Below are 57,671 nucleotides of genomic sequence, written 5' to 3' on the forward strand. Positions count from 1 at the left end.
GTTACAATGAAAAAAATAAATAGTAAAAGATTGTCTAGTAAAATGTTAAAAGCGGTAGAGCGAATAGCAAAAGAAGGATTATTGCCTAATTTAATAAAAGCTGCTCCAACAGCGAATAAAAAGATTAGTAAATTACCTGTCTTAACATATCCTGAGAAGCTCAATCCATTTCGATCAGCTTTATGCAGGACAAGACTAAGTGAATATGAAAATATGAAACTAAATGAATTCCTGGAAAAAGCTATTGCAGCTAAAAATATAAACGAGTTAAGTAAAGTTATCGATGAAGCTTTGGACTTAGGAATAAGAATAAATGCTGCCAATGAAGATGGCTTTAGCTTCGCTAACGTTACAATGTTTAAGATTTATCGTGATGAATTCAAAGGAAATAAACAAGAAGATATAATCAGGAAGTTAGCCTTAAATGGAGCAGAATTTAATGTACAAGTTGATAAGAAAATAACTGAAAAAGTGCAAAAAGAAATTGAGCCACAAATATATAATCTACTCAAAAAGCTCAGGGAAGTTGGAGAGAACGCTACTATAGAAGGGACTGTTGAAAATGTAGAAATCGATAATAAGACCTTCTATATTGAATTTTCACATAGCTGCATAGTTGATGTTGCAAAAGTTATAGAAGGTGCAAAAAACTTGGGCCTGAGCAAGGGAGATTTAAATCTTGGTGGCAATATCCTAAAAATAGGTGATGGTGAAGTTGAAGTGAAAACTGGAAAAGATGGAAAAAGAGACTACGTGGATATATCGGATAACAGCGCTTTTACACTACCGACAATGTTGCAAAAAACATAAAAATAAAACTAGAGAAAACCATTTCTCGAAAACTTCTGTGTCCAGAACCAAGAGTCCGATTTACTTATAGCGCTAATAATCAATTAACCATCGGCTTTAAGGAATGATATGAACATATTATTTCAAGGAAAAGTCATGAGAAACAAGAGATTAGCTATCCAAATTAGCTGTAGCTATGAACCTAATCGGTTAGCAGAACAATGCTTATCAGATGCTTATGAAAAGGTAGTGTCAAAGGAAATAAGTCAAAAAAACTTAAAACATAAAAATGGGATTCAAGGAGGGTCAAATGGTAACAGTATGTTTATATGCGAGAGTTTCTTCGGGGAAACAAGTAGAAGGAAATACGATAGAAAGTCAAATTGCAGCTTTAGAGAAGCAAATTAATCTGGACGGATACAGATTGTTAAGTGAGTATAAATTTATTGATAACGGCTACAGTGGATCTCATTTAGTCCGCCCTGATTTAGAAAAATTACGTGATAAAGTAACAGAAGGTAAAATTGATAAGATTTACATTCATTCTCCTGATCGTTTATCTAGAAAATATGCATATCAAATGGTGCTGATTGAAGAATTTGAAAAAGCAGGAGCAAAAGTGGTTTTTTTAAATTATGAGATTAACGGTAACCCAGAATCTCAATTACTGTTACAAATGCAAGGTATGATAGCAGAATATGAACGTGCGAAAATTATGGAACGAAGTCGTCGTGGTAAAATCTATGCAGCTAACAAAGGCTATGTAAATGTAATGGGAGGAGCTCCTTATGGTTATCGTTATATAGATAAGCATATGGGAGGAGGACAAGCTTTATTTGAGATTAACGAAAAAGAAGCTGATGTCGTTCGTAAAGTATTTTTGTGGATAGGCAGAGAAAGAACAAGTATTGGGGAAGTATGTCGTCGGCTAAATACTATGTCCATTAAGACACAAAAAGGAAAAGAACGCTGGAATAAAGGTACAATTTGGAGTATGTTGAAAAACCCTGCTTACAAAGGACAAGCAGCTTTTGGTAGAAGAAGGTTAGGAGTAAGATTAAAGCAAGTAAGACCACAGAAAGGCTCTTGTGAGCAGCCAAAAAGTAACCACTCTGTCTATCCTGTTGAAAAAGCAAATTGGATTTATATTAAAGTGCCAAATATAGTAGATGAAGATATATTTGATATTGTTCAAGAACAATTAGCTGAAAATAGAAAAGTAGCAAGGACAAGAAAAAGAGGAGCAAAGTACTTACTACAAGGTTTAGTCATATGTAAGCGTTGTAATTACGGATGTTACGGAACTTGCATGAGAAGTAGACGAGAAGAAGAAGGTGGTCATTATGCATATTACCGTTGTAGTGGTAAAGATTCTTACCGTTTTGGTGGTAATAAGATTTGTGACAATAAACCCATTCGCTCAGATGCATTAGAAACAGCTGTGTGGGAAGAGGTTAAGCAGTTATTGAAAAATCCAAACAGGATTTTAGAAGAATACAAGCGTAGGCTTTCAGAACTAAAAAAATCATCATTGGATCAAAAAAGTGACCTGCTAGAGAAACAAGAAAATAAATTAAAACGTGGTATTGCTAGACTTATCGATAGTTATGCTCAAGAATATATCAATCAAGAGGAATTTGAACCACGAATTAAAGCAATGAAACAAAGCTTAAAAACAATTAAAGAAGAGAAGAAAAAGATATTTTATCAAAAGGAATTAGAACAGGAGGTAACTCTGGTTGTGGCCAATTTAGAAGACTTTTCTTCCAATATTACGTTAAACCTTGATAACGCAGACTGGTTAACTAAACGTGATATTATCAGAACATTGGTCAAGAGAATTGAAATTAACCTTGAGGACGTAAATGTGGTATTTCGCGTAAAAGAGCTACCGAACTCTTCTGGACATAATGGAAAGGAAAATAAAAATTTGCAACATTGTCGTAGGTGTATTTACAGTAACACTTTGTACTAGTCTAGGAGAGCTAAATTTAATGGTATATCACGATACAGAAGACTATCATCAAGTACAAGTTGAGGTGGAAGATGAAGAAATGTGGAATGAATTGCAAGAAATAGGAGAAATCATAGGACAGGGTTGTTTATTTGGTGGAATGTCTGTTAAAGAAGCAGTAGAAAGAGGCAGTTTTACTAGGTGTGGAAGGTGGGGTGACCAAAATTCTAAAAGTAGTGAGACCTTTTCTTGGGTGAATAAATTAAAAGACAACAAAACGACATCCGTAGGACGTTCTTGATTGGAGACAAGTGGCTATGTTTCACATAGCTACTTGTATATCAGAAATAAATGGTTAACTATTACAAAGTAAAGTGGTTTTTAAAACTTAATCTAATTTACCATAAATAATTTACTTTAATTAGTATTGCTTGTAGAAGTGTTTTATATTATAAAAAATACCTGAACTTTAAAATTTGTACTATTTGTTAGCAAGAGCCTTTGGGAACGTTCAAAAAAGTGTGTCAAGCCGCATTTTTAGTTCAACTCAATTTTCAATCTATCTGGAAAGAAAATATCAAGTTGAGACATAGTTAAAGCCCAATTAGGGAGAGCCATAATCCACCTTTGCTCTACCTTTTTTATAGCACAATATACCTGTTTGTACAAGGCATTTGTACTAGTAAATGAACCCTTAGTTTTAGTAAATTTCCTGATTTGTCTATGCAACCCCTCAATTGGATTAGTGGTGTAAATCAGCTTCCTAACTGGCCCAGAATACTTAAAATAACTGGATAAGTTTTCCCAATTGTTCTGCCAGGATTTTATAACTAAAGGATACTTTTCTCCCCATTTTTCTTCCAGCTCAAGCAGATAATTCTCAGCAATTTCTTTACTTGAAGCACGATATATTTTTTTCAGATCATTCATGAAAACTTTTACATCTTTACTGGATACATATTTCAGAGAATTTCTTATTTGGTGTACTATACATAGCTGCACTTCTGCACTGGGAAATACACTGTTGATGGCTGCAGGAAAGCTTTTTAGCCCATCTACACATGCAATCAGAATATCTTCTACTCCTCTTTCTTTGAGGTCATTTAAAACTCCCAACCAGAAGTTAGCTCCCTCACTTTCAGCCAGATAAAAACCTAATACTTCTTTTCTGCCATTTTGATTTATACCCAATATATTATACATGCATTTACTTACGCAATGTCCGTCCTCCTTGACCTTAAAAAACATGCCATCCATGAACACTATTGGATACACTGATTGCAATGGACGGCTGCGCCATTCATTGATTATTGGTAGCAGTTTATCAGTAATATTGGATATCTCTGCTGCTGATATTTTATGGTCATATATTTCCTCAACGTGTGAAGCTATGTCTCTGTATCCCATGCCACTGGCGTATGTACTTAAGACCTTTGCTTCAAGTTCTGGATGTAGGCTTGTTTGCCTTTTTTTGACTATTTGCGGTTCAAAGCTTCCTTCTCTGTCTCTTGGTGTTAATAGTTCAAATGAGCCTGAACTTGTACGTAAAGTTTTTGCATTCCTTCCATTTCTTCGGTTATTTTCTTCACTTTTAGCTGACATGTGGCTTTCTATTTCACCTTCCAGACTTGCCTCTAGCAGCCTTTTTATAAACGGTGTTAATGCTCCATCTCTTCCTGTCAATGGTCTTCCTTCTCGTATAGATGACAGGATATTTGTTTCTAATTCTTTATAATCTACCAAACCAGTAGTTCTATTTGCTTGACTCATATCAAACCTCCATTTTTTATATCAATTTATTACTTTTTTTTCGGTTTGACACACTTTTTTGAACATTCCCAGAGCCTTTATCACTGAATGCACAATATCACGCAATGTTTCATCTTTAATTTTTCTATATTCTCTTACTAATCTTGATATTTCTTCGCTGCCCACATCGCTACGGAAGGCCTTATCATGCAAGTATTCAGAGGCTTTGGTAAAAAAATATGACATATCAACAGACAAAGCTTCTGCCAAATTATACAATCTATCAACTACAAGCCTTACCTCTCCAGTTTCATATCCTTGTATATGCTGAAATGAAATTCCAAGCTTTTTTCCTAAGTCCCTTTGGCTAAAACCACATATTAGCCTTCTTTTCCTTATCCTTTCACCTATTTGCTTATCGATAGGATGTTGTACGGTCATTTTACGTATCAGATAATATACTTTGAGAAAAAGATTTTACCAATATATAAACTACACTACGTAACCTTTTGCTCTTAATTTTGTTATATCCTTTGACTAGTTTTAGTATTTCTTCATCATAAGCTTCATGTGAGTCAGTATGCATACCAGTAAAGAAATCAGCAACATCAATTGATAGGGCTTTTGCTAAGTCATATAGCCTACTGGCTAAAATGCAATTTGAACCATTTTCGTACCTTTGTATCTGTCTATATGAAACACCTATTCTTTTTCCTAATTCAGTTTGTGTCAAACCACAGTATAACCTAAGTTCCTTTATTTTTTTACCTAATTCCACCTTTTACTACTAATTCTAGCTGTTCAAGCTTATATTGAATTTTTTAATTTATGAAGTGAAAAAAAGAAGGAAAGCTAGAGAACTTTCCTTCCGGGTTACAGATTACAATAAGCCACTGTCATAAAAACTAAAGTGGCTCTTCTGTGTTACGATTATATGATCTATCAATTTCATTCCTACATTTTCGCAGGTTGCAGCTAATGTGAGTGTGTTATCCTCATCCTCCTTTGATGGTTCTATATCTCCGCTTGGATGATTATGTGAAATTGCAACAGATGATGCGTCAATCAGTAATCCCTGTTTTATTATTGCCCTCACATATAGAGGTACTCTATCTATAGTTCCACAATCTTGAATATACTCATATATTAAATGACCACTTCGATCTAAGTATACCACTCGTAAGCTTTCTTTTCGTGACTGCCCTATTGCTGCTTTAAAGTATTTTAATAGCTCTTCTCTATTATCAAGAATCGACAGCTTTTTTAACTTACCTTTCAATATCCTATCAAAAATCTCTTTCAGACAAAAGATATTTGCTATTGCTCCATCATTCATTCCTGTAACATTTTTTAGTTCATGAAAGTCAGCATTAATTACCCTTCCTAAACTACTAAAGAGCTCCATTAACTTTTTGGCAACTTCTCTTCCTTCTGTGTATGCAGATAGATTACGTTCCAGTAGCTCATGGTCAAGCAAAGACCTACCTCTGCTTGATAGAATACGAGTTTCTAATTTCTCTTTTCTCTCACTATTATTCATAAAAACCTCCAAGATCAACATTATATACAAATTCAACGCCAGCTTTCTGACGCAGTAGTTCTCGAGGAATAACCCTTTTGAACTCTAAATTTGCAATGTTGTCCTTGTTGCTTTAAAAGCTGGAATACCATTTGCCATGTGAATTTGTGCATTAACATTTACTGTGCTGGTTCCCTGAAGAGCAACGGTATTTATATTTGCAATCATACTATATTATATAAAGTTATTAATATAATATATTGACAAAGTAACGAAGTAAACAGTAGCTGTTAAAAGTGGTTTAATTTAGCAAAAAAGTGTAGTACTCTATCACTTTGCTGATTATATATGTTTATAAGAATAATCGCTTTTCTTTTGCTATATTCAAGCGCAGTTTTCTGTAGTGATTGTAACTTTAACTTACCATATCGTGGGCTCAGTTGTGATTTGGATCTATCATATAGAAATTTAAGTAATATAAAGAAATTATTGAATAACAACGATAAGTTCGTTGCACTTACGTTTGATGATGGTCCATCTTATAATAGATCAGGAGATATTATTAATATTCTGGAGAGCAATAAAACAAAAGCGACATTTTTTGTGCTTGGTGGACGTATAAATAAAAAAACATATGAGATAGTAAAGAAAATCCATGAAGCAGGTCATGAGTTAGGCAATCACTCTTGGTCGCATAGGAAGTTGACATCACTTTCAAGTGAGGAGCAATTGCAAGAACTGGAAAAGACAAATATAGCAATTAAAAATGTAACAGAACAGAGTGTAAAATGGTTTCGTCCACCATATGGATGTCATAACGATAATTTGATCAAAAATACTAATCGATTAAATATGTATTCCATATTATGGACAGTTGATTCTCTGGACTGGCAAGGCGATAAATCAGAAATTCTGGTTGAAAGAGTTTTAAGCAATGTACATAATGGAGCGATTATATTGTTCCATGATCACGATAACAAATCAAATACAGTTGAAGCTTTACCTCAGATTATTGAAATACTAAAAAAATCGGGTTACAAACTTGTTACCTTAAGTGAGTGGGAAGAAAGGGTTTGTGATGTAGTGAAAGCTAGAAATGTGCCAATAAAAGGAGGATGAGTGCGTTCTAAAGGAATTCTATGTGGACAAAAAACAAGGTCTTCAACCGTAGGTTATTCATATTAGGTGGTATTCAGCTTACTATTTCTGCTATTTTTAGTTGTAGGTTGTATACTTTACAAGTACGAGATAGACAAAAATATGAAGTGCTATCCAATAATAATAGGATAAAAGTTGTTACTATTGTGCCTAAACGAGGCAGGATTTTGGATAGGAATAGCGTTGAACTTGCAGTAAACAAAATTTCGTATATTGTTTTGTTTGATGGGCAAAAAACCTTTACTAGGGAAGTTGATTTCCAGATGTTATCAGAAATTAAACCTGATGCAACAAAATCATCAGATACAAAAGTAACTGCTCTTTATAAACGTTATTACCCGTTTGGTTCGATATGTTCTCATATAATCGGATATACAAAAAGACAGCAAGACATAAATGAAGCAGGGGTTAGTGGAATTGAATATACATATGATCATGTATTAAAAGGCAAGACCGGAAAATCTGAGCAGGAAATAAATTCTAAGAAGCGTATCATGAGAGAGTTATCTAGCATACCGCAGCAAGATGGACAAGATATACAGCTGACAATTGATGTTGATTTACAGAAGAAAATTGCAGAGATATTTAAAGATCACCAAGGTTCCACAGTGGTAATTGATGTAAATAACGGAGAAATTTTAGCATTATATAATTCACCTTCTTACGATAATAATCTTTTCACTAGCAGATTATCAAATGAAACTTGGAAAAATTTAAACAATCCTTCATTACCGCTTGTAAACCGTGCATTATCATATCAAATTCCACCTGGTTCAATATTTAAAATAATAGATGCGCTTGCGGGTTTAAAAGATGGAATAATAACACCAGAAGAAAAGTTCTCGTGTAGGGGCTATATGAAAATAGGTGAACGAAAATTTCGTTGCCTAAAAAGCAAAGTCCATGGATATGTATCTTTAAACGAGGCAATGGCCTTCTCATGCAACACTTACTTTTATAATATAGGAAAAAAAATAAATGTAGATTCTCTACTAGAAATGGCTAGCAAATTTGGTATAGGAAGTGGACCATTAATTGGAATGTTTAAGGAAGAAGCTCCGGGATTGTTGCCTGATGTGGATTGGCGTGCACGCAAGCTATATTCAGAGTGGTATTTAGGTGATACCATTAACTTAGTTATAGGACAAGGGTATTTACTTACAACGCCATTACAGCTTGCAGTTCTTGCAGCGAGGGTTGCAACAGGAAAGGAGGTAATTCCCCACATTGAGATGAGTAAATCAGGGCAAGACTTTCTTGATATTGATGTGAATCATGAGCATCTTAGTGTGGTTCGAAAAGCTATGTTTGACGTGGTGAATTCTAACTATAGAAAAGGACTAGGCAGTATACAAATTGCTGGCAAAACCGGAACACCAGAGATAAACTCTAAAGGTGAAAGTCATAAATTGTTTATCGCTTATGGCCCCTACCATGATCCGCGCTATGCAATCTCAGTGTTTATAGAACATGGTAAAACTCCACGCCAAGATGTTGCAATTGCTAGTGAGATATTGCAATATATGCTTGAAAAATGAACTTATGAAATTGCCATATATGTTACTTGTAATTTATATATTCAAATCAGAGCTTTGAGGTTAAAAAAAAGAAACGAAAATTGCATAAACCTTTTCAATTTAGTGCTTTAATGTTTCTGATGAAGGGAAGGTATTATCCTTATTTTCTATGGAGGTAGACACACTAATTTCGTTATTATCATCAATTGAAGTAATAGGGTGCATCAAAGCAACTTTTATAACTTCATCAATATTCTCAGCAAAAATTACATTGATTTCTTCTTTTATATTTGCAGGAATCTCTTGCATATCTTTCTCATTTTCACTTGGTATAATCACAGTTTTGATTGATCCTCTTAGCGCAGCAAGCAATTTTTCTCTCAAACCCCCAATAGCCAACACTCTACCACGCAATGTTACTTCACCTGTCATAGCAACACTTTTGTTAACTGGTATATTTGTCATAAGAGAAACAATAGATGTACATACTGCACTGCCAGCAGAGGGACCATCTTTTGGCACAGCACCCTCAGGTACATGCAAATGTATATCATTATTTTGAAATTTTTCGGGTTTTATACCGAAAAATAAACAATTTGATCGCACATAACTATACGCAGCTTTTATAGACTCTTGCATAACCTCTCCAAGCTTTCCTGTGTATTTTATTTCCCCCTTGCCCGGAATTAGGACTGACTCTATCATTAAAATATCACCACCTGTTTCAGTATAGGCAAGACCAGTTACTATCCCTACCAAACTCTCATTTTCTGCAATGCCAAAGGTATACTTACGTACCCCTAGATAATCTTGTAAATTACCAGTCTCTACGGATATTTTCTTATTTTTATCAGTTAATATTGCTTTAACTGCCTTTCTCATGAGTTTTGCAAGTTCCCTTTCCATGCTTCGCACGCCGCTTTCACGTGTATATAAACGTATCAACTCGTATAATGCTTCATTGGTTATTTCCCACTCCTTCTGATGCAAACCATGCTCTTTTTTTAATTTTGGAATAAGGTGATGTGTAGCAATACTGATCTTCTCGTCTTCGGTATACCCAGATAATTGTATAATTTCCATCCTATCACGCAAAGGATGCGGTAAATTTAAGCTATTTGCTGTGGCTACAAACATTACACTTGAAAGATCAAACTCAACTTCCAAGTAATGATCTGTAAAATGTTTATTGTGCTCAGTATCCAAAACCTCAAGTAATGCAGATGCAGGATCACCACGCGAATCAGAACCCATCTTATCTATTTCATCAAGCAGGAAAAGCGGGTTGCATGAATTAGCTTTTTTCATGTGTTGAATGATTTTACCAGGCATTGAGCCAATATAAGTTTTCCTGTGTCCTCGTATTTCAGACTCATCACGTATACCACCAAGAGATATGCGAACAAAATCTCTTCCTACTGCTTTTGCCATAGACTTAGCTAAAGAAGTTTTACCAACACCAGGTGGTCCAACTAAGCAAAGTATAGGACCCTTTATCTCTTTTACTCTCTTTAATACTGCTAAAAATTCTATTATTCTATCTTTTACTTTCTCTATGCCATAATGATTTTCATCTAAGATTTTTTTAGCCGCATTTAAGTTAATTTTTGCATCTTTGTACTTTCCCCATGGCAAATCAAGCAACCAATGCAAGTAACTAGATATAACTGTTGCTTCAGGAGAAATGGGATTCATTTTCTTATATCTCTTTAAGTCAGTTATGGCTTTCTCTTTTGCTTCCTCAGAAAGCTTTGTTTCATTTATCTTTTTTTCAAATTCATTGAGTATATTCCCTTCATCTCCATTTTCAAACTCACCTAATTCTTTCTGTATAGCTTTTAATTGCTCATTAAGGTAGTAAACTTTTTGAGTACTTTCAACCTGTGATTTAATTGTCTTATACAAGCGGTTTTGTGCACTCAAAATACTTATTTCTCTCTCAATAAGAGCAAAAACTTTTTTTAAACGCTCTTTTGGGTTATAAACTTCAAGTATGTTTTGCTTGTCTGATACCTTTATATTTAAGTACGAAGCTATCATATCTACAATTTGATTAACCTCTTTAACTTGATCAATGGGGTCAATAATAATCTCGGGCCGACTTTTCTTGCTTAGTTTACACCAATTGTCAAATGCATCTATAACAGAACGCCTTAAAGCTTCTAAATCAATATTATCTTCATTTTCTCCATACTCATAATGACCATCTAACGCTACTCTGGCCTCTAACAAAGTGTGAGAGCTAATATATTCTATAACTCTTCCCCTTCTTACCCCATGAATCATGACTTTTACTGCATTGTCAGGCAGTTTTATTAATGGTTGTATAATGTTTGCTAACACACCTACTTCATAAAGATTCTCTGGCTCTGGATTATCAATAGAACCATCTTTTTGTGCTATGAGAAAAATCTCGTTTTGGTGACTACTGCTACTTATTGCATACTCTAGTGCATGAACAGATTTTTCTCTACCTACGAATAAAGGCAACATTATATTTGGAAAAATTACTACATCTCTTAGAGGTAATACTGGTAATACAGTAGAATTAAAGTTTACAGCACGTCCAATACTCATAATATATGCCTCAAATTAATCATTAACCGTTATAACACTACCCTTATTATTATGATTAATCGTCACTTTGCCTAATTCTACCATTTTCTTAGTAACCGTTATAGTGCTACCTTCAAAACCTCCGTTGCCGGATATATACATAACATCAAGCAAAAGTGACTCTAAGATAGCACGTAACATCCTTGCACCTGTTTTATAGCTTATAGCTTTTTTAGCAATAGCTGATATTGCTTCATCTGAAAACTCAAGGTTTACTTTACTAAATGCAAGCAATGCTTTATATTGTTTTACTAGCGCATTTCTTGGCTCTGTCAACACATGTATTAAATCTTCGTGATCCAGCTCATCTAGAACAGCAGTTATTGGAACTCGTCCTACAAATTCGGGTATCAAACCGAATTTGATTAAGTCCTCAGGTTGAGCATCGCGTAAAGCATTTTTTTTCTTTTGTGCTTTAGACTGACTTATATCTGCTCCAAAGCCAACTGATGTTCCCTTTTTTCTTGCCTCAATAATTTTATTTAGGCCTTCAAAAGCTCCTCCACAAATAAATAGTATATTACTAGTATCTACTTGTATAAACTCTTGTTGCGGGTGTTTTCGCCCTCCTTGTGGCGGAACATAAGCAACTGTACCCTCCATAATCTTAAGCAGAGCTTGCTGGACCCCTTCACCTGAAACGTCACGGGTTATTGAAGTGCTTTCAGATTTTCTTGTAATCTTGTCTATTTCATCGATAAACACTATACCATGCTGTGCCTTTGCAACATCATAATTTGCAGCTTGTAATAGACGTGACAACACGCTTTCTACATCATCACCTACATAACCTGCCTCAGTCAAAGTTGTCGCATCGGCCATAGCAAATGGCACATCTGAAACTTTAGCAAGTGTTTTTGCTAGCAAAGTCTTACCAGAACCAGTAGGGCCAATAAGCATTATATTTGACTTCTCAATTTCAATATCACTTATAGAATGAAGTTGCACCATGGATTGACAATGGTTATACATAGCCACAGATAAAACGTGTTGCGCATGTTCCTGACCTACAACATGCTTACTAAGAAAAATTTTTATATCTTCAGGTTTCTTTAGTAATAGCTTCATATCAGATATATGATCTGAATTAAAAGCTCTCTCTTTCTTTTGACTTATTGCTTTATGGGATAACTCTATGCATTCATTACAAATGAACACCTTTAAACCATCTGAAGAGTTAGTAATCAATTTATCTACTTCGTTTTGTGCCTTGTTACAAAAAGAACAGTAGTGTAAATCATTATTGTTATCCATTAAACTACCTTTTGTTTAACTTTAATATTTTCAATCTTCATATCTTTACGCTCAGCTATTACTCTGTCAATTAAGCCAGTTTTCATTGCTTCTTCAGGATCCATGAATTTATCTCTTTCCATCATTTCTTCAATTTTTTTTAGTGAATTTCCAGTATGTTTTTCATAAATTTGATTTAATTTTTTCTTAACTCGCAAAATTTCATTAGCATGTATTTCTATATCAGTTGCTTGCCCCTGATAACCACCAGATGGCTGATGTATCATAATTCTTGAATGAGGTAGCGAGTAACGTTTACCCTCCGCACCAGCTGTAAGCAACAAAGAACCCATAGATGCAGCTTGACCTATACACAAAGTTGAAACGTCTGGATTTATATACTGCATTGTATCGTAGATCGACAAACCAGCAGTTACAACACCACCTGGTGAGTTAATATACATACAAATGTCTTTATCGGGATTTTCCGATTCTAAAAATAAAAGCTGTGCTACTATTACGCTGGCCATGTTGTCTTCAATAGGGCCAGTTACGAAAATTATTCTTTCTTTTACTAGCCTTGAATATATGTCATAAGCCCGCTCACCGCGACTAGTTTGTTCAACTACAATTGGTATAAGAGTCATACCTTTTCCTATCAAATATTATCAAATAATTCCTTTAATTCTTTCACAGAAACAATCTGTTCTTCTTTACTAGCTTTTTCTATCATATAATCCGTCACTTTATACTCAAGCGCTTGCCCTCTAACTAATTCCTGAAATTGTCCATCTGATTTAAAATGTTTAAATACCCTGTCAAATGATACATCTTTACTGACATATTGATTTACAATAACATTCATAATATCACTTTGAGTTAATGATATTTCATGTTCTTTACTGAACTCCATGAATAGCATTGCAAGCTTTACGCGTCTTTCAGCTTCTTTACACGAATCATCTTTAGCATTCAACTCTCTTTCCACTCTCTGCTGTTCCTGTTTTACTACTTCTATAGGCAAATCAAAACTATAACTAGCATCCAAACAATCAAATAGCTCTTTCTTAATTAAGAGATCTTCCATTTCTTTACACTGATTATCAATTACTTCTTTTACATGATCTATTAGCGAAGAATGATCTTCAAAACCAATTCTCCTAGCTATTTCATTATCACTTTGCAAATCTTTGGCAATCTGAATGTCATTAACTCGAACAGAAAAAGCAGCCTCCTGTCCCGCAAGGGAAATTACCTGGTAATCTTCAGGAAATCTCAACTTAAAGCTTTTTGTTTCCCCTTTTTTCATGCCAATTAATTGATCTTCAAAACCATTTATAAATGTTCCAGATCCTAAATTAACAGTAAAATTTTTGCCACTTCCACCTTGAAAGAGCTTATTTCTAATTCGCCCTTCAAAGTCAATTATCAGTTTATCCTCGTTTTTTGCTTGATAAGAAGCATCATCAACAGAGACAAAGTTAGGAAATTTTGTTTTTATAGAATCAATAAATTCTTTTATGTCTCCCTCTTTGATTTTTGCCTTAACTTTCTTCAAATTTATTTTATCAAGATCTATTACTGGCACTTTTGGCATCGATTCAAAAGATAATTTGTACAGAAAGTCACCTTTTTTATCCTTTTTATCAAGGTTTGGTAATGACATAATATCAACCTTAGGATGGATGTGAGACTTAACTTCGATTTTTTTCATTAAATCACTTGAGCAATAGTCAATCGTATCGTTTATCACATATTCCAAAGCTTCGTTTTTATAATTTGTAATAACAAGATCGTAAGGCATCTTTCCTGATCTAAATCCAGGAAATTTTGCATTCTTCGCTATTTCTTGTAATCTAGAGTTTATCTTTTGTTCTATATAATCACTACTAACTGTGATTTCATACTCATACTTTAGTTTATCTACACTAAGTTCCTTATAGGTATATATATTACTTAATGTATCTGCTTCGACTGCATTTTGAGGTATATTACTAGACATTACAACCTGTTATCAATATTTTATTTATGTTTTAATAAAGCCATTTTACCAGAATTTAAGTTAAATACAATCCTTAAGAACAGGTTCTTATACAAACAAAAGTGTACTTAGTGATTATAAATTTTCTCTTAAAACCTGAGTTACATGACTTTAAGTGCGGATAGAGGGACTTGAACCCCCACGAGCAAGCTCACCAGGACCTAAACCTGGCACGTCTACCAATTTCGCCATATCCGCAAGAACCCTTCATTAACTTATAGATAACCACTTCTGTCATCTTATGCAATTTAAAGATTAGATTTTAGTACCACAGACTGAACTTATAATACTAGTTAACTCCACTATGAATCTAAGCCTGAATTACTTTAACTAACATTATTGAGATAAGTACTGTCTTAGAAATATTCAAGGCTTATTCAATTTATAGTATTTACACAATAAAAAAAGCTTATTAATATTCTTTAATTAAAGCTCTAAACTCTGGAAATTAATAATGAGATTAATAGCAAGCTTCTTACTCGCAATTTTTCTGATTACACAGAGTGGCTGTACGACTCTTGTAAGTGGTATAGTGGTAACAGCAACTGCAGCGGCTACAGCAATAACAATGCAAGATAAATCCTTGGGAAACATTATTGATGATACAACTATAGTAATAAAAATCAATAAGGGACTCTTAAAACACGGACTGTTCTCATCTATAAAAGTTAAAGTGAGTGAAGGAAGAGTATTACTCATTGGAAATGTTGATAATCATGAAAAGCAACTCACAGCAGAGAAAATAGCTTGGCAGCAAAAAGAGATTAAAGAAGTGATAAATGAAATAAGAGTCACACCAATTAAAATGACTTCTATGCTAGATGTTACTGTAGATGGTATGATAACAGCAGAGATAAGCACGAGGCTTCTGGGAAAAAGAAATATTAAATCAATTAATTATAGCGTTAATACAGTTGATAGAGTCGTTTATTTGATGGGTATAGCTCAAAATAAGGCGGAATTAAAAGCTGTAATAGCAATTGCAAGAAAAGTAAAAGGAGTAAAGCAAGTTGTAAGCTATGTGAGATATAGACATAGCAAATTGCGTCATTGATGAAAATTTACTTGAGTGTTAGTACCATGTAGCTAAGCCATAAAACTCCTTTACAAATTTCGTCAGTTCACTCTTATGGTATGTATAACAATGTTACAAAAAATAATATCATAGAATTCAATAGAATAATTCCTAGAAAATCTCTACATACTAAAAAAAGTAAAATGCTATTTAACACTCCCAAGCTTAAGAATAAATAGCAAACATCTATATCTTGTGCGATATGGCGTTTTATTCCTGAGATTTTTTTACCAGCGTCATAGCCTTTTTCTTCATCAGTGTCTGCGTTCTTTACACTCTGAGTGTCAATTATGCAAAAGCTGATTTTTTCTTTCCAAACATTGTTTTGTCGGACCACACTAACTATTTTTTTTAACATGCACTCCAAAATACTTTTTTTTATTTCCTTTTACTTTTTCACTCCATTTTTGAAATAATCATAACAATTGCGCTATTTTGGAAACTCTTTTGGTAGCATCCTCCACTGATAACCACTTTTTAGGGCGTACAACACTCCGCAAAATATATCATACAAATCAAGTTTTCTTGGTTTTGTTTTTTCCACAAGACTCCAGATCTGGTGAAATAATCTCAAACTTCTCTCGACTTATGTCACTTGGGTATACACTCCTCATATATCCTAATTTATACACTCTATTTCTTACTTTATGTCTTTCTTGAGATTATGAACAGGTTCTTAGAAAGCTAGCGTTCTACTGGTCATGTTCTTTATCTTGCTTTACAACAATGCATCTTTTCATTCCAGCCAAGTCGTATACGTATTCCTGAAAAGCCAGTCCATATAAGGGTATTATTTTGTCAATATTGCTTTGATCTTCGCCTATTTCCAATATCGCAAACCCATCTTTTTTAAGGCACTTTTTCAATATTGGAAAAATACTCAGGTAACAGCTCAATCCATCGATACCGCCATCAAGAGCAATTCTTGGCTCTTTTTGCACTTCAGCTTGCAGATCTTTTAACTTACTTCTTTTAATATATGGAGGATTGCTTATTATGAGATCAAATAAATCTCTGCATTCTATCCACGAATTTGGAAATATTTTAGCTCTGTTGAGAAGATTATGTTTCTTTGTGTTCTGGTAGGTAATTTTGTATGCTTCCAGGCTTTTTTCAAAACCAACTCCAATAGCATATTCATACTCACTAAGTACGGAGATCAACAAACAGCCTGTGCCTGTGCCAAAATCTGCAATTTTTATTTTTTGCTTCTTATTTTGGTAATATTTTAACACTGTTGAAATTACTGTCTCACTATCTGGTCTTGGATCTAGAACATGTTGGTTAACTATAAAATTTTTACTCCAGAATTCACGATTACCTATTATTTGCGATATTGGATATCTTTCTGCTCTTTTTTTTGTTAATTTCCAGAATAGAAGTTCTTTGTTTCTTGGTACCTGATTGGTGTGATTCATGATTGTGAATGATCTTTCTACTCCAAGTACGTACTGAATGATGATTTCACAATCCAAATGTGGTGATTCAATTCTATGTGATGATAGTAGCTTTGACCCTTCTTTAATTAAAGCGCTGATTGTTTTCATTATTCTAAAAACGTGTTCCTTGTATGCAAGAACAGCAAAATTGAGTATAGAATTTTGAACTTAGGGTAGCTGCATTAAATCTAAGTGTCAAGAGTAGGATTGTAAAAATCATCCGGCTTTACTGGTAATTCGGTTAGTTCGGTTGGTATTTTTGCATTAATGTTAGAAGCTCTTGGCTCTATTATAAGCATTATTTTCTGCATATTCTTTGATAGCCATCACAGTATATTACTTGTTCCATATCTATATTAATTCGACCACAGCAAGTGATAATTTCTTAATATTAAAACCAATATGCGCTTTAGCATATAATTATCAGTAGCTTTCAAAGCAATTGGGCTGAGATTATTAGAGTAGTAATGTTTATTTTTATATTGACTATTGAGGTTTATTATTTTATAACTAAGACTTAGTTATTTTCAGAGTTTTAAATTTACAGTATATGCCTACGATAAATCAATTAATATGTAAGGGTAGATCAGGGTTAACTCGCAAGAAGAAGGTGCCAGCTTTGGGAAAATGCAATCCTCAAAGAAGGGGTGTTTGCACTAAGGTATATACTACAACTCCTAGAAAGCCTAACTCAGCACTACGTAAGGTAGCTAGAGTAAAGATTAGTGGATACGGTGAAGTGACGGCTTATATACCTGGCGAAGGTCATAATTTACAAGAGCATTCCGTTGTTTTAATACGTGGTGGGCGAGTTAAGGATTTGCCGGGTGTACGTTATCACATAATAAGAGGTGCTCTTGATCTACGTGGTGTGCAAAATCGAAAGAAAGCCCGTTCGAAATATGGTGTAAAGAAATCTGGTTAAAATTTATGGCACGTCGTAATAAAGCAAAAAAAAGAACAAGCCCTGACTCTCGTTATGGTAGTGTCTTGCTTATGCGTTTTATTAATATAATTATGAAATGTGGTAAAAAGTCTATTGCAGAAAAGATTGCTTATAGTGCTTTGTCCTTAGCTGAAAAGAAAATAGGCAAAGATGCCTTATCAATTTTTGAAACAGCAGTAGAAAATGTTACCCCTTCTATAGAAGTACGCTCTCGGCGTATTGGTGGTGCAACTTATCAAGTCCCTGTTGAAATTCGTCAAGATAGAGCAATTTCTTTGGCATTAAGGTGGATTGCTAGAGCAACTTCTGCTGCTCGCAAAAAGAGTGGTAGAACTACTGTTTATTGTTTGCAGTCTGAAATATTAGATGCTTATAATAAATGTGGTGGTGCATTTAAGATGTGTGAAGAAAAGTATAAAATGGCTGAAGCTAATAAGGCATTTTCTCATCTTCGTTTTTAATATTAGCTGATTGATTGTGGTATGGAAGTTTTAATATCTAGGTATAGAAATATAGGAATAATGGCTCATATAGATGCTGGCAAGACCACCACAACAGAGCGTATTTTATTTTATACTGGTAAACAAAATAGGATTGGTGAAGTGCACGATGGTGCAGCTTCTATGGATTGGATGGAGCAAGAGAAGGAGCGTGGCATTACAATTACCTCTGCTGCAACAACATGTTTTTGGAATGATCATAGGATTAATATAATAGATACTCCTGGTCATGTTGACTTCACTATTGAAGTTGAGAGATCTTTGAGGGTTTTGGATGGTGCGGTTGCTGTATTTGATGGAGTTGCTGGAGTTGAGCCTCAGTCTGAGACAGTTTGGCGTCAAGCTGATAAATATAACGTTCCTCGTATCTGCTTTGTTAATAAAATGGATAGAATCGGGGCAAATTTTTATCGATGTGTCGATATGATAAAAACGAAGCTTGGCGCATCACCTTTAGTTATTCAGTTGCCAATAGGAAGTGAGAAAGATTTTAAAGGCATAATCGATCTTATTTCTATGAAAGCTATTATATGGCAAGAAGAAACATTAGGCGCTAAATTTTCTTATGAAGATATTCCTTCTGATTTGCTTGATAAAGCTCAAGAGTATCGAAATCTTTTATTAGATGCTGCAGCTGAAATGGATGATGAGGCGATAAATACTTACTTTGAATCTAACGATCTGCCAATTGATTTGTTGAAAAAGTGTGTGAGAAGCGGGACCATTAAAGGAAAATTTGTCCCTGTATTATGTGGGTCAGCTTTTAAAAACAAAGGCGTGCAATCACTTTTAGATGGTGTGGTTGATTTTTTACCCTCTCCTATTGATGTTGATGTAATTATTGGAACTGATCCTAAAGATTCAGAAAAGAAAATTGAGATCAAACCTTCAGAAAAAGAGAAATTCGTTGCTCTTGCGTTTAAAGTGATGACGGATAAATTTGTAGGTAGCTTGACGTTTATTCGTATTTATTCCGGTAAGTTAAAATCTAAATCTGCTGTGTTAAATGCTGGAAAGAATGAGACTGAAGGAATTGGTAGAATGTTGCTTATGCATGCAAATAACAGAGAAGATATAAACGAAGCTAAAGTTGGTGATATAGTTGCCTTAGTTGGATTAAAGAAAACAATTACTGGTGATACTTTATGTTCATCTGATTTTCCTATACTATTAGAGCGTATGGAATTTCCTGATCCTGTTATTGAAATTGCTATAGAACCGAAAACCACCTCAGATCAGGAAAAATTAGGTGTTGCTTTGAATAGATTGGTTGCAGAAGATCCTTCTTTAAGGATGTCAGTAAATGCGGAGAGTGGGCAGACTATATTGAAAGGTATGGGTGAGCTGCATCTTGAGATTATTATTGATAGAATGAAGCGCGAGTTTAATGTTGAAGCTAACGTTGGTGCACCTCAAGTTGCATATCGTGAAACTATCACTAAATCTGTTGAAATTGATTACACTCATAAAAAACAATCAGGTGGTGCTGGTCAGTTTGCTAAAGTTAAAATAAAATTCGAACCTCTTGAGCCTGGTTTTGGCTTTCAGTTTGAAAGTAAAATTGTAGGCGGTGCTATTCCAAAAGAGTATATACCTGGAGTGCAAAATGGCTTAGAGTTGATAAAAGAAGGTGGTATAATTTCCGGCTTTCCATTGATTGATTTTAAGGCTACTCTTCTTGATGGTGCTTTTCATGATGTTGATTCTAGTCCTTTGGCTTTTGAACTTGCTGCTAAGGGTGCTTTTAAGGAAATGGCAAATAAAGCTGGTCCAAAAATGCTAGAACCTATAATGAAAGTGGAAATCATTACTCCTGAAGAATATATGGGTGATGTTATGGGTGATATAAATAGTAGAAGAGGCAGTGTTGTTGATATGCTGGATTTAGGTAATAATAGCAAAATAATTACTGCTTCGGTTCCTCTTGCAAATATGTTTGGTTATATAAATGTTTTGCGTTCTATATCTCAGGGAAGAGCTCAGTATAGTATGCATTTTTCTTGTTATGAACAAGTGCCACAATATGTGGTTGATGAGTTAAAGTTAAAGTATAATTAAAGGTTAGTAATTATGACAGCGATAGTAGAAGCATTTGGAAAGCCGCATGTAAACGTGGGAACGATAGGACATGTGGATCATGGGAAGACAACGTTAACAGCGGCGATAACAAAGCATTATGGTAATTTTGTAGCATATGATCAAATAGATAAAGCGCCAGAAGAAAGAAAGAGAGGTATAACAATAGCAACAGCGCATGTTGAATATCAAACAGAAAAGAGACACTATGCACACGTTGATTGCCCTGGACATGCTGATTATGTAAAGAATATGATAGTAGGTGCAGCACAGATGGATGCAGCGATATTGGTAGTGTCAGGGGTTGATGGGCCGATGCCACAAACGAGAGAGCATATATTGCTGGCAAAACAGGTGGGTGTTGGATATATCGTGGTATATATAAATAAAGCTGATGTTGCTGATGCTGATATGATAGATTTGGTAGAGATGGAAGTGAGAGAGTTGCTGAGTAAGTATGGATTTCCAGGTGATGAAGTGCCTATGATAGTTGGGTCTGCGTTAAAAGCATTAGAGGATGATAGTAGTGAGTATGGAAAGAAATCAATAGATAAATTGATGGAGAAGTTAGATGAGTATGTGGCAGTACCTCCAAGGCCTATAGATTTGCCGTTTTTGTTGCCAATAGAAGATGTATTTTCAATATCGGGCCGAGGGACGGTAGTAACAGGAAGAATAGAGAAGGGGGAGATAAAGACAGGGGATGAGATAGAGATAATAGGTCTGAAAGCGACGCAAAAGACGATATGTACTGGTGTTGAGATGTTTAAGAAGTTGCTAGATAAGGGAAGTGCAGGACTCAATGTAGGAATACTACTAAGAGGAACAAAGAGAGAAGAAGTGGAGAGAGGGCAAGTATTGGCAAAACCAGGGACAATAACCCCGCATAAGAAATTTAATGCGGAGGTGTATATATTGAAGAAAGAAGAAGGAGGAAGGCATACACCATTTTTTGGAAATTATCAGCCACAGTTTTATTTAAGGACAACGGATGTAACTGGGAGCATAAAATTGCTAGATGGAAAGGAGATGGTAATGCCAGGGGACAATGTAAGTATAGAAGTGGAGTTGCAAGTACCAATAGCAATGGATAAAGGATTACGTTTTGCGATAAGAGAAGGTGGTAGAACTGTTGGTTCTGGCGTTGTTTCGGAAATTTTAGAGTAAACTTTGAATTATAGGAGTGTAGCTCAATTGGTAGAGCGCTGGTCTCCAAAACCAGAGGTTGTAGGTTCAATTCCTATCGCTCCTGCATTAATATTATGGTAGAAATGTTAAAAAACCTGTATGTTTTTTTTTGCGATATAAAGCAAGAAATAAGGAGAATTGCTTGGATAAAAAAACAGCAGGTATTGTCATCTTTGTTTATTGTAATAACTGTTATATTATGCTTTTCGATTTTCTTTTGCTTCGTAGATTTTATGTCTCTTTACGTAATTAAGACTTTATTTGGAATTATTTATGGAATATAAGTATAAATGGTATATCATTAAAGTCGATTACGGGTATGAGAAGGATATATGCGAGTTGGCAACCAATACTGTTTACTTTAAGGAGGTGTTTATTCCTTATCAGACAGTATGTGATGTAAAATCTGATATAAAAGAGTTATGTGAAGTATATATATGTATGCATCTGTGTGATGAAAGCAAAAATATTTTGAATCAAATGACTGGGTTTTGTGGTGATGAGTCTGGTCATTTTGAGATGATTTCAGATGATGAGGTAATTTTAAAACGTAAGGAATTTAATAGATATAAGTGGTACATTTTAAGAGTTGCCTCTAATTATGAAGAGAAAGTGCGCCAATATATATTAGAAAATTCTATGAGATTGAATATTAATAATTATTTTAATAGGGTTTTTATTCCTTGTGAAGAATTAAGTGAGATGGATTTAAAATCTAAAAAAAATGCTAAACGAAGGAAGTCCTTTCCTGGTTATGTCTTTTTATACATGAATTTATGCGATGAGGTATTAAATTTTATTAATAATATACCAAAATCTCTTAAGGTTTATGGATTTTTGAAAAATGGTAATGTTCCAAAGGTGATTGAGGATAATGAGATTCGCTCAATGTGTAGTGCGCTTTACAATGCTCAAGAAACGAAAAAGTTGAGTTATGGTTATGAGAAAGGTGAAAAAGTAAAAATTAATGATGGTCTTTTTCAAAATTTTACTGGTAAGGTAGATATGGTAAATGATGAGAAAAAAATTATTAATATTGAAGTATCAATCTTAGGTAAGCCAACAATAATAGAGCTTGATTTGGCTCAAGTAGAGAAAATAGAGGATTAATTATGAGTAATGTAGTTGCTAAGATTAACTTGCTTATGGAAGCTGGAAAAGCAGTTCCAGGACCGAAAATTGCTTCAGTACTTGGCCCGCGTGGTATACCTGTTCCTAAATTTTGTGAAGCTTTTAATAAAGCTACTAGCGCTGCTAACGCTAGTTATAAAGTAGGTGATTTAGTAACAGTGAGAATTTCCATAAAGGATGATCGCTCTCATGATTTTACTGTCAGCGGTCCGCCTGTGGCTTATTTGCTTAAGCAGGAAGCTAAATTAAGTAAAGGTTCTGGTAATTCTGGTAAAGAATTAGTGGCTAAATTATCTATGTCTGCTATCATTAAAGTGGCAAAGTGTAAGATGGTTGATATGAAAGTGGATAATGAAGATTCAGCAGTGAAGATGGTTATAGGCACTGCAAAATCTATGGGTATAGAAGTTGTGGAAGGTTAGGTAAATGAGTACATATAATGATGATTCTAAGCGGTGTTTGGAGAAGATTGTTGAGTCTTCTTCAGCAAAATTTAATGAATCAGTTGATATCGCAGTCAATTTAGGTGTAGATTCACGTAAATCTGAAGAGCAGGTGCGTGGTACAGTAGTGTTGCCTAAAGGTATCGGGAAGAATATTAAAGTAGCTGTTTTTGCTCAAGATAAACATTTATTAGAAGCTGAAAAAGCTGGTGCTGATATTACAGGAGGAGAAGATTTAATTGAAGAGATAAAAAAAGGTAGAAAGTTGAATGTTGATTGGTGCATCACTACTCCTGATTTCATGGCAAAAATCACTCCTATTGCAAAAGTATTGGGTGCTAAAGGGCTGATGCCTAACCCTAAATTTGGTACTGTGACTTCTAACATTGCGGAAGCTACTAAAACCATTAAGTCTGGTCAAATAAAATTCAGGACGGATAAAAATGGGGTTATTCATGGTAAATTAGGAAGTATTAAATTTGATATTGATGATTTGCTGGAAAATTTAAAAGCCTTTCTTAAAGTAATTAGAGACAATAAACCTGCTTCTGTGAAAGGAGTTTACTTTAAAAGCGTTTTTTTAAATTCAACTATGGGTAAAGCTCATAAAATAAACAAAGTAGAAGATATAATTTAAGGGAGCGAAATTGTGAAGCGTAAAGATAAGGATGAATTTATACAAAACATAATGAATGTGTTTGTAAATAATGATTTCTTAATATTGGTAAATTTCAAGTCTATGAATGTTAGCAATTCATTAATTCTTAGGAATAGTCTAAAATCTGTAATGGGTGGGATGTTAGTAGTTAAAAATACTCTAGCTTGCTTGGCTTTGGAAAGGACTGGTAAATTTTCTTATTTATCAGGTAAATTTTCTGGTTCTGTTGCTATTATATATTCTAGTGCTATAGTAGAAGCTGCAAAGTTAATAGTTGATTTTATTAATGCTAACAAAGAAAAAATGTCTGTGATTTGTGCGGCTCATATAAATGAATTGTTAACAGTGGAAGATGTTAACAAATTGGCTAAGCTTCCCTCTCTGGATGAATTGCGTGTTAAAATTATGCGTTTAATATCTTATGATATTCCTGCTCGGTTAGCATTGTCTATTAATTCATCTTCTATGAGGCTTATGAGAGTTTTGGATTACTATAGTTCTAAAAAATAAATTTGTTGTTAAATAAGGTGGTCAGTATGAATAATGTAACAAGTGATTTGGTTGATAAAATATTATCTTTAAATCTATTAGAAGCTTCTGAACTTGTAAAAGTTCTAGAAGAAAAAATAGGGTTGCCTAGTGGTTCTTTTCTTGGTGGAGCTGTTGGTGCTGGGGTGCCTATTAGTGATAATGCTAATGCTCCTGTTGCTCAAGAAAAAGCTGAATATAAAGTTGTAATCAAAGAGATTGATGCAAGCAAAAAAATAGGAGTGATTAAAGCTATTAGAGAAGTTAATTCTACATTGAATTTAAAAGAAGCGAAAGAATTAGTTGAGTCTTTACCCAAAGATTTGACTGCTAATGTTTCTAAAGACGAAGCAGAAAAAATAAAGCAAAAACTTATTGAAGCAGGAGCAACTAAAGTTGAGCTTGAATAAAATGTTAGTATATTAATTTTATGTTGATATAGCTCTTTTAATTAGTGAAGGTATTTTAATGGTTGATTCTTCTTATATGTGTGCTTCTAGTGCTTTTGTTCCTAGAGTTTCTTATTCCAGGTCGATTGATTTAAAAGATTCTTTGTTGGATTTGGTTAAAGTCCAAAAGGGGTCATATAATTCCTTTACTCCTAATAATGAGAGTAATGAAAGACTTGAAGCTATCTTTCATACAATTTTTCCAATATCTGATCCTTTGCATAGGGCTACTATCGAATTTTTGAATTGTAGGGTAGATGATCTTAAGTATAGTGAATCTGAATGTATAAAACGTGGTATAACTTTTTCTGCTCAGGTTATTGCTTCTATACGTCTTGTTATTATGCAGGATGGTGTTTCTCTTGAAAAATATCAAGAGATTAAAGAAGATGATGATCATTCTAAGCTTGCAACTGTTATAAAATCTGCTGAAGAGCAGGAGGTTCGCTTTTGTGAACTGCCTATGATGACTGATAAAGGTACTTTCATCATCAATGGCGTAGAGAAAGTTATCGTTTCACAAATGCATAGATCTCCTGGAGTGTTTTTTGATAGTGATAGGGGAAAAACTTACAATTCTGGCAAATTGATCTATTCTGCTAGAGTTATTCCTTATAGAGGTTCTTGGCTTGATATTGAGTTTGATGTTAAAGATCATTTGTATTTTCGTATTGATAGAAAGAGAAAGTTGCCAATATCAGTTTTATTAAAGGCTTTGGGCTTATCAAATAATGACATACTTAATAAATTTTATGAAAAAATAGAGTATATAAAACATAAAAGTGGCTGGAGAGTACCTTTTTCCCCTGATAAATTCAAGGGAGTGAGGCTTCCTTTTGATTTAAAGAATGTTGAAGGCAATGTGTTACTTAAAGCCAATGTTCGTATTACTTCAAAATTAGCTAAAAATCTATATGATAACGGATTGAAAGAGTATCTAATTCCTTATGATTCTATATGTGGTTTATTTCTTGCAGAAGATTTAATAGATAGTGCTAGTTCTACAAAAGTCTTATCTGCTGGTGAATCTATAAAATTAGAGGATATAAAAAAGCTTGAATTATTATCTATAGATAAAATATCAGTGTTGAACATAGATAATGTTTCTGTTGGACCTTACATATTAAACACACTTTTCTTAGATGAAAACATGTCTTATGAGAACGCTCTATATGAAATATATAAGGTTTTGCGTCCTGGTGAAGTTCCTGTTTTAAAGATAGTAGAGGAGTTTTTTCGTAATCTTTTCTTCAGTTCGGAATATTATGATTTGTCTAACATTGGTAGATTAAAACTTAACTCTTGCCTTGGGTTAAATTATGAGGAAAATTTAACTACTTTAACACATGAAGACATTATTGAAATTATAAGAAAAATAGTATTGTTACGTGATGGTCAAGGATCTGTAGATGATATTGATCATTTAGCAAATAGAAGAGTCCGTTCAGTTGGAGAGTTTATAGAAAATCAATTTAGAACTGGATTATTAAAATTGGGACGGGCAGTAGTTGATTCTATGTCTACTTCTAGTTTAGATAAAGTCTCTCCATCTGATTTTATAAATCCAAAAGTGTTAACCAATGTCTTAAGAGATTTTTTCAACTCTTCCCAATTATCTCAATTTATGGATCAGACTAATCCATTATCTGAAATAACACATAAAAGAAGGTTGTCAGCGTTAGGTCCTGGTGGTTTAACAAGAGAGAGGGCGGGATTTGAAGTGCGTGATGTTCATCCAACTCATTACGGAAGAATTTGCCCTATTGAAACTCCTGAGGGGCAGAATATAGGCTTAATTAATAGCTTAGCTATATACGCTCGTATTAATAAATATGGGTTCATTGAAAGTCCTTATAGGAAAGTAGTTAATAAGGTTGTTACTGATCAAATTGAGTATCTGTCTGCTATAGATGAAGGTTTATATTATATAGCCGATACCAGCGCAAAGCTTGATGAGAACAACTGCTTTGTTGATGATATGTTATACTGTAGGTATGCTGGTACCTTTGTAATGGTAAATAGTAATCAAGTAAGTTACATTGATTTATCTCCTAAGCAGGTAATATCGGTTGCTGCTTCTTTAATTCCATTTTTAGAAAATGATGATGCTAATAGAGCGTTAATGGGTTCAAATATGCAGCGTCAAGCTGTACCTTTATTGAAGCCTACTGCTCCTTTGGTTGCTACTGGCATGGAATCTTTCGTAGCTTCTGGCTCTGGTGCTGTAGTTTTAGCAAAACGTGGTGGCATAGTTGACAGCTCAGATAGTAACTCTATAGTTATACGTGCTTTTGACAAAGGAGGAATTAACTACTTGGATGTAGATATTTATCATCTAAGAAAATTTCAGCGTTCTAACCATAATACTTGTATTAACCAGAAACCACTGGTGCATGTAGGTGATTGTGTTAAGGAAGGTGATGTGATAGCTGATGGTCCTGCTATTAATAACGGTGAATTGGCACTTGGCCAAAACTTGCTAGTCGCTTTTATGTCTTGGCAAGGTTATAATTTTGAAGACTCAATCATTATTTCTAGTGAAGTTGTTAAAAAAGATCTATTTACTTCTATTCATATAGAAGAATTTGAATGTGTTGTACATGACACTCCTTTAGGGTCGGAAAAAATAACTCGTGCCATACCAGGTGTTAATGAAGAAAATCTTTATCACTTGGATGATAGTGGTATAGTAAAGGTTGGTACAAGAGTTGGTCCAGGTTATATTTTGGTGGGGAAAGTTACACCTAAGCATTCTCTTTCATTGCCTCCTGAGACAAAATTGTTAATGACAATTTTTGGTGAAAAGTCATTTGATTGTGTGGATTCCTCTTTATATACATCTCCAGATATTGAAGGGATAGTGATTGATGTGCAGGTCTTTACACGCAGAGGGGAAGAGGAAAACGAAAGGGCGTTTCTTATTAAACAAAAAGAGGCAAACGACTTTGAGAAAGAACGAGACCATATAATCAATGTTATTAATCAATATTTCTATGATGAATTAAGAAAAATTCTTATTAATTCTGGCTCTCAAGATCGAGAAAGTATTAATTTTATTGAACGTGAGGGATGGTGGGATATAGGATTGAAAAACCAATCTATTTCTAAGCAAGTTGAGAGCTTAAAAAAAGATTTTGATGAAAAAGTATCACATGCGATAGCAAACTTTAAGCGAAAAGTAGAAAAATTGCATGAAGGCTATGATCTGCCTCAAGGTGTGTCGATGTCAGTAAAAGTTTTTATTGCTGTAAAACATAGTTTGCAGCCAGGGGATAAAATGGCTGGTAGACATGGAAATAAAGGTGTGATTTCTCGAGTTGTTCCAGTAGAAGATATGCCTTATTTAGAAGATGGTACTCCTATTGATATTATTCTTAACCCTCTTGGCGTTCCTTCGCGAATGAATGTAGGTCAAATATTGGAAACGCATGTAGGTTGGGCTTGTAAAAAATTAGGAGAAAAAGTAGGCAATATTCTTGATGAGATCAATAAAATCAAACGTGCTTTTTGTGAGGCAATTAGATCTCTCAGTGATGATGATTTTGAAAAATTTGCAGCATTATATCTTGATAATAAAAAATTTGAGGATATTAATGATGATGAAATAACGGCTTCTATTTTAGATACGCCTAATAAGGATGAATTAAATAATGAATTGACTACATTAGTAGAGAATTATTTCAACTCTTGTAAAGATGCACACAGTAGTTTACGTCACTTCCTGATTGAGGTTTATAGTTGTGGCAGTAATCTATCTATTTGTAATAACATTCGCGATATTAATGATAATCACCTCATTGAATTTGCGTATAAGTTGCGTGATGGCATTCCTGTTACTGCACCTGTATTTGAAGGTCCAAAAGATGAACAAATAGTAAAGCTATTTGAACTTGCTGGATTGGATAACTCTGGGCAAGTTGTATTATATGATGGTTGCTCGGGTGAGAAGTTTGATCGCAAAGTTACAGTTGGTTACATGTACATGCTTAAGTTGCATCACTTAGTAGATGGTAAAATTCATGCGCGTTCAGTAGGACCTTATAGCTTAGTTACTCAACAACCTCTTGGAGGAAAGTCTCATTTTGGTGGTCAGCGTTTTGGTGAAATGGAATGTTGGGCATTGCAAGCCTATGGTGCTGCTTACACTTTGCAGGAAATGTTAACTGTGAAGTCTGATGATATTAATGGCAGGGTTAAGATTTATGAATCGGTAATAAAAGGTGACAGTAACTTTGAATGTGGAATTCCTGAATCCTTTAATGTCATGATAAAAGAGTTGCGTTCCTTGTGTTTTAATGTGGATTTGAAGCAAAATGACATAGTAATTGAAGATATATCTCATACTAACATCGCGCAATCTTTTAATGAGGTTAGCATTTCCATTGCTAGCCCTGAAAGTATTAAACGTATGTCTTATGGAGAGATAACAGATGTTTCAACTGCAAACTACCGTACATTCAAAGTTGAGAAAGGTGGATTATTTTGTCCTAAAGTTTTTGGTCCTGTCAATGATGATGAATGTTTATGTGGAAAGTACAAAAAAAGAAGACATAGTGGCCGTATATGCGAAAAATGTGGAGTAGAAGTTACATCTTCTAAAGTAAGAAGAGAAAGAATGGGTCATATAGAGCTTGCATCTCCTGTTGCTCATATATGGTTTTTGAAGTCACTTCCTTCAAGAATTGGAGCATTATTAGATATGTCTCTTAGAGATATCGAAAGTATTTTGTATAGTGATAATTATGTTGTAATAGATCCTCTTGTTTCCTCTTTTGAAAAAGGTGAAATTATTAGTGAGAAAGCTTATAATGAAGCTAAAGATAGCTATGGGGTCGATAGCTTTATAGCTATGCAAGGTGTTGAAGCTATAAGAGAATTGCTAATACGCCTTGATTTACATGAAATTAGGAAGAATTTAAGACAGGAGTTAGAGTCTGTTGCTTCTGAAATGAGAAGAAAGAAAATTATAAAGAGATTACGTATTGTTGAAAATTTTATCAAGTCTGGAAACAGACCTGAGTGGATGATACTTACAGCTATACCTATTTTACCACCTGACTTGCGTCCCTTGGTATCGCTTGAAAGTGGTCGACCTGCAGTTTCTGATTTAAATCATCATTATAGAACTATTATTAATCGAAATAATAGATTGAGAAAATTGTTAAGTTTAAATCCTCCTGAGATTATGATTCGTAATGAGAAAAGAATGTTACAAGAGGCAGTTGATTCTCTTTTTGATAATAGTCGTCGTAATGCTCTGGTAAATAAAGCTGGCGCTACTGGATATAAAAAGTCTATTAGCGATATGCTGAAAGGAAAGCAAGGTCGTTTCCGTCAGAATCTTTTAGGAAAAAGGGTAGATTATTCTGGACGTTCTGTAATAGTTGTTGGTCCAACTTTGAAACTAAATCAGTGTGGATTACCGAAAAGAATGGCTCTTGAGCTATTCAAGCCTTTTGTTTACTCAAGGCTTAAAATATATGGAATGGCTCCAACTATTAAATTTGCTAGTAAGTTAATAAGAGCAGAAAAGCCAGAAGTTTGGGATATGCTTGAAGAAGTAATAAAAGAGCATCCTGTTTTGCTAAATAGAGCGCCTACGCTACATAGGCTTGGTATTCAGGCTTTTGAGCCAGTCCTTATTGAAGGTAAAGCAATACAGCTTCATCCACTTGTTTGTACAGCATTTAACGCTGACTTTGATGGTGATCAAATGGCAGTACATGTGCCAATTTCATTGGAAGCTCAACTTGAAGCTAGAGTGTTGATGATGTCAATTAATAACGTTTTAAGTCCTTCTAATGGAAGACCGATTATAGTTCCTAGTAAAGATATAGTGCTTGGTATATACTACCTAACTTTACAGCAACTTAAGAAGGATGATTTACCACTTTTTTGTGCTTTTTGTGAAGTTGAGCATTCCTTAAACAACGGTACTCTGCATATTCATTCTCATATAAAGTACAAAATGGAACACATCAATAGCGATGGAAACATTCAGTATAAAACTATTTGTACAACTCCTGGACGTTTAATATTATGGCAGATTTTTCCTAAACATGAGAATCTAAGCTTCGATTTAATAAATCAGGTATTAACAGTTAAGGAAATAACTAGTATTGTTGATTTAGTATATCGTAGCTGCGGTCAAAGTGCTACAGTGGTATTTTCTGATAAATTGATGACACTTGGCTTTGAGTATGCTACATTTTCTGGTACTTCTTTTAGTCGTTGCGATATGGTCATACCTGAAACTAAAGCTACACACGTTGATTATACAAGGGGTGAAATTAAGAAATTTTCTGCACAGTATCAAGACGGACTAATCACTAAAAGTGAGAGGTATAATAAAGTTATAGATGAGTGGTCTAAGTGCACAGATATAATAGCGAATGATATGTTAAAAGCGATATCTCTGTATGATGAAAATAGTAAGTACAATTCAATATATATGATGGTTAGCTCCGGTGCAAGAGGTTCTACTTCCCAGATGAAGCAGTTAGCAGGAATGCGAGGGTTAATGACCAAACCTTCTGGTGAAATTATAGAAACACCTATAATTTCTAATTTTCGCGAAGGATTAAATGTATTTGAATACTTTAATTCTACTCACGGTGCGCGTAAAGGTTTAGCTGATACTGCACTTAAAACTGCAAACTCTGGATACTTAACTCGTCGCTTGGTTGATGTATCTCAAAATTGCATAGTTACAAAACATGACTGTAAAACGAAAAATGGCCTTATTGTAAGAGCTATAGTTGAAGGTAGTACTATAGTTGCATCTCTAGAGAGTGTTGTACTGGGTAGAACAGCTGCAAATGATATATATAACCCAGTAACCAAAGAGTTATTATTAAAAGCAGGGGAACTAATTGATGAAGGTAAAGTAAAGCAAATCAACATTGCAGGTCTTGATGTTATAAAAATTAGATCGCCTTTAACTTGTGAAATAAGTCCTGGTGTGTGTTCTTTGTGTTATGGAAGAGACCTTGCAACTGGTAAAATTGTTTCAATAGGTGAAGCAGTTGGTGTTATCGCTGCTCAATCTGTTGGAGAGCCAGGTACTCAGTTAACGATGCGTACTTTCCATATAGGTGGGGTAATGACTAGAGGTGTTGAATCCTCAAATATTATAGCTTCTATTAATGCTAGAATAAAATTAAACAATAGTAATATAATTATAGATAAAAACGGAAATAAAATTGTGATAAGCCGTTCCTGTGAAGTCGTTTTAATTGATAGCCTTGGTAGTGAAAAATTGAAGCACAGTGTGCCTTATGGTGCTAAACTTTATGTAAATGAGGGTGAGTTAGTAAAAATTGGTGATAAAGTTGCGGAATGGGATCCGTATACACTACCTATTATTACGGAAAAGAGTGGTACAATATCTTACCAGGATTTAAAAGATGGAATTTCAATCACTGAAGTGATGGATGAATCTACAGGGATATCAAATAGAGTAGTAAAAGATTGGAAATTGTACTCTGGTGTAGCTAATTTACGTCCTCGTATTGCACTGCTTGATGATAATGAAAAAGTAATAACACTTTCAAGTGGTGTGGAAGCATGTTACTTTATACCAGTTGGTGCAGTGCTTAATGTACAGGATGGCCAAAAGGTTCATGCAGGTGATGTTATCACAAGAACGCCGAGAGAGTCGGTTAGAACTCGTGATATTACTGGTGGCTTGCCTAAGGTTATAGAATTATTTGAAGCACGTCGTCCTAAAGAGCATGCTATCGTTAGTGAAATAGATGGCTATGTAATGTTCTCTGAAAAAGACCGTAGAGGAAAACGCAGTATAGTAATTAAACCTGTAGATAAGCAAGCTTCTCCAGTTGAGTATTTAGTATCAAGAAGTAAGCATGTAATAGTTAATGAAGGTGATTTTGTGCGTAAAGGTGATTTATTGATGGATGGCGATCCTGATCTTCATGATATTCTACGTGTGCTTGGGTTAGAAGCGTTAGCACACTATATGATTTCTGAAATACAGCAAGTTTATAGATTGCAAGGTGTGCGCATAGATAACAAGCATTTAGAAGTGATCTTAAAGCAAATGCTACAAAAAGTAGAAATTACCGATCCTGGTGATACTATGTACTTAATTGGAGAAAATATTGACAGGCTGGAAATTGATAGAGAAAATGATGCTATGAATAACTCTGGAAAACGACCTGCTCATTATCTTCCTATTCTGCAGGGAATTACTAGAGCAAGCCTTGAAACTAATTCCTTTATTTCTGCTGCCTCTTTCCAAGAAACAACAAAAGTACTTACGGAAGCAGCATTTTGCGGAAAGAGTGATCCTTTGAGTGGGTTAAAAGAAAATGTTATAGTAGGAAGGTTAATTCCTGCTGGTACGGGTCTGATTATGAATAAGGTGAAAGCACTTTCGCTTTGTGAAAATATAGATAAATATGAAAAATATTTTGATATTGAGACTTATGACGAAAAATTGCTGAGTGATAATAGTTATCAATTACATTCTGATGAAGAAGAGAGTGTGGTGGCATCGCACTATGATCAGTCAAATTGAATATATCTAATGAGGTAGTATGTTTAATCTGTTTTTAACTAAAAAAATCGATTATATTTTCTTTCACCTCTGTGCTGTCTATTATGTTATTTACTCTTACACGAAATTCAGATGAGTTTTGAAGCCCGCTACTGTACCATCCTATATGTTTGCGGGCCATCTTTATTCCTGTATCGCTTCCATAGTACTCAAGAATACTGTCATAATGCTTGAGTATTATGCTTAATCTCTCTGAGGCTGTTGGCTCAGAAACTTTATTTCCACTCAAAAAGTTTATTGCTTGATTAATCAGCCAAGGTTTGCCGTAAGCACCACGACCTATCATTACTCCATCTGCCCCAGATTCTTTAAGTGCACTTTGAACATCATTCAAACTCTTAATATCTCCATTTACTATAACTGGAATTTTTACCTGCTCTTTAACATTTCTAACGAATTTCCAATCTGCTTGACCATTATAAAGCTGTGCCCTTGTCCTTCCATGTACAGTAATCATCTTTGCTCCCAAATCTTCTGCAATTTTTGCCAAGCGCGGAGCATTACGATTTTCGTCATTCCATCCAGTACGCATTTTTACTGTAACTGGCACACTCACTGCCTTGACTACAGCTTCTATTATCTCAGCAGCCTTTTTTTCATCACGCATAAGTGCTGACCCTGCGTAACCGTTTACAACTTTTTTAACTGGACAACCAAAATTTATATCTATGATTTTTGCACCCATGCCCTCATTTAACTTTGCAGCTTCCGCCATAACATCAGGCTCACAACCAGCAAGTTGTACAGCGGTTAGTTCATCGACTTTTGCTTTTTGCATGCTCTGGCGAGTTTGCATGATCATAGCTCTGCTTGCAATCATTTCTGAGACTAGCAAACTTGCACCAAGTTTCTTTACAATACTCCTAAATGGATAGTCAGTCACTCCAGACATTGGCGCTAAAATAACTGGAGAATCAATCGTCAAACTTCCTATTTGTAGGGACATAGGCTTTCTAGTCGCTAGAAAATGCATTTTTAACACTATTACAAGCTGCTATTATAACATCTTGCACAAATGAATTTGCTTTCTCTATAAGAGAAGGCTCTACCTCTACCACCTCGCACCTCTCATAATGACCAGGCGTTAAGTATATCGTTTCTTGTTTTTTATCACCCCACAACTCGTCATTTAATTTATAACTCTCACGATTAAATATCTGATTTAGTTGATCATCATTTATCATTTGTAGATTTGGCTCAAACTTTTTTTGCTCCTCGCTGTTGTTATCTTTATAGTAAACATTAATTTCAATATTAGCTAAAGAAGCTAATATACTAATTTCTTCAATAAAAATAAAATAACTTTGACTTTTTATTGCTTCAAGATAAGCTTGATAGAGTTCAGGTTTGTTAAGGAATGATTGTGTAATAAATTCGCTATTATACTGGGTATTGTATTCATTTTCACCAAGGCCATAAAGAGCTTCTGCATATTCTTTTAAATTATGTATAGCTTGATCGCGTGATATATTAAGTTTACTAACAGCTTTACTCACTAACTTTTCTACATTATCTTCAGCATTTTTAATTTCCTTATTCATTTGTTCAACCAACTTCCTTATTTTATCAGACTTACCAGTTAAATCGCCTGGCTTATTTAAAAACATATTAAAAACCTTTTCTAGCTGCTCCTTTAAAGGAGTTGGCATACTTGAATCACCTAAAGATTTAAATTGACTTAAAAATTTGTTCCATTCCATTCTCATATCTTGTGCTCTTTCAGCCTTATATTGACCGGAGCTGCTATCACCAAACACTGCATGAAAAAAGCAGTTTCCATCACCTGTAGTATTATATCGAACAATTTTTGTTTGTTTAGGTTGCTCACTTTCTATTGAGCCCATACTCACACCACTATCTGTAGATGGAGAATAGGAATTTCTACGTACCCTCTTATCCGAATCATTTGTTTGTCTTGATATAGTATCTAGTCCACTATCCAGTGATTTACTTCTTGTGAATTTTTGCTCTTTTGGACTCTTTTCTTCCTTTACAGTTCCTTTTTCATCAACATAACCTTTTACCAAGTAAAATAAAGGTTCAATAACCATCTTGTATGTCGCTGCAAGCACTATTCCCATTAAGATCCAAGCTATAGGGTTGGAGATGAGCATAGCAAGTGGTAAGGTTAAGAGGAAAGATCCCATTATTAATCCCAAACAGCCAATGGTAAATGTAGTCGCCAAATATATACAAAAAGCGTAGACAGCAAATCTTCCACTAGCCTTAAGTTTAGTGAAGTGAGTACTCTCTTTAGATTTATTGTATCTTTCTATGATGGCTAACATATTATATTTTACGTTTATCAATTCTAGCAAATTATGAAGGTAAAATCAATATTAGCATTTATATGTAAAAATATTGAGCATTCAAAGCTTTTGAAGTAGAGTAATGATGTTAGTAATAGCACAACATATGCATGATATAGAACATATACGCAAAAACCCTAAAGGATTTGAAAAAGCAATAAAAAGCAGAGGGGTGAAAGAATTTACTACAGAAGAAATATTAGAGATTGACCATAAAAAAAGATCACTGACTACTAAATTGCAAGCTTTAAATAAGCAACGAAACGAGGTCACGGAAGAAATAAAGAGGCTTAAAATGAACAAAAGCCCATGTGAAGAACAAGTAAAGTTATCAAAAAGCATCACAAGTGAGATAGAGACAATCAGCCTCAAGGAGCAAACAGAAAAAAATAAGTTAGTGGATATTTTATCTAACTTACCAAATATTTCTGCACAAAATGTACCAACAGGTGAAGATGAGAGCTCCAACGTAGAAATCAGAAAATATGGAAAGAGAAGAAAATTTGATTTTACACCAAAATTTCATTATGAACTCGGAGAAAGGTTAGGCTTGATGGATTTTGAACAAGCAGCAAAAATTTCTGGATCAAGGTTTACAATACTAAAAGGACAGTTAGCTAAGCTTGGACGAGCATTAATAAATTTTATGCTGGAAACACATGTTAATGAATTTGGTTATACTGAAGTGCATCATCCAGTTTTAGTAAAGGATAGGGCGATGTATAATGTTGGTCAACTACCAAAATTTTTTGATGATTCATATTTAACTACCGATAAATTAAGATTAATTCCCACAAGTGAAGTAGTTTTAACAAATTTAGTTGCTGACAAAATAATAGAAGAAAAAGAACTGCCTATTCGTTTTACTGCATATTCAGAATGTTTTCGTAAAGAAGCTGGTAGCGCAGGACGAGATACAAGAGGTATGATAAGGCAACACCAATTTGGTAAAGTGGAGTTGGTAAGCATCACAACTGAAGACCAGTCAAAAGACGAGCTTGAACGTATGACTAGTGTTGCTGAAGAGATATTAAAAAAACTAGAATTACCGTACAGAGTAATGCTACTTTGCAGTGGCGATATGGGTTTTGCTGCACAAAAGACTTATGATATAGAGGTATGGTTACCTGAGCAAAATAAGTACAGAGAAATATCAAGCTGCTCAAATTGCGGTACGTTCCAGGCAAGAAGAATGAACACTAAATACTTCTTAGAAACTGACAGAAAAACAAAAAAATACGTTCACACTTTAAACGGCTCAGCTTTAGCCATAGGAAGAACAGTTGTTGCCATAATGGAGAACTATCAAAATTCCGATGGGTCAGTTACAATACCAAACGTGTTGCAAAGATACATGAGTAATGATACTGTTATAAGCAAACAATAATTTTGACATATAGAAAAGCGAGGAAATAAAGATGAAGGTTCTGGTTATAGGTTCTGGTGGGCGTGAGCATGCTTTACTTTGGGCTTTAAAGAAGTCTCCTACCTTGACTAAGTTATATGTTACTCCTGGTCGCCCGGCCATGGAAAATTTTGGAGTTCTTGTGAATATAAATATTCAAGATTCAGTGGATGTTATACAATTTTGCAAGAAAGAAAATATAGAGCTAGTAATTATTGGTCCAGAGCAACCGATAATTAATGGACTTGCTGATGATTTAGCTGCAGAGGGAATAAATGTTTTTGCTCCAAGTCAAGCAGCTGCAAAACTTGAGGCATCAAAGTCTTTTACGAAGGAACTATGTAAACAGTATGGTATACCAACTGCAAAGTATGAGCGTTTTATTGATGAAAGGTTAGCTAAAAATTTTGTCCGTAGTAATAAAATAAAATTTCCGCTTGTAATTAAAGCAAATGGAATTGCAGCAGGGAAAGGCGTCATAATATGCCACACAGAAAATGAAGCTTTTTCAGCAATAGATTCAATGCTAGTGGAGAAAAATCTTGGTGAGTCAGGTGAAGAAATAATCATAGAAGAGTTTTTAATTGGAGAGGAAGTAAGTTTTTTTGCTCTTATTGATGGGTTGAAGGTAGTAACCCTTGGGTGTGCAAAAGATTACAAGAGAGTTAGTGAAAATAATGAGGGACAAAATACTGGAGGCATGGGGTCATACTCATCACCTTCGATTATAAGTAAGGAGATGGAGCAAAAAATTATCCAAAAAATAATATATCCTACAATTCAAGCACTGACTAACATGGGAACATCCTATAAAGGAGTACTCTTTGCTGGTTTAATGATTTGCAAAGATAGTCCAAAGCTTCTTGAGTATAATGTTAGGTTTGGGGATCCGGAAATACAATCTATGTTACCTAGACTTGATCCAAATTGTGATTTGCTAAAGTTGATGTTATCAGTTGCAGAAGGCAAGTTAAATACAAAAATGGTGGAGTTTAATCACAAAACTACAGTTTGTGTAGTCGTTGCAAGTAAAGGCTATCCTGGTGATTATCAAAAAGGAGAGGTAATTAAAGGATTGGATAAAATTGAAAACATTCCTGGAGTGCTAGTATTTCATGCTGGTACTAAGCTAGATGAAAATGGTAATTGGATTTCCGATGGCGGAAGGGTACTAAATATAGTAGGAGAAGGAAACACTGTGGAAGAAGCTAAAAGTAAAGTGTACTCAGCATTAAATTTTCTAGAATGGTCAGGTGGGTTCTTCAGGTATGATATTGGTAGTTAATTTAGCTCATGCAGAAACGAAAAAAGTCACTTTGCAAGCAGTAAACTAAAGAAAAACATGATATCTGTTCAGATTCATGTGAAACCAGTGCTTCTTTTCTTGTCATGAAAGTAGCTGACACTGGGATCCAGGTTGATGAAAGCACACTAGCATAGAAAGTGGTTACAACGTTTTCGATGAGATTATATGGAAAACTGGATTCCAGTGTCAAGCACTGGAATGACACCGTCTATTATGCAAATTACCTGCTAATTGCAATGTTCGTACAGATGTGGGTCACGCGCTGGAATAACACCCTTGGTGATAACAACTAAAGAAAAACATCAACTAGGTTTATAGTCTATCACTACTGTTTTTGCAATTTTGTCATTAAGGAACTGTTTATGCTTATCAAATGTTGCAAACAATATGATAATAATTGGTAAAATTATAAATAGACTAGAAATACTCAATATTGTATAAAAAATTATAAAATATAACACTCCAAAAGTTCCTGTTCTGATTATTGTTTGTGTTATAGTGATTTTTTCAAGTGTATTTTTGTCTTTTATATGCATACGAAGCAATAATTGTCCCGGAGTTCCGCCGAATTCTATTATCGTAAATGCATAAAATGCTAATGCCAATATTAGCGCTGTTACATTAAGAATTGTTGCGTTGTCTGAAATTATTTTAACCGCATTGGGTGTTAAAGAACCTAAGGTACATCCAACGTTAAATCCAATAAAATACTTTATCGCCGTTAATAAAATATGATCAAACGCAAATGCAAAAATGCGTCTCGTAACTCTTGCATAGCTTATTTTAGTATCCATATAACCCCACCCGCATTACTAACTGACATAAGAACATGTTATTAAATAACTGTAAATATGTCAACTTGTACAGTACTAGCTGCTTGTGCCACTATATTATTTGAATTAACATTAAATCATTTACAGTTAAGGAAGTTATGTCAACATCAGTCACAGTTGCGTATGGTGATGGTATCGGACCAGAAATTATGGAAGCGGTGCTGTCGATATTGCGTGAAGCGAAAGCAGAGATCTCAATAGATATTATTGAAATAGGAGAGTGTGTTTATAGTAAAGAATGGTCTCACGGCATTTCTCCAAGTGGTTGGGAATCTATCGAAAGGACAAAGATATTACTCAAATCTCCAACAACAACCCCTCAAGGTAAAGGGCACAAAAGCTTAAACGTTGCACTCAGAAAGAACTTAGGGCTGTATGCAAACATTAGACCATGCATTTCGTATCACCCTGTTATAGAAAATAAATTCGATAAATTTGATGTTGTTGTAATACGCGAAAATGAAGAGGACGTTTACACCGGAATAGAGCATAGGCTCACTGGTGACTCGTACCAATGCACTAAAATTATTACTAGATCTGGCTCAGAAAAAATATGCAGGTATGCTTTTGAATATGCGAAAAAACATAACAGAAAGAAAGTAACTTGCCTGACTAAAGACAACATAATGAAAATGACTGACGGCGCTTTTCATGCAGCGTTTGATCGTATTGCAAAAGAATATCCGGATATAAAGGCGGAACATTATATAGTTGATATTGGAATGGCACGTGTTGCCACAGAACCCGAGAATTTCGATGTTATAGTAACTGAAAATCTATATGGCGACATATTATCAGACATAGTAGCACAAACCTCAGGTTCTGTAGGGCTTGCAGGAAGTAGCAATATAGGTAATGAATATGCAATGTTTGAAGCGGTTCACGGCTCTGCTCCTGATATTGCAGGAAAAAATATAGCTAATCCTTCTGGTCTTTTAAATGCCGCAGTACATATGTTGGTCTATATTGGTCAAGTGAGTACTGCAAAACTAATCTACGATGCATGGCTCAAGACTTTGGAAGATGGAGTACATACCGCTGATTTATATAAGGAGAAAAAGAGTAAACAAAAGGTTGGAACAAAAGAATTTGCAAAAGCTGTTATAGATAATCTAGGGAAAAAACCCACAACGTTATCTGAGCTTATAATTAGCAGTGATTCGGATAGTAAAATAAATAAAGTACAAGACAATTACGAACAAGATTACAAAGTTAAAAAGCTAGTGGGTAGTGATATAACGCTTGCCTGGGACAAATCCAACAATTTTGATCAAATAGTTAGGTTATTTGAATCGAGTAATCTGAAAATGATAGCAATATACTCAAAAGGACTTGCAATTTGGCCAGGAGGCTCAAAGTCTTCAAGTGACCAAATAATCTGCAGGTTTATTGCAAATAATGAAATTACAAATAGTGATGTGAATAACTTGCTAATCAAATTTGAGGAACACAATTTTGATGTGGTGAGAATGGATAAGTTGTATTTGTATGATGGGAAAGAGGGTTTCTTCTCTTAGTGGTTGCTTGATATTTTTATGCTTGTGTGAAACATTAAATATATTATACTAATAGCATCGTGTATTTATGTGAGGTGTAATAATGAGTCAACATTTTAAGTTAACTGGTCAGGAGTTTTATGATAGTAATGGTCTGTTTAACGTACTAGAGATAAAAGCTGAACAAATTGTAGGTAAAGATTATCAAGCTCTTAGCAAGTTTCTGAAAAAACAATATAATAAATTGATACTTGTAAACCATCCTGACAAAGGTGGAAACAAAAATAGATTTGATCAGATTTATAAAGCTTATCAAGAGCTAAAAAAGTACATTAAACCTTTGGAGTCAGGAAATCCTTGTGTTAAAGTCAGCGTTGATGCTGAAAGTAATGGACGTTTAACGGCAAGAGAGTTTCACTATAGGAGAAAGTTGTTTAACGAGCTAAAAATCAGTGAGGAAGAAGCTGTAGGTAAAGATTTTGATGGGTTGATTGCTATACTAAAAAGAAATGATTGTTCGTTTGGAGAAGACCTAAAAAGCTATAATGAACTTCAGGCTCAAATAGAGAGGATTTTGCTAAATCCAAATTTAGATAATTTTCAGAGGAGTGTACAAAGTGCAAAGTTAATGCAAGAGTTATATCAATATATAGCAAAGCCAAGCATACAATTATTCAATTATATTACTCCTCTAAAAGAAAAGAGAAGCCTAATTGAAGAAGATAAAAAGACATTAGCATTGAAATTTATAGAGCGCAAAAATGCTCTAATGTTAGTACCAAAAATAAGTTTTCTGCCTTTAGCTATATTAACTACAATTACTATAGGTTGCTATTTTTCATGGTGGATCATAGCACTTAATATCATTATTAATAACGCCTCTCGTTTATTAGTAGGTCATTATATGAAAAAGTATGCCAATTCAGAAATTTCTACTGATGAATTCATAAGTAAGATGAGCTATATCGAGCTAAGCAGTAAACTTCTTATCAACTATCCTTTAGCTGCTTTTTCTGTTTATTTAGTTACAATAAATTTCATTGCTAATGGATTAACTGTTGGTGGAGCTGTACTTGGTCCACTATTGTTATTGGCAGTATTAATTGAAATGTTAGCTCCTGTTTTCTCAAAAGGCTGTGAAATATATGCTGACAAGCACACAAAAGATTTACTAGAAGAGGATCCAAGAGATAGAGTGCAAAAGGAGACTGATCTGTTAGGACGGTATGATCCACGAAGGCTATTAATGCCGATAATTATGCCTCTTGTTAGAAAGTGTTTTGCAGAAGTGGCAAGCAAATTTGCTGAGAGGAATTTTGATGAGGTAAAAACTGATATGTCTGATGTTAATACTGAAGGACTATCTAATCCTCAAGCAATTGAATTTGCACAGCAAACAGTATAGTATAAGCTTTTAGCTCTATGCATGGACTCAAAAAAAGTAGAATTAATATTTGAAAAATTTCAACAGTCAAATCCTGCGCCAAAAATAGAGCTAAATTATACCAATCATTTTACGTTATTAGTTGCAATAGTTCTGTCAGCGCGGACGACCGATATAAGTGTTAATAAAATTACAAAGGAGCTATTTAGTATCGCTGATACGCCAGAAAAGATGTTGAATCTTGGGCAAAGTGAGCTGAGAAAATGCATAAGCAGTATTGGTTTATATAATTCCAAAGCAAAAAATATAATCGGGCTCAGCAAAATATTGATTGAGAGGTACAATAGCAAAGTGCCTACTAATTTCGATGATTTGGTATCTTTACCAGGGGTTGGGAGAAAGAGCGCTAATGTGTTCTTAAATTCAGGGCTTGGTATTCCAACATTGGCAGTTGATACTCACGTTTTTAGAGTGAGCAATAGAGTTGGGCTTGTGAAAGAAAAAGATGTACTTAAAACAGAGCAGTCTCTTTTGAATGTAGTGCCAAAAAAATACCTACTTTATGCTCATCATTGGCTAGTTTTACACGGTAGATACATTTGCAAGGCACAAAAACCTTTGTGTGAAGCGTGCACAATTCATGATTTATGTGAGTTTGAATGCAAGAGGTATAAAGTCTAGCACAACACTTCGATATTTCTTACTTTTATCATCCAAGTAGCTGATCTCTATGATGGTGTCAACCGAGTAGCTTACACTGGGATGGCTTTGTTGCATCGCTTATCGGATAGTGGGTAAAGCATAAAAAATTCATGAAACTACCTAAAACTTAGCCATGCCAATATCAGTAAATTTATTGAGTAATACCAATTCCCACTATGCAAAGAACAGATAGACAATAATGGGAAAGAAGTGATAATAAAGTAGATAAAATAGAGAGGTATAAATGGCATTAAGGTCAAAACTATTAGACGAAAAAGTTGTAAATTTGGCGAAAGAAATGTTAAAAAAGGTCAGAAATAACGCATATGTTTCAAAAAAGTTACAAGCGGTGATAGCAGGAAAAGAAAGTAGTATAAGCGCTGTGGCAAGAATATGTAAAATTTCAAGGACTGCTTTGACTGAATGGATAAAGCATCTAAAATTTGGTAGAGTAGAAAGATTATTTGCCCCGTCTCAGCGGCGAAGAAAAAGCAAATTAAAGAAAAATCAACGTGAGCAAATTGAAATATGGGTAGAAAGAAATCCAAATATTACTATTAAGGAAGTGCAGATAAAAATCTCAGAGGAATTTGGCCTAAACATTAGCAAATCAACAGTGCACCGTGAGATACAAAGGATGAAATTTTCTTATATAACACCGAGGCCAATGCACCATAAACAAGATAAAAACAAGCAAGAAGAGTTTAAAAAATACTTCAATAAAATAGTCAATTCCCACCCTGAAAAAGAGGTGTTTTTTTGATGAATCACGATTTGGAACTCATTCAAAAATCGGACACGGATGGTTTAAAAAAGGGGTCAGAACGCAGGTTAAAATGAAAATTGGTAGACAAAATTTCTATATCTACAGTGCGGTAAATCCAAGAAGTGGTAAGAAAATCAGCCTACTTGCTCCATATGTAAACACTGATTGTATGAATATATTTCTGGAGCAGATGTCGAAAGATTTAGGCACGAAAAAAGCCTTTCTTGTAATGGATTGTGCAAGTTGGCATAGATCAAAAAGTTTGAAATTTCAGGAAAACATTACCATTATATACTTGCCTCCTTATTCACCGGAACTGAATCCTGTTGAGAGGTTGTGGCAATATATCAAATACAATACTTTACGTAACAGAGTCTACGATACCATAGGCTTACTTGCAGATGTTCTGTGTAATTTTATTGTCAGTATTTCCAGCACTACTATTAAACGAGTTTGTAATGTTTCTTATTTGTTCGATTAGTAATGGAATTTGGTATAAGTAACATTTTATTAGCAACTCTTTTTCTCGATTTACTTCAGATCTATTTCTAAAACTAAACCCAAATATTTGCTTTAATCTTGAAAAAAATCCTTCAATATATGACCTTTTTCCATAAACTGCTTCCTTCTTCCACTCTTTCACACCGTCTTTACCACATAATCTAATGGCAGCATTCCTTTCAGCCATATAATCCAATTTTGTATGCTCCGCTGCACGATTTTTCGGTAAAATTTTGTCTTTATATCATATTTTTTGCACAATTTATAAAGATTGATAGGCTCTGTCTGCATATAATGCTTTTATAGCATGCTGAAAGCTGAGCAAGTCGCAAGCACCATAATGGTCGGAGTAGGCACCATTGCTATATTGTGCAGCTATAGCTTTTTTACTATTTATACTCAATATTACGTGTAGCTTTCTTACCTGTTTATAACTGCGATACTTCGCTATTTTCCTTACTGTGACCAGGTGTATTATCTGATACTTGTACTGTCTATGGCAATTTCAATATCTTCCATATTGTTTTTATCAACTCTGCAATCATTGATCTTAATATTGAAACCTTCTTGAAGCCTGCGAATAGCTAATGACTGCTAACTACTTGCTGCAAATATCCTTTTATAAACCCTACCGTTTGTCTTAAGCCAATTCTAAAGAGACTAGCGACTATATGCACTAAAATCACAACTTTATTACTATAAATATAATTTCCACCTCGCATTTTGGGGCTATTTTCGTACCAATTTTCTATTGCCTCATTAATAAAATGAAAAATATTTCCTCTTTCTTGCAGAAATCTGTTATATCCATGGCAGTTACTGATACCAATTCCCACTATGCAAAGAACAGATAGACAATAATGGGAAAGAAGTGATAATAAAGTAGATAAAATAGAGAGGTATAAATGGCATTAAGGTCAAAACTATTAGACGAAAAAGTTGTAAATTTGGCGAAAGAAATGTTAAAAAAGGTCAGAAATAACGCATATGTTTCAAAAAAGTTACAAGCGGTGATAGCAGGAAAAGAAAGTAGTATAAGCGCTGTGGCAAGAATATGTAAAATTTCAAGGACTGCTTTGACTGAATGGATAAAGCATCTAAAATTTGGTAGAGTAGAAAGATTATTTGCCCCGTCTCAGCGGCGAAGAAAAAGCAAATTAAAGAAAAATCAACGTGAGCAAATTGAAATATGGGTAGAAAGAAATCCAAATATTACTATTAAGGAAGTGCAGATAAAAATCTCAGAGGAATTTGGCCTAAACATTAGCAAATCAACAGTGCACCGTGAGATACAAAGGATGAAATTTTCTTATATAACACCGAGGCCAATGCACCATAAACAAGATAAAAACAAGCAAGAAGAGTTTAAAAAATACTTCAATAAAATAGTCAATTCCCACCCTGAAAAAGAGGTGTTTTTTTGATGAATCACGATTTGGAACTCATTCAAAAATCGGACACGGATGGTTTAAAAAAGGGGTCAGAACGCAGGTTAAAATGAAAATTGGTAGACAAAATTTCTATATCTACAGTGCGGTAAATCCAAGAAGTGGTAAGAAAATCAGCCTACTTGCTCCATATGTAAACACTGATTGTATGAATATATTTCTGGAGCAGATGTCGAAAGATTTAGGCACGAAAAAAGCCTTTCTTGTAATGGATTGTGCAAGTTGGCATAGATCAAAAAGTTTGAAATTTCAGGAAAACATTACCATTATATACTTGCCTCCTTATTCACCGGAACTGAATCCTGTTGAGAGGTTGTGGCAATATATCAAATACAATACTTTACGTAACAGAGTCTACGATACCATAGGCTTACTTGCAGATGTTCTGTGTAATTTTATTGTCAGTATTTCCAGCACTACTATTAAACGAGTTTGTAATGTTTCTTATTTGTTCGATTAGTAATGGAATTTGGTATTACTTGCTTTAATCTTACTCCTAACCTTCTTCTACCAAAAGCTGCTTGTCCTTTGTAAGCAGGGTTTTTCAACATACTCCAAATTGTACCTTTATTCCAGCGTTCTTTTCCTTTTTGTGTCTTAATGGACATAGTATTTAGCCGACGACATACTTCCCCAATACTTGTTCTTTCTCTGCCTATCCACAAAAATACTTTACGAACGACATCAGCTTCTTTTTCGTTAATCTCAAATAAAGCTTGTCCTCCTCCCATATGCTTATCTATATAACGATAACCATAAGGAGCTCCTCCCATTACATTTACATAGCCTTTGTTAGCTGCATAGATTTTACCACGACGACTTCGTTCCATAATTTTCGCACGTTCATATTCTGCTATCATACCTTGCATTTGTAACAGTAATTGAGATTCTGGGTTACCGTTAATCTCATAATTTAAAAAAACCACTTTTGCTCCTGCTTTTTCAAATTCTTCAATCAGCACCATTTGATATGCATATTTTCTAGATAAACGATCAGGAGAATGAATGTAAATCTTATCAATTTTACCTTCTGTTACTTTATCACGTAATTTTTCTAAATCAGGGCGGACTAAATGAGATCCACTGTAGCCGTTATCAATAAATTTATACTCACTTAACAATCTGTATCCGTCCAGATTAATTTGCTTCTCTAAAGCTGCAATTTGACTTTCTATCGTATTTCCTTCTACTTGTTTCCCCGAAGAAACTCTCGCATATAAACATACTGTTACCATTTGACCCTCCTTGAATCCCATTTTTATGTTTTAAGTTTTTTTGACTTATTTCCTTTGACACTACCTTTTCATAAGCATCTGATAAGCATTGTTCTGCTAACCGATTAGGTTCATAGCTACAGCTAATTTGGATAGCTAATCTCTTGTTTCTCATGACTTTTCCTTGAAATAATATGTTCATATCATTCCTTAAAGCCGATGGTTAATTGATTATTAGCGCTATAAGTAAATCGGACTCTTGGTTCTGGACACAGAAGTTTTCGAGAAATGGTTTTCTCTAGTTTTATTTTTATGTTTTTTGCAACATTGTCGGTAGTGTAAATACAACGGTGCTTGATACATACTATTGCGATTTTATCCTCTTTTTGTCATTTTAGTGCTAGAATGACATTCTGCTAGTGAAGTTTATTCTTTGATATATTAACTATAAATATAGAGAAGTCTTACTAAATAAAAAGGTAAAAGGAATCTCTGAGTAGTGAAATTTTGACTCTATATTGCTGTAAGTGGTGCTGTAATAATGTTCTAATACCAAATTCCATTACTAATCGAACAAATAAGAAACATTACAAACTCGTTTAATAGTAGTGCTGGAAATACTGACAATAAAATTACACAGAACATCTGCAAGTAAGCCTATGGTATCGTAGACTCTGTTACGTAAAGTATTGTATTTGATATATTGCCACAACCTCTCAACAGGATTCAGTTCCGGTGAATAAGGAGGCAAGTATATAATGGTAATGTTTTCCTGAAATTTCAAACTTTTTGATCTATGCCAACTTGCACAATCCATTACAAGAAAGGCTTTTTTCGTGCCTAAATCTTTCGACATCTGCTCCAGAAATATATTCATACAATCAGTGTTTACATATGGAGCAAGTAGGCTGATTTTCTTACCACTTCTTGGATTTACCGCACTGTAGATATAGAAATTTTGTCTACCAATTTTCATTTTAACCTGCGTTCTGACCCCTTTTTTAAACCATCCGTGTCCGATTTTTGAATGAGTTCCAAATCGTGATTCATCAAAAAAACACCTCTTTTTCAGGGTGGGAATTGACTATTTTATTGAAGTATTTTTTAAACTCTTCTTGCTTGTTTTTATCTTGTTTATGGTGCATTGGCCTCGGTGTTATATAAGAAAATTTCATCCTTTGTATCTCACGGTGCACTGTTGATTTGCTAATGTTTAGGCCAAATTCCTCTGAGATTTTTATCTGCACTTCCTTAATAGTAATATTTGGATTTCTTTCTACCCATATTTCAATTTGCTCACGTTGATTTTTCTTTAATTTGCTTTTTCTTCGCCGCTGAGACGGGGCAAATAATCTTTCTACTCTACCAAATTTTAGATGCTTTATCCATTCAGTCAAAGCAGTCCTTGAAATTTTACATATTCTTGCCACAGCGCTTATACTACTTTCTTTTCCTGCTATCACCGCTTGTAACTTTTTTGAAACATATGCGTTATTTCTGACCTTTTTTAACATTTCTTTCGCCAAATTTACAACTTTTTCGTCTAATAGTTTTGACCTTAATGCCATTTATACCTCTCTATTTTATCTACTTTATTATCACTTCTTTCCCATTATTGTCTATCTGTTCTTTGCATAGTGGGAATTGGTATAACAAGCGCGACTTGGCTGAATATAGAAAAAATTTAAAAAACCGCTATAATTTTATGTAATCTACCAATAAACACCTAAGTTTTTACTGGATTTTGTGATTGATCCTACAGTCAAAAACAAATTTTGAGTCATAAATACTTTTAGTGCCATAATAAAATAGGGAGGTTTGTCAAGTAAAGTTCTTTATTTCATTAGATGCGCTGCCAAATTGTTATGCAAGCAAGTTTTTTAGTTTTCGTATATCCGAAGTAATTCTTGTGCATTGGCCTTGATTAGAGTCGGACATTCTCTATCATTTAATAATGAATGCAATATTTCAATTGCACCTTTAATGTCGTTACTGTGTATCTTTACTATAGCGATAGCTTCTTGGCTTGAATAAGGGTACACTGCATTTGATTCTAAATTACTAATTTTATCTCTATTTGTTTTTTCACCGCTGGAGTGAAGTAAGCTCATTACTTCTAAGTATTGTGCTAACTCACGCAAAACATCAGGAGCATCTTTATCGTCTGCCAAATCATTATAAATAATAGATGCTGTGTCTGTTGGCATTGAATCTGAGATATGATTGAATGCGCGTTCAAAATTTGCTAAATACTCCCAATTTGAATCTATTTCTTCTAGCAGTGACTTATTATCTTTTTTTAAGAATAATACTTCGTAAAACTTGTCACCTGCAGTTATAGATTGTTTTGTGTTATCAATGTTGCGCAATAAGTATAATGTGATGCCAACTAACATTGGCGCGAGTGCAAGCAGAAAGATGTATTTTTTCATGGTAATATTCCAAATAGTTATATATTTATACATTAATGCTTTTGATTTGCAAAAACATATTGACATAGTGATTATATCACATAATAATATTCTTAGAGTTGTTTGAATAGTTGGAGATTAAAATATTTCTAAAGTAGAAATAAAGACAGCAGTATTAAGCTAAATTATTTTTTGTCGGATTTATCCGATGTACCCTCAACCTTTTATAGGTTGAAGTCTAAATTTGAGAGTTTGATCCTGGCTCAGAATGAACGCTGGCGGCAGGCCTAACACATGCAAGTCGAACGGAGTTATATTGTAGCTTGCTATGGTATAACTTAGTGGCAGACGGGTGAGTAATGTATAGGAATCTACCTAGTAGTATGGAATAATTGTTGGAAACGGCAACTAATACCGTATACGCCCTACGGGGGAAAAATTTATTGCTATTGGATGAGCCTATATTAGATTAGCTAGTTGGTGGAGTAATAGCCTACCAAGGCAATGATCTATAGCTGATCTGAGAGGATGATCAGCCACACTGGAACTGAGATACGGTCCAGACTCCTACGGGAGGCAGCAGTGGGGAATATTGGACAATGGGCGAAAGCCTGATCCAGCCATGCCGCATGAGTGAAGAAGGCCTTTGGGTTGTAAAGCTCTTTTAGTGAGGAAGATAATGACGGTACTCACAGAAGAAGTCCTGGCTAACTCCGTGCCAGCAGCCGCGGTAATACGGAGAGGGCTAGCGTTATTCGGAATTATTGGGCGTAAAGGGCGCGTAGGCTGGTTAATAAGTTAAAAGTGAAATCCCGAGGCTTAACCTTGGAATTGCTTTTAAAACTATTAATCTAGAGATTGAAAGAGGATAGAGGAATTCCTGATGTAGAGGTAAAATTCGTAAATATTAGGAGGAACACCAGTGGCGAAGGCGTCTATCTGGTTCAAATCTGACGCTGAAGCGCGAAGGCGTGGGGAGCAAACAGGATTAGATACCCTGGTAGTCCACGCTGTAAACGATGAATGTTAAATATGGGAAGTTTACTTTCTGTATTACAGCTAACGCGTTAAACATTCCGCCTGGGGACTACGGTCGCAAGATTAAAACTCAAAGGAATTGACGGGGACCCGCACAAGCGGTGGAGCATGTGGTTTAATTCGATGCAACGCGAAAAACCTTACCACTTCTTGACATGGAAATCATACCTATTCGAAGGGATAGGGTCGGTTCGGCCGGATTTTACACAAGTGTTGCATGGCTGTCGTCAGCTCGTGTCGTGAGATGTTGGGTTAAGTCCCGCAACGAGCGCAACCCTCATCCTTAGTTGCTATCAGGTAATGCTGAGTACTTTAAGGAAACTGCCAGTGATAAGCTGGAGGAAGGTGGGGATGATGTCAAGTCATCATGGCCTTTATGGAGTGGGCTACACACGTGCTACAATGGTGTCTACAATGGGCTGCAAGGTGCGCAAGCCTAAGCTAATCCCTAAAAGACATCTCAGTTCGGATTGTACTCTGCAACTCGAGTACATGAAGTTGGAATCGCTAGTAATCGTGGATCAGCATGCCACGGTGAATACGTTCTCGGGTCTTGTACACACTGCCCGTCACGCCATGGGAATTGGTTTCACTCGAAGCTAATGGCCTAACCGCAAGGAAGGAGTTATTTAAAGTGGGATCAGTGACTGGGGTGAAGTCGTAACAAGGTAGCAGTAGGGGAATCTGCAGCTGGATTACCTCCTTAGGCTTTGTACGTAATTCACCATTTCAAATAATAGTGTCATTATGTACTATACTGCTGTCTTTACTTCTACTTTATTTTTTAATTTCTCGATAACGAAATTTTATGAGTAACAGGCCTCTTTCCCCACATTTACAAATATATAAAGTACAAGTTACTAGTTTTTTTTCTATTATGCATAGATTGACTGGTATCTTGCTGTTTCTTTTATTAATCATACTTTCTTGGTATTTTATATTATATGTTTACTCCCCTAAGTTAATTATAGTAAGGTGCTTAAATGCATTATTGTTCACTCCTGTTGCTAAATTAGCTTATATCTTATGCTTTGTAAGCTTTATGTATCATTTTCTCAATGGTATTCGTCATTTATTGTGGGATGCTGGGCTTAATTTAGAAATTGCTAGTGTTTTAAAAAGTGCTATATTACTAACAATAATGCTATTTCTTTCTACTATGGCTTTTTTATTTATATTTATATGAGTCAATCTGTAAATTCAGTACATCATTGGTGGATCCAGCGTGTTTCTGCGGTGATTTTGTTATTTTTATTTCCTTGGTTTATTTACTCATTTTCTTGCACATTTTATGTTGATAGCCCTTTATCTTTTAATGAAAAATTATTTCAGGCTATTAATCATCCACTAGAGCTTTTGTTTTTTGTTATACTGGTGTTTTGCATTTTTTGGCATGCAGTTCTTGGAATGCAGGTAGTGTGTGAAGATTATATAGACAGCGTACCTCTAAGGATTTTTACAATTACATGCATAAAATACTTATCAAGCATTACTTATATAGTCCTTGCTTTTACGACTTTTTTCTTTTATAGGCATATTTTCTTGTAAAGTTGCCAGTTCTATGTTAATATATTATTAGTGTACTAGTTTTATTATTGAACTATAGCGATTTTGGTTTAGCAATATGTTAGAGACATTGAAAAAGTGGGGAATAGACCTTACGCTGAAGGTGAAGGATCTATTTAGTTCATCTGAATCTCAAGTTTATGTCAAAGACCTTAGAAAGGTAATGATATATGAGGATGGACGAAAGTGTCAATATCCAAAAAATTATGATCAGATTGTAGATTCTGGAAGAGTTGTAAAAAAAAATGACAAGCTTGTAAAAGATAAAGACGGAAATCCAGAGTACCAGCTTATATATAATGAATACAAATTTGATCTAGCCTTGGTTAAGGAAATTGATAAAAAATCTTACTTTACTATTGACTTTTTAGTTAGTAAAGGTAGGCGTGAGGTTAATGATTATAGTAAATTTTATAAGCCATTTAAGTTTTCAAAAATAGATCTTGAAAAACACTTGCCGGTCTTTGAGGTTGATACTAAGTTACTTAGATTAACTAATTCTTCTTTTCTTGCTAAAAAAGGTTGCTTCATCAATGATGACACGGGAGAAGTTGATGAGAAAGATAGAGATGAAAAAGGAAGAAATGGAAAATTACTATACGCTAGTGATTACAAGAAGCTAAGCACCCATTTTTCAGAAATTAGAGATCAGGATGGTAATCTAGAGCTAGATAAAAGTCTTATATCTGTTTCTATCGTTTTTGCTACAAGCTTGGCTAAAGTTTGTACTAAATTGTTGACCTCTCTTCCTATAAAGTTAGGGGAGTATTTAATAAGCGAACAAAACCCAATTGCAAAGTCTTTTGGCTATCTTTTGTTCACCCCTGCAATGGCAGTAAAAAATTTAGTGAATATGGGAGCTACCATACTTAAGGCTCCAATTTTATTGTTTGTAGCAAATGAGAAAAAGTATGGTGATGCTTATCTTACTATGTGGAAACACCAATTGAAAGAATGTTGGAAAGAAGTAAAAAGCGACTTTAATGTTGTTACAAATGGGGAAAGGCCAAAGCCGAAGCAGAAGGATCATAAGCCACTTAGCATAGCGGGTACATGGAAAGAGCTTAACGCTAGAAAATCAGATATTGAAAAAAACTTAGAGAAGGGGTTGAGCAAAAATAGTGAAAGTATAGATAAATCTAGAGAACTAGGTGTTGGAGAAAGCTTAAAGGAAAAGTTGCAAAACAAAACTGATGAAAAAGTAGCTGCAGCCGTTAATCAAAAAAGCAACACTCCTCATATTGATAGAGAGATAGAAAGAAGACAAGACTCATCACGAAATGTAGGGACTCCATCACGCTCGTAGTCAACCATCACTTTAAATTACTTTTTACTTTAATCATCTCACAATAAAAACTTGCATGCATTTTGCCGTTAGTATAAGATATTAATCAAATAATTAATATCTTAATTAAATGCGCCCTGTAATACTGTGTGGTGGTAGTGGCAGCAGACTTTGGCCTCTATCTAAGCCAAAGCAATTTCAGAAAATATTTAGTCAGAATACTATGTTTCACAACACTTTGTTGAGGCTAAAAGGCGATTATATGCCACCCATCATTACCACAAATATACAATATGAGTCATTATTGATGCAGGAATTACATGCATTACAGGAATGTAAAGTAGTTTTTGAACCAGTTAAAATTGGGACAGCGGCAGCAATACTAATTGCTGTGCTTCTCTGCGATAGGAACGAGACAATCTTAGTTCTGCCTTCAGACCATTTTATAGGTGATTTGAATAGTTTTTATGTTTCTATTGAGAAAGCGTCTAAGCTAGCCTCTGAAACTGACTCTATAGTCACTTTTGGGATAAAGCCTCATGAATTCAATTCGGAATACGGCTATATAAATGCAGTATATGGTCAGAAAGAAAAATGTCATATAGTAAAAGATTTTACAGAAAAACCCGAGCGTAAGGTAAGTAACGATCATTATTGGAACTCTGGAATATTTGTGTTTAGAGCAAAACGCTATATAGATGAGATAAAAAAAATTGCTCCGACTCTCTATAATTTATGTTGTGAAAGTATGAAGCATTTTGTACCACGAGAGAGATTTCTGTATTTAGAACAGCAAAATTGTGCAGGAATGGGTGATACATCTATTGATCACCTAGTGATAGAAAAAGCAGAAAATATTGCAATGGTAGAAGCTAATTTTGATTGGATGGATATTGGTACTTGGAGTTCAGTTTTAGAACTGAGTAAGAGATTTAGTGAGAATTTAGTTTCATTTCAGCATGTAACAAAAGGAAGAGAGCCAGTTTTGATGACAGAAAATGATGCAAAAAATTTACTAGGTAGAGTTTATAAACGGCCAAGTAAGAGCCTAATGTTGTTCATTAATAAAGTTAAGGAAGTAAAGCCAATAAGGAAAGAGGTTAAGCCATGGGGATTTTATAGTGTAGTTTTAATGGGCAAGGATTTTCTTATAAAATACCTTTTTATAAATCCACTGAGCTGCACTTCTAAGCAATTTCACCACTATAGAGATGAGTACCATATAATACTATCAGGGGTTGGATGCGTGAGTTTAGATGACAAAACATATGCTATAACAAAAAATCATGTAGTAGAGATTCCAAGGAAGGTGTTTCATAAAATTGAGAATAAAAGTACAAGATTTCCTCTTGAGATAGTTGAGTTTCAGGTAGGAAAGTTTTTATCTGATAATGATATAGTAAGATTGGACGATATATATGGAAGGTCTTAATATAGAACATTGAATATATTCTATAAGCTTGCTAAATTTAGACAACCTCATTTGAGGTAAAGGAAAAATTACAGTTATATGAAGCATAAAAAGTATGATATTTAAATCTTAGTATAATGTCTATTGCCTTTGAATTTACTATGGCTATTCGCTATTTGCGAGCAAAGAATTCTAGATTTTGCTCTATAATGGCCTTGTTTTCTATTATTGGTATTGCTCTTGGAGTTGCAACGCTAATAGTAGTAATGTCTGTAATGAATGGGTTCAGAGCAAAGCTGCTCGACTCTGTACTTGGCATTAATGGTCATATTAATGTTTACTTTGATAGAAGCATAAATTCAGATTACCACGCAGTGTTAAAATCTATTGAGAAAATCCCAGGTGTATTAAAAGCTACTTCTATGACCAATGATCAAGTGATCGTTGCAGCAAATAGTGGAATTGTGGGTAGCGTAGTCCGTGGTGTGTCAACTAAAGACTTACTTAATAATACTATCGTTAAGAATAATGTAATTATGGGTAACGTGGAAAAATTCGATGAAGGTATCATAATAGGGGCAAGATTAGCAGAAGCTTTGAATATTGATTATGGTGATAACATTATGCTTATATCACCTGAAGGATTTGATGCACTGTCTGGTGAAATACCAAAAATGAAAGAATATAAAGTTGTAGCAATATTTGATATGGGTATGTTTGAGTACGACAATACCTTAATGTATATGCCCATAAAGTCAGCTAAAGCTTTTTTTAATTATAAAGATAATGTGAGAAATATAGAAGTGTTTGTAGATGATATTGCTATGGCTAATAAGCTAGCAAACGCTATAGCAAAAGAAACAGGAATGAGAGCTGAAAGTTGGCAGTCTCAGCAAAGCCATTATGTTAATGCTTTAAAGACTGAAAGAAATGTGATGTTTTTAATTCTCACTTTAATTATAGTTGTAGCAGCATTTAATATTGTTTCAAATTTGATGATGATAGTGCAAGAAAAGAAATCTGCAATTGCAATTATGCGTACGTTTGGTGCAACAAGCGGAAGCATTATGCGCATATTTTGTGCTTGTGGATTGCTGATTGGTTTTACAGGAACTTGTCTTGGCTCTATTATAGGGGTTGTTTTTTCTCTCAATATTGAAAGTATTAGAGTGTTTTTAGAAAACATTACCAACATCAAACTGTTTGATCCTATGATATACTTTTTTTCAAGTTTGCCAGTGATATTAGTCTCTCAAGATGTGATTAACATTTCTGCACTTGCATTGTTCTTATCATTTTTAGCGACAATTCCTCCTGCATTACAAGCAGCTGCTCAAGATCCTGTGGAGATATTACGTTATGAATGATACTTGGAGAAAATGCATAGGTTGGTTCTTAATTATATTGTTGTTTGTTAGCTATATTACAATAAATAACATAATATTTTTTAAAATAAATCAGCAAGAGAGTGAAAATAGTATAAGTATTGTAACGGAAAAGATAGATGAACTTAAAATGTTGCTTGAAGTTAATCAAATTAAGGTAGAGAAAAAGATATTTGATTTAAAGAGAAATCTGCACACTCAATGTGAGCAAGGTGACGGTAGTTCAAGACATAAGAACCTCGCAAAGTTGCTGCTACTTGTGATTAAGATGAAGAATTCGTTATTGCAAGAAGCCAAGTTTGATAATCATATAAATTCAATAAAGCCTTTGATATCAGAGCTTGACGATCCAGAAATAGAAAATGCAGTCAATGAATTGGAAAATTTGAAAGAGGTAGATACTTTATGCGGGTTGAAATTGTCTTTTGAGAAGAACATGACTGTTATTAACTACAATAAAAGTAACTTGTTTAAAAAAATCATTTCAAATTGGATCAAGATAGATGATCGTAGTGATCCACTCAGGTTAAAGCTTGCGGAAATTGAAGAATTAATAAGCGATAATGATTGGCAGAGCATAGCCACCGCAATAAGTGACTTAACATACCCAGAATTCAAACCATGGCTTAATAAATTGAATGATTTTATTGTAGCTTTCAAGAATACTTCAATAATATATCGTCACTTATTACAATACATCTCATGATTTATTTTATAATTTTTGCTTTTTCGTTTTTATTTGGCATATGGATCAAGGTAAGTGGTGAAGTAATAAAATTGGAATTAGGCAATTACACTATAAGTATTGATCTATATTTCGTTATTCTTGCTTGCGTAGTCTTATTATTTTTATTGATTGCAGTTGCACGTTTTTGTTCTTCTATTTCATCAACATTTGCTAACATAAAAAATAGAAGAAGAAGTAGGGAAGAATTGCTTCTCTTTGAAGCTTTCTTTAGCTTAGATTTAGGTAATATAGAGAACACCAATAAGCTAATTAAAAATCTAAATGAAGAAAGTGATAAATTATCTTTAGTAAAGCTCTTTAATTCAGGTAAAACGGGAAATTACAGCTTTTTCAGCCATAATTTAACGAGTATTGCAAGTAAAAATCGCAACTTAGCTCTACTTCTGATCAATAAACTGATTATTCACCTAAAGCAAGAAAGGTTAGTCTTTCAAAAATTTATAGAATATTGCTCTAGTTCAATTAATGATAAAATTTTGTCTATTCCCTTTCAAATAGAGCATTGTATATTGCAAGAAGATTGGATAAATGCAATTTCAAAGTTAAAGGAAGCTATCAAATTCAATATTTTTCTTCCCTTTGATCGTAAAAAGATGTTAGCGGTTTTTTATTGCGCTTTAGCAAAGCAATACGAAAGTAAAGGAAGTTTTTGCAAAGCTATAGATTATTTAGCTAAAGCACAAAGTTATTATGCAACTTTTCAGCCCATCAATTATTTAAAGGCAGAATTATATATCAAGCTTGAAAAAATCAGAAAAGCTTCCACAGTATTAGAGGAAGAGTATAGAGTAAATCCTACTCCTCAATCAGCTAGAATGTATATCAAGTTAAATAATAAAGGCGCTGAAAGACTATATAACTTACGCCCTGATTATT

47 protein-coding genes, 2 tRNA genes, 1 rRNA gene and 3 pseudogenes (1 of these 53 cut by a window edge) are annotated in these 57,671 nt (G+C 34.4%); 34 read left to right on the top strand and 19 right to left on the bottom strand.

Annotated elements, in window-relative coordinates:
* The first annotated feature begins 6 nt into the window (after nucleotides 1–6).
* From OPR35_RS01585 to OPR35_RS01595, 3 genes are all read left to right on the top strand, one after another.
* Nucleotides 7–810, top strand: a complete 804-nt coding sequence (locus OPR35_RS01585; protein ID WP_265024937.1) for a hypothetical protein — start codon at nucleotides 7–9, stop codon at nucleotides 808–810.
* 268 nt (nucleotides 811–1,078) lie between these two features.
* Nucleotides 1,079–2,764 (top strand): recombinase family protein, encoded by a 1,686-nt coding sequence (locus tag OPR35_RS01590; RefSeq protein WP_265024938.1) that lies wholly within the window; start codon nucleotides 1,079–1,081, stop codon nucleotides 2,762–2,764.
* Nucleotides 2,700–3,044, top strand: a complete 345-nt coding sequence (locus OPR35_RS01595; protein WP_265024939.1) for a hypothetical protein — start codon at nucleotides 2,700–2,702, stop codon at nucleotides 3,042–3,044. The genes OPR35_RS01590 and OPR35_RS01595 overlap by 65 nt, the downstream gene beginning before the upstream one ends.
* Nucleotides 3,045–3,280: 236 nt before the next feature.
* Here the strand turns inward: OPR35_RS01595 and OPR35_RS01600 are convergent, their stop codons facing one another.
* The 5 genes from OPR35_RS01600 to OPR35_RS01620 form a co-directional block, all read right to left on the bottom strand.
* On the bottom strand, nucleotides 3,281–4,513 hold the full coding sequence (locus OPR35_RS01600) for an IS256 family transposase (protein ID WP_265024688.1): 1,233 nt from the start codon (nucleotides 4,511–4,513) through the stop codon (nucleotides 3,281–3,283).
* Nucleotides 4,514–4,534: 21 nt separating this feature from the next.
* Nucleotides 4,535–4,933 carry a helix-turn-helix domain-containing protein gene (locus tag OPR35_RS01605; RefSeq protein WP_265024940.1) on the bottom strand — a complete coding sequence of 133 codons (399 nt, stop codon included), beginning with the start codon at nucleotides 4,931–4,933 and terminating at the stop codon, nucleotides 4,535–4,537.
* 1 nt (nucleotide 4,934) lies between these two features.
* Nucleotides 4,935–5,270 (bottom strand): helix-turn-helix domain-containing protein, encoded by a 336-nt coding sequence (locus OPR35_RS01610; protein WP_213864000.1) that lies wholly within the window; start codon nucleotides 5,268–5,270, stop codon nucleotides 4,935–4,937.
* A gap of 102 nt (nucleotides 5,271–5,372) precedes the next feature.
* Nucleotides 5,373–6,032, bottom strand: a complete 660-nt coding sequence (locus OPR35_RS01615; protein WP_213864001.1) for a JAB domain-containing protein — start codon at nucleotides 6,030–6,032, stop codon at nucleotides 5,373–5,375.
* Nucleotides 6,033–6,116: 84 nt separating this feature from the next.
* Nucleotides 6,117–6,239, bottom strand: coding sequence for a hypothetical protein (locus OPR35_RS01620; RefSeq protein WP_264337643.1), 123 nt, complete (start codon nucleotides 6,237–6,239; stop codon nucleotides 6,117–6,119).
* A 120-nt stretch (nucleotides 6,240–6,359) separates the two neighbouring features.
* Here OPR35_RS01620 and OPR35_RS01625 point away from each other — a divergent pair, with 120 nt between their 5' ends.
* Nucleotides 6,360–7,130: a polysaccharide deacetylase family protein gene (locus OPR35_RS01625; RefSeq protein ID WP_265024941.1), complete on the top strand. Its 771-nt coding sequence runs from the start codon at nucleotides 6,360–6,362 to the stop codon at nucleotides 7,128–7,130.
* Nucleotides 7,131–7,150: 20 nt separating this feature from the next.
* Complete coding sequence (locus tag OPR35_RS01630; protein WP_264376915.1) at nucleotides 7,151–8,707, top strand: penicillin-binding transpeptidase domain-containing protein; 1,557 nt, start codon at nucleotides 7,151–7,153, stop codon at nucleotides 8,705–8,707.
* A 99-nt stretch (nucleotides 8,708–8,806) separates the two neighbouring features.
* Here the strand turns inward: OPR35_RS01630 and lon are convergent, their stop codons facing one another.
* From lon to OPR35_RS01655, 5 genes are all read right to left on the bottom strand, one after another.
* A complete protein-coding gene (gene lon / locus OPR35_RS01635) occupies nucleotides 8,807–11,263 on the bottom strand; it encodes an endopeptidase La (RefSeq protein WP_149168627.1) in 2,457 nt (818 codons plus the stop codon).
* A 15-nt stretch (nucleotides 11,264–11,278) separates the two neighbouring features.
* Entirely contained in the window at nucleotides 11,279–12,556 is a 1,278-nt protein-coding gene (gene clpX, locus OPR35_RS01640; RefSeq protein ID WP_007302000.1) for an ATP-dependent Clp protease ATP-binding subunit ClpX, read from the bottom strand.
* Complete coding sequence (gene clpP / locus OPR35_RS01645; protein ID WP_265024942.1) at nucleotides 12,556–13,182, bottom strand: ATP-dependent Clp endopeptidase proteolytic subunit ClpP; 627 nt, start codon at nucleotides 13,180–13,182, stop codon at nucleotides 12,556–12,558. Before clpP ends, clpX begins: the two co-directional genes overlap by 1 nt.
* Before the next feature lie 11 nt (nucleotides 13,183–13,193).
* On the bottom strand, nucleotides 13,194–14,537 hold the full coding sequence (gene tig, locus OPR35_RS01650) for a trigger factor (RefSeq protein WP_007301998.1): 1,344 nt from the start codon (nucleotides 14,535–14,537) through the stop codon (nucleotides 13,194–13,196).
* A gap of 155 nt (nucleotides 14,538–14,692) precedes the next feature.
* A tRNA-Leu gene (locus OPR35_RS01655) sits at nucleotides 14,693–14,774 on the bottom strand.
* 256 nt (nucleotides 14,775–15,030) lie between these two features.
* Between OPR35_RS01655 and OPR35_RS01660 the strand changes: the two genes are divergently transcribed.
* The gene (locus OPR35_RS01660) at nucleotides 15,031–15,630 is read left to right on the top strand and encodes a BON domain-containing protein (protein WP_012481858.1); all 600 of its coding nucleotides are present in this window, start codon (nucleotides 15,031–15,033) and stop codon (nucleotides 15,628–15,630) included.
* A 211-nt stretch (nucleotides 15,631–15,841) separates the two neighbouring features.
* Here the strand turns inward: OPR35_RS01660 and OPR35_RS07435 are convergent.
* Both OPR35_RS07435 and prmC read right to left on the bottom strand, forming a co-directional pair.
* Nucleotides 15,842–16,265 (bottom strand): annotated as a pseudogene (locus OPR35_RS07435) (transposase); the annotation flags it as partial.
* Between the two features lie 78 nt (nucleotides 16,266–16,343).
* Nucleotides 16,344–17,198, bottom strand: a complete 855-nt coding sequence (gene prmC / locus OPR35_RS01675; RefSeq protein ID WP_265024944.1) for a peptide chain release factor N(5)-glutamine methyltransferase — start codon at nucleotides 17,196–17,198, stop codon at nucleotides 16,344–16,346.
* A 442-nt stretch (nucleotides 17,199–17,640) separates the two neighbouring features.
* Between prmC and rpsL the strand changes: the two genes are divergently transcribed.
* The 12 genes from rpsL to OPR35_RS01735 all read left to right on the top strand — a co-directional run bounded on the left by rpsL (nucleotide 17,641) and on the right by OPR35_RS01735 (nucleotide 33,548).
* Nucleotides 17,641–18,015, top strand: coding sequence for a 30S ribosomal protein S12 (gene rpsL / locus OPR35_RS01680; RefSeq protein ID WP_010406837.1), 375 nt, complete (start codon nucleotides 17,641–17,643; stop codon nucleotides 18,013–18,015).
* Between the two features lie 5 nt (nucleotides 18,016–18,020).
* Complete coding sequence (rpsG, locus tag OPR35_RS01685) at nucleotides 18,021–18,497, top strand: 30S ribosomal protein S7 (protein WP_006014699.1); 477 nt, start codon at nucleotides 18,021–18,023, stop codon at nucleotides 18,495–18,497.
* A gap of 21 nt (nucleotides 18,498–18,518) precedes the next feature.
* Nucleotides 18,519–20,594, top strand: coding sequence for an elongation factor G (gene fusA, locus OPR35_RS01690; protein WP_010406835.1), 2,076 nt, complete (start codon nucleotides 18,519–18,521; stop codon nucleotides 20,592–20,594).
* A 12-nt stretch (nucleotides 20,595–20,606) separates the two neighbouring features.
* Nucleotides 20,607–21,779: an elongation factor Tu gene (tuf, locus tag OPR35_RS01695; RefSeq protein WP_007301992.1), complete on the top strand. Its 1,173-nt coding sequence runs from the start codon at nucleotides 20,607–20,609 to the stop codon at nucleotides 21,777–21,779.
* Between the two features lie 12 nt (nucleotides 21,780–21,791).
* Nucleotides 21,792–21,864: transfer RNA gene (locus tag OPR35_RS01700), tRNA-Trp, on the top strand.
* Between the two features lie 19 nt (nucleotides 21,865–21,883).
* Complete coding sequence (secE, locus tag OPR35_RS01705) at nucleotides 21,884–22,084, top strand: preprotein translocase subunit SecE (RefSeq protein ID WP_007301991.1); 201 nt, start codon at nucleotides 21,884–21,886, stop codon at nucleotides 22,082–22,084.
* Nucleotides 22,074–22,910, top strand: a complete 837-nt coding sequence (nusG, locus tag OPR35_RS01710; RefSeq protein ID WP_010406831.1) for a transcription termination/antitermination protein NusG — start codon at nucleotides 22,074–22,076, stop codon at nucleotides 22,908–22,910. The genes secE and nusG overlap by 11 nt, the downstream gene beginning before the upstream one ends.
* Nucleotides 22,911–22,912: 2 nt before the next feature.
* Nucleotides 22,913–23,353 carry a 50S ribosomal protein L11 gene (locus OPR35_RS01715; protein WP_010406829.1) on the top strand — a complete coding sequence of 147 codons (441 nt, stop codon included), beginning with the start codon at nucleotides 22,913–22,915 and terminating at the stop codon, nucleotides 23,351–23,353.
* Nucleotides 23,354–23,357: 4 nt separating this feature from the next.
* A complete protein-coding gene (rplA, locus tag OPR35_RS01720) occupies nucleotides 23,358–24,011 on the top strand; it encodes a 50S ribosomal protein L1 (protein ID WP_265024945.1) in 654 nt (217 codons plus the stop codon).
* 12 nt (nucleotides 24,012–24,023) lie between these two features.
* Nucleotides 24,024–24,542, top strand: a complete 519-nt coding sequence (rplJ, locus tag OPR35_RS01725; RefSeq protein WP_007301987.1) for a 50S ribosomal protein L10 — start codon at nucleotides 24,024–24,026, stop codon at nucleotides 24,540–24,542.
* 26 nt (nucleotides 24,543–24,568) lie between these two features.
* Entirely contained in the window at nucleotides 24,569–24,970 is a 402-nt protein-coding gene (rplL, locus tag OPR35_RS01730; protein WP_007301986.1) for a 50S ribosomal protein L7/L12, read from the top strand.
* A 58-nt stretch (nucleotides 24,971–25,028) separates the two neighbouring features.
* Complete coding sequence (locus tag OPR35_RS01735; protein WP_265024946.1) at nucleotides 25,029–33,548, top strand: DNA-directed RNA polymerase subunit beta/beta'; 8,520 nt, start codon at nucleotides 25,029–25,031, stop codon at nucleotides 33,546–33,548.
* A gap of 34 nt (nucleotides 33,549–33,582) precedes the next feature.
* Here the strand turns inward: OPR35_RS01735 and dusB are convergent, their stop codons facing one another.
* Complete coding sequence (gene dusB / locus OPR35_RS01740) at nucleotides 33,583–34,533, bottom strand: tRNA dihydrouridine synthase DusB (RefSeq protein WP_010402373.1); 951 nt, start codon at nucleotides 34,531–34,533, stop codon at nucleotides 33,583–33,585.
* A gap of 7 nt (nucleotides 34,534–34,540) precedes the next feature.
* A complete protein-coding gene (locus OPR35_RS01745) occupies nucleotides 34,541–35,875 on the bottom strand; it encodes a hypothetical protein (RefSeq protein WP_096097164.1) in 1,335 nt (444 codons plus the stop codon).
* A 127-nt stretch (nucleotides 35,876–36,002) separates the two neighbouring features.
* On the opposite strand from OPR35_RS01745, the gene serS reads away from it, so the two are divergent.
* The 3 genes and pseudogenes from serS to OPR35_RS07480 form a co-directional block, all read left to right on the top strand.
* A complete protein-coding gene (gene serS, locus OPR35_RS01750) occupies nucleotides 36,003–37,283 on the top strand; it encodes a serine--tRNA ligase (protein WP_052264928.1) in 1,281 nt (426 codons plus the stop codon).
* Nucleotides 37,284–37,314: 31 nt separating this feature from the next.
* Nucleotides 37,315–38,586, top strand: coding sequence for a phosphoribosylamine--glycine ligase (purD, locus tag OPR35_RS01755; RefSeq protein ID WP_265024947.1), 1,272 nt, complete (start codon nucleotides 37,315–37,317; stop codon nucleotides 38,584–38,586).
* Nucleotides 38,587–38,769: 183 nt separating this feature from the next.
* Nucleotides 38,770–38,835, top strand: a pseudogene (locus tag OPR35_RS07480) (WPE palindromic element domain-containing protein); the annotation flags it as partial.
* Nucleotides 38,836–38,909: 74 nt separating this feature from the next.
* On the opposite strand, the gene OPR35_RS01760 reads toward OPR35_RS07480, so the two are convergent.
* Complete coding sequence (locus tag OPR35_RS01760) at nucleotides 38,910–39,401, bottom strand: RDD family protein (RefSeq protein WP_026097229.1); 492 nt, start codon at nucleotides 39,399–39,401, stop codon at nucleotides 38,910–38,912.
* Between the two features lie 137 nt (nucleotides 39,402–39,538).
* On the opposite strand from OPR35_RS01760, the gene icd reads away from it, so the two are divergent.
* The 4 genes from icd (at nucleotide 39,539) to OPR35_RS01780 (ending at nucleotide 44,269) form a co-directional block, all read left to right on the top strand.
* Complete coding sequence (gene icd / locus OPR35_RS01765; RefSeq protein ID WP_264684952.1) at nucleotides 39,539–40,957, top strand: isocitrate dehydrogenase; 1,419 nt, start codon at nucleotides 39,539–39,541, stop codon at nucleotides 40,955–40,957.
* Nucleotides 40,958–41,039: 82 nt separating this feature from the next.
* Nucleotides 41,040–42,341, top strand: a complete 1,302-nt coding sequence (locus OPR35_RS01770) for a molecular chaperone DnaJ (protein WP_019236639.1) — start codon at nucleotides 41,040–41,042, stop codon at nucleotides 42,339–42,341.
* Between the two features lie 21 nt (nucleotides 42,342–42,362).
* Complete coding sequence (gene nth, locus OPR35_RS01775; protein WP_007301977.1) at nucleotides 42,363–43,001, top strand: endonuclease III; 639 nt, start codon at nucleotides 42,363–42,365, stop codon at nucleotides 42,999–43,001.
* A 265-nt stretch (nucleotides 43,002–43,266) separates the two neighbouring features.
* Nucleotides 43,267–44,269, top strand: a protein-coding gene (locus OPR35_RS01780) for an IS630 family transposase (RefSeq protein WP_230608967.1) whose coding sequence is annotated in 2 segments (ribosomal slippage) — nucleotides 43,267–43,776 and nucleotides 43,778–44,269 — 1,002 coding nt in all. Because the reading frame shifts where the segments join, the coding sequence is not laid out codon by codon here.
* On the opposite strand, the pseudogene OPR35_RS07485 reads toward OPR35_RS01780, so the two are convergent.
* A pseudogene (locus OPR35_RS07485) lies at nucleotides 44,180–45,119 on the bottom strand (IS5 family transposase). The gene OPR35_RS01780 and the pseudogene OPR35_RS07485 sit on opposite strands and share 90 nt — an antisense overlap.
* A gap of 75 nt (nucleotides 45,120–45,194) precedes the next feature.
* On the opposite strand from OPR35_RS07485, the gene OPR35_RS01790 reads away from it, so the two are divergent.
* A protein-coding gene (locus tag OPR35_RS01790) for an IS630 family transposase (protein ID WP_230608967.1) occupies nucleotides 45,195–46,197 on the top strand; the annotation gives its coding sequence in 2 pieces (ribosomal slippage) (nucleotides 45,195–45,704 and nucleotides 45,706–46,197; 1,002 coding nt in all).
* On the opposite strand, the gene OPR35_RS01795 is transcribed toward OPR35_RS01790, so the two are convergent.
* The 3 genes from OPR35_RS01795 to OPR35_RS01805 form a co-directional block, all read right to left on the bottom strand.
* Nucleotides 46,160–46,993 (bottom strand): recombinase family protein, encoded by an 834-nt coding sequence (locus OPR35_RS01795; RefSeq protein WP_265024949.1) that lies wholly within the window; start codon nucleotides 46,991–46,993, stop codon nucleotides 46,160–46,162. The two genes, OPR35_RS01790 and OPR35_RS01795, sit on opposite strands and share 38 nt — an antisense overlap.
* Before the next feature lie 523 nt (nucleotides 46,994–47,516).
* Nucleotides 47,517–48,519 (bottom strand): IS630 family transposase gene (locus tag OPR35_RS01800; protein WP_230608967.1). Its coding sequence is split into 2 segments (ribosomal slippage): nucleotides 47,517–48,008 and nucleotides 48,010–48,519, totalling 1,002 coding nucleotides; the frame shifts between segments, so codons are not numbered across the junction.
* A 312-nt stretch (nucleotides 48,520–48,831) separates the two neighbouring features.
* Nucleotides 48,832–49,449: a hypothetical protein gene (locus OPR35_RS01805; RefSeq protein WP_029237695.1), complete on the bottom strand. Its 618-nt coding sequence runs from the start codon at nucleotides 49,447–49,449 to the stop codon at nucleotides 48,832–48,834.
* 153 nt (nucleotides 49,450–49,602) lie between these two features.
* Between OPR35_RS01805 and OPR35_RS01810 the strand changes: the two genes are divergently transcribed.
* The 8 genes from OPR35_RS01810 to OPR35_RS01845 form a co-directional block, all read left to right on the top strand.
* Nucleotides 49,603–51,106: ribosomal RNA gene (locus OPR35_RS01810) — 16S ribosomal RNA — on the top strand.
* Between the two features lie 102 nt (nucleotides 51,107–51,208).
* Entirely contained in the window at nucleotides 51,209–51,586 is a 378-nt protein-coding gene (gene sdhC / locus OPR35_RS01815) for a succinate dehydrogenase, cytochrome b556 subunit (protein ID WP_010407125.1), read from the top strand.
* Nucleotides 51,583–51,948: a succinate dehydrogenase, hydrophobic membrane anchor protein gene (gene sdhD, locus OPR35_RS01820; protein WP_052264670.1), complete on the top strand. Its 366-nt coding sequence runs from the start codon at nucleotides 51,583–51,585 to the stop codon at nucleotides 51,946–51,948. The genes sdhC and sdhD overlap by 4 nt, the downstream gene beginning before the upstream one ends.
* 76 nt (nucleotides 51,949–52,024) lie before the next feature.
* Nucleotides 52,025–53,272, top strand: coding sequence for a hypothetical protein (locus tag OPR35_RS01825; protein ID WP_139686622.1), 1,248 nt, complete (start codon nucleotides 52,025–52,027; stop codon nucleotides 53,270–53,272).
* Between the two features lie 109 nt (nucleotides 53,273–53,381).
* Nucleotides 53,382–54,683, top strand: coding sequence for a sugar phosphate nucleotidyltransferase (locus OPR35_RS01830; protein WP_265024950.1), 1,302 nt, complete (start codon nucleotides 53,382–53,384; stop codon nucleotides 54,681–54,683).
* A gap of 116 nt (nucleotides 54,684–54,799) precedes the next feature.
* Nucleotides 54,800–56,029 carry a lipoprotein-releasing ABC transporter permease subunit gene (locus OPR35_RS01835; RefSeq protein WP_007302450.1) on the top strand — a complete coding sequence of 410 codons (1,230 nt, stop codon included), beginning with the start codon at nucleotides 54,800–54,802 and terminating at the stop codon, nucleotides 56,027–56,029.
* The gene (locus tag OPR35_RS01840; RefSeq protein ID WP_007302451.1) at nucleotides 56,022–56,753 is read left to right on the top strand and encodes a hypothetical protein; all 732 of its coding nucleotides are present in this window, start codon (nucleotides 56,022–56,024) and stop codon (nucleotides 56,751–56,753) included. Before OPR35_RS01835 ends, OPR35_RS01840 begins: the two co-directional genes overlap by 8 nt.
* Nucleotides 56,750–57,671, top strand: the 5' portion of a protein-coding gene (locus tag OPR35_RS01845; protein WP_019236883.1) for a tetratricopeptide repeat protein. Its footprint extends 299 nt past the window's final position; the window shows 922 of its 1,221 coding nt (coding positions 1–922); it begins with the start codon at nucleotides 56,750–56,752; its stop codon lies beyond the right edge, outside the window. The genes OPR35_RS01840 and OPR35_RS01845 overlap by 4 nt, the downstream gene beginning before the upstream one ends.

The organism is Wolbachia endosymbiont (group B) of Protocalliphora azurea, from assembly GCF_947251865.1.
GTDB lineage: Bacteria > Pseudomonadota > Alphaproteobacteria > Rickettsiales > Anaplasmataceae > Wolbachia.

Excerpts from the sequence above, each read along its gene's own strand:
- OPR35_RS01585 (WP_265024937.1), top strand. The coding sequence starts at position 7 with ATGAAAAAAATAAATAGTAAAAGATTGTCTAGTAAAATGTTAAAAGCG.
- OPR35_RS01590 (WP_265024938.1), top strand. The coding sequence starts at position 1,079 with ATGGGATTCAAGGAGGGTCAAATGGTAACAGTATGTTTATATGCGAGA.
- OPR35_RS01595 (WP_265024939.1), top strand. The coding sequence starts at position 2,700 with ATGGAAAGGAAAATAAAAATTTGCAACATTGTCGTAGGTGTATTTACA.
- OPR35_RS01600 (WP_265024688.1), bottom strand. The coding sequence starts at position 4,513 with ATGAGTCAAGCAAATAGAACTACTGGTTTGGTAGATTATAAAGAATTA.
- OPR35_RS01605 (WP_265024940.1), bottom strand. The coding sequence starts at position 4,933 with ATGACCGTACAACATCCTATCGATAAGCAAATAGGTGAAAGGATAAGG.
- OPR35_RS01615 (WP_213864001.1), bottom strand. The coding sequence starts at position 6,032 with ATGAATAATAGTGAGAGAAAAGAGAAATTAGAAACTCGTATTCTATCA.
- OPR35_RS01620 (WP_264337643.1), bottom strand. The coding sequence starts at position 6,239 with ATGATTGCAAATATAAATACCGTTGCTCTTCAGGGAACCAGCACAGTA.
- OPR35_RS01625 (WP_265024941.1), top strand. The coding sequence starts at position 6,360 with ATGTTTATAAGAATAATCGCTTTTCTTTTGCTATATTCAAGCGCAGTT.
- OPR35_RS01630 (WP_264376915.1), top strand. The coding sequence starts at position 7,151 with ATGTGGACAAAAAACAAGGTCTTCAACCGTAGGTTATTCATATTAGGT.
- lon (WP_149168627.1), bottom strand. The coding sequence starts at position 11,263 with ATGAGTATTGGACGTGCTGTAAACTTTAATTCTACTGTATTACCAGTA.
- clpX (WP_007302000.1), bottom strand. The coding sequence starts at position 12,556 with ATGGATAACAATAATGATTTACACTACTGTTCTTTTTGTAACAAGGCA.
- clpP (WP_265024942.1), bottom strand. The coding sequence starts at position 13,182 with ATGACTCTTATACCAATTGTAGTTGAACAAACTAGTCGCGGTGAGCGG.
- tig (WP_007301998.1), bottom strand. The coding sequence starts at position 14,537 with ATGTCTAGTAATATACCTCAAAATGCAGTCGAAGCAGATACATTAAGT.
- OPR35_RS01660 (WP_012481858.1), top strand. The coding sequence starts at position 15,031 with ATGAGATTAATAGCAAGCTTCTTACTCGCAATTTTTCTGATTACACAG.
- prmC (WP_265024944.1), bottom strand. The coding sequence starts at position 17,198 with ATGAAAACAATCAGCGCTTTAATTAAAGAAGGGTCAAAGCTACTATCA.
- rpsL (WP_010406837.1), top strand. The coding sequence starts at position 17,641 with ATGCCTACGATAAATCAATTAATATGTAAGGGTAGATCAGGGTTAACT.
- rpsG (WP_006014699.1), top strand. The coding sequence starts at position 18,021 with ATGGCACGTCGTAATAAAGCAAAAAAAAGAACAAGCCCTGACTCTCGT.
- fusA (WP_010406835.1), top strand. The coding sequence starts at position 18,519 with ATGGAAGTTTTAATATCTAGGTATAGAAATATAGGAATAATGGCTCAT.
- tuf (WP_007301992.1), top strand. The coding sequence starts at position 20,607 with ATGACAGCGATAGTAGAAGCATTTGGAAAGCCGCATGTAAACGTGGGA.
- secE (WP_007301991.1), top strand. The coding sequence starts at position 21,884 with ATGTTAAAAAACCTGTATGTTTTTTTTTGCGATATAAAGCAAGAAATA.
- nusG (WP_010406831.1), top strand. The coding sequence starts at position 22,074 with ATGGAATATAAGTATAAATGGTATATCATTAAAGTCGATTACGGGTAT.
- OPR35_RS01715 (WP_010406829.1), top strand. The coding sequence starts at position 22,913 with ATGAGTAATGTAGTTGCTAAGATTAACTTGCTTATGGAAGCTGGAAAA.
- rplA (WP_265024945.1), top strand. The coding sequence starts at position 23,358 with ATGAGTACATATAATGATGATTCTAAGCGGTGTTTGGAGAAGATTGTT.
- rplL (WP_007301986.1), top strand. The coding sequence starts at position 24,569 with ATGAATAATGTAACAAGTGATTTGGTTGATAAAATATTATCTTTAAAT.
- OPR35_RS01735 (WP_265024946.1), top strand. The coding sequence starts at position 25,029 with ATGGTTGATTCTTCTTATATGTGTGCTTCTAGTGCTTTTGTTCCTAGA.
- dusB (WP_010402373.1), bottom strand. The coding sequence starts at position 34,533 with ATGTCCCTACAAATAGGAAGTTTGACGATTGATTCTCCAGTTATTTTA.
- OPR35_RS01745 (WP_096097164.1), bottom strand. The coding sequence starts at position 35,875 with ATGTTAGCCATCATAGAAAGATACAATAAATCTAAAGAGAGTACTCAC.
- serS (WP_052264928.1), top strand. The coding sequence starts at position 36,003 with ATGCATGATATAGAACATATACGCAAAAACCCTAAAGGATTTGAAAAA.
- purD (WP_265024947.1), top strand. The coding sequence starts at position 37,315 with ATGAAGGTTCTGGTTATAGGTTCTGGTGGGCGTGAGCATGCTTTACTT.
- OPR35_RS01760 (WP_026097229.1), bottom strand. The coding sequence starts at position 39,401 with ATGGATACTAAAATAAGCTATGCAAGAGTTACGAGACGCATTTTTGCA.
- icd (WP_264684952.1), top strand. The coding sequence starts at position 39,539 with ATGTCAACATCAGTCACAGTTGCGTATGGTGATGGTATCGGACCAGAA.
- OPR35_RS01770 (WP_019236639.1), top strand. The coding sequence starts at position 41,040 with ATGAGTCAACATTTTAAGTTAACTGGTCAGGAGTTTTATGATAGTAAT.
- nth (WP_007301977.1), top strand. The coding sequence starts at position 42,363 with ATGGACTCAAAAAAAGTAGAATTAATATTTGAAAAATTTCAACAGTCA.
- OPR35_RS01795 (WP_265024949.1), bottom strand. The coding sequence starts at position 46,993 with ATGGGATTCAAGGAGGGTCAAATGGTAACAGTATGTTTATATGCGAGA.
- OPR35_RS01805 (WP_029237695.1), bottom strand. The coding sequence starts at position 49,449 with ATGTCAATATGTTTTTGCAAATCAAAAGCATTAATGTATAAATATATA.
- sdhC (WP_010407125.1), top strand. The coding sequence starts at position 51,209 with ATGAGTAACAGGCCTCTTTCCCCACATTTACAAATATATAAAGTACAA.
- sdhD (WP_052264670.1), top strand. The coding sequence starts at position 51,583 with ATGAGTCAATCTGTAAATTCAGTACATCATTGGTGGATCCAGCGTGTT.
- OPR35_RS01825 (WP_139686622.1), top strand. The coding sequence starts at position 52,025 with ATGTTAGAGACATTGAAAAAGTGGGGAATAGACCTTACGCTGAAGGTG.
- OPR35_RS01830 (WP_265024950.1), top strand. The coding sequence starts at position 53,382 with ATGCGCCCTGTAATACTGTGTGGTGGTAGTGGCAGCAGACTTTGGCCT.
- OPR35_RS01835 (WP_007302450.1), top strand. The coding sequence starts at position 54,800 with ATGTCTATTGCCTTTGAATTTACTATGGCTATTCGCTATTTGCGAGCA.
- OPR35_RS01840 (WP_007302451.1), top strand. The coding sequence starts at position 56,022 with ATGAATGATACTTGGAGAAAATGCATAGGTTGGTTCTTAATTATATTG.